The organism is Methanosarcina spelaei, from assembly GCF_002287235.1.
Lineage (GTDB): Archaea > Halobacteriota > Methanosarcinia > Methanosarcinales > Methanosarcinaceae > Methanosarcina > Methanosarcina spelaei.
This window is the reverse complement of record NZ_LMVP01000334.1, coordinates 1-57671: the sequence shown is the minus strand read 5'-3', so window position 1 is coordinate 57671 and position 57671 is coordinate 1. Positions and strand designations below refer to the sequence as shown.

General features: G+C 38.9%; 48 protein-coding genes (1 of these 48 running past the window's edge). 29 read left to right on the top strand and 19 right to left on the bottom strand.

The genetic code is table 11. From position 1 onward, the window contains the following. The 3 genes from ASJ81_RS14070 to ASJ81_RS14060 form a co-directional block, all read right to left on the bottom strand. Nucleotides 1–449: the 5' end (the start) of a DNA-directed DNA polymerase gene (locus tag ASJ81_RS14070; protein WP_095644948.1), read on the bottom strand. Its footprint begins 2356 nt before the window's first position; the window shows 449 of its 2805 coding nt (coding positions 1–449); the start codon lies at nucleotides 447–449; its stop codon lies off the left edge, out of view. A gap of 133 nt (nucleotides 450–582) precedes the next feature. Further along, nucleotides 583–2661, bottom strand: a complete 2079-nt coding sequence (locus ASJ81_RS14065) for a putative cobaltochelatase (protein ID WP_095644947.1) — start codon at nucleotides 2659–2661, stop codon at nucleotides 583–585. 19 nt (nucleotides 2662–2680) lie between these two features. Continuing rightward, nucleotides 2681–4354, bottom strand: a complete 1674-nt coding sequence (locus tag ASJ81_RS14060) for an S-layer protein domain-containing protein (protein WP_245860172.1) — start codon at nucleotides 4352–4354, stop codon at nucleotides 2681–2683. A gap of 481 nt (nucleotides 4355–4835) precedes the next feature. Here ASJ81_RS14060 and ASJ81_RS14055 point away from each other — a divergent pair, with 481 nt between their 5' ends. The 9 genes from ASJ81_RS14055 to ASJ81_RS14015 all read left to right on the top strand — a co-directional run bounded on the left by ASJ81_RS14055 (nucleotide 4836) and on the right by ASJ81_RS14015 (nucleotide 19211). Continuing rightward, the gene (locus ASJ81_RS14055; RefSeq protein WP_095644945.1) at nucleotides 4836–5417 is read left to right on the top strand and encodes a hypothetical protein; all 582 of its coding nucleotides are present in this window, start codon (nucleotides 4836–4838) and stop codon (nucleotides 5415–5417) included. A gap of 26 nt (nucleotides 5418–5443) precedes the next feature. After that, the gene (locus tag ASJ81_RS14050; protein WP_095644944.1) at nucleotides 5444–6994 is read left to right on the top strand and encodes a WD40 repeat domain-containing protein; all 1551 of its coding nucleotides are present in this window, start codon (nucleotides 5444–5446) and stop codon (nucleotides 6992–6994) included. Nucleotides 6995–6998: 4 nt separating this feature from the next. Beyond that, nucleotides 6999–8714, top strand: a complete 1716-nt coding sequence (locus tag ASJ81_RS14045) for a WD40 repeat domain-containing protein (RefSeq protein ID WP_095644955.1) — start codon at nucleotides 6999–7001, stop codon at nucleotides 8712–8714. Nucleotides 8715–8726: 12 nt separating this feature from the next. After that, a complete protein-coding gene (gene cobN / locus ASJ81_RS14040) occupies nucleotides 8727–12881 on the top strand; it encodes a cobaltochelatase subunit CobN (protein ID WP_095644943.1) in 4155 nt (1384 codons plus the stop codon). A 15-nt stretch (nucleotides 12882–12896) separates the two neighbouring features. Continuing rightward, on the top strand, nucleotides 12897–14474 hold the full coding sequence (locus tag ASJ81_RS14035) for a hypothetical protein (RefSeq protein ID WP_095644942.1): 1578 nt from the start codon (nucleotides 12897–12899) through the stop codon (nucleotides 14472–14474). 124 nt (nucleotides 14475–14598) lie between these two features. Beyond that, nucleotides 14599–16578, top strand: a complete 1980-nt coding sequence (locus ASJ81_RS24840) for an ABC transporter ATP-binding protein (RefSeq protein WP_095644941.1) — start codon at nucleotides 14599–14601, stop codon at nucleotides 16576–16578. A gap of 250 nt (nucleotides 16579–16828) precedes the next feature. Next, the gene (locus tag ASJ81_RS14025) at nucleotides 16829–17722 is read left to right on the top strand and encodes an energy-coupling factor transporter transmembrane component T family protein (protein ID WP_095644940.1); all 894 of its coding nucleotides are present in this window, start codon (nucleotides 16829–16831) and stop codon (nucleotides 17720–17722) included. Then, nucleotides 17719–18486 (top strand): ABC transporter ATP-binding protein, encoded by a 768-nt coding sequence (locus ASJ81_RS14020; protein WP_095644939.1) that lies wholly within the window; start codon nucleotides 17719–17721, stop codon nucleotides 18484–18486. The genes ASJ81_RS14025 and ASJ81_RS14020 overlap by 4 nt, the downstream gene beginning before the upstream one ends. Further along, nucleotides 18486–19211 (top strand): ABC transporter permease, encoded by a 726-nt coding sequence (locus ASJ81_RS14015; RefSeq protein WP_170943319.1) that lies wholly within the window; start codon nucleotides 18486–18488, stop codon nucleotides 19209–19211. Before ASJ81_RS14020 ends, ASJ81_RS14015 begins: the two co-directional genes overlap by 1 nt. Nucleotides 19212–19609: 398 nt before the next feature. Here ASJ81_RS14015 and ASJ81_RS14005 read toward each other — a convergent pair whose 3' ends face one another. The 3 genes from ASJ81_RS14005 to ASJ81_RS13995 all read right to left on the bottom strand — a co-directional run bounded on the left by ASJ81_RS14005 (nucleotide 19610) and on the right by ASJ81_RS13995 (nucleotide 22254). Then, a complete protein-coding gene (locus ASJ81_RS14005) occupies nucleotides 19610–20614 on the bottom strand; it encodes a phosphate signaling complex PhoU family protein (RefSeq protein WP_095644937.1) in 1005 nt (334 codons plus the stop codon). Nucleotides 20615–21493: 879 nt separating this feature from the next. Next, on the bottom strand, nucleotides 21494–21859 hold the full coding sequence (locus ASJ81_RS14000) for a DUF5518 domain-containing protein (protein WP_080942266.1): 366 nt from the start codon (nucleotides 21857–21859) through the stop codon (nucleotides 21494–21496). Nucleotides 21860–21942: 83 nt separating this feature from the next. Then, nucleotides 21943–22254, bottom strand: coding sequence for a SemiSWEET family sugar transporter (locus tag ASJ81_RS13995; RefSeq protein ID WP_095644936.1), 312 nt, complete (start codon nucleotides 22252–22254; stop codon nucleotides 21943–21945). A gap of 293 nt (nucleotides 22255–22547) precedes the next feature. Between ASJ81_RS13995 and ASJ81_RS13990 the strand changes: the two genes are divergently transcribed. The 5 genes from ASJ81_RS13990 (at nucleotide 22548) to ASJ81_RS13970 (ending at nucleotide 25979) form a co-directional block, all read left to right on the top strand. After that, entirely contained in the window at nucleotides 22548–22967 is a 420-nt protein-coding gene (locus tag ASJ81_RS13990) for an HIT family protein (protein WP_095644935.1), read from the top strand. A 169-nt stretch (nucleotides 22968–23136) separates the two neighbouring features. Next, complete coding sequence (locus ASJ81_RS13985) at nucleotides 23137–23364, top strand: sulfurtransferase TusA family protein (protein ID WP_048107715.1); 228 nt, start codon at nucleotides 23137–23139, stop codon at nucleotides 23362–23364. 20 nt (nucleotides 23365–23384) lie between these two features. After that, on the top strand, nucleotides 23385–23804 hold the full coding sequence (locus tag ASJ81_RS13980) for a DsrE/DsrF/DrsH-like family protein (RefSeq protein WP_095644934.1): 420 nt from the start codon (nucleotides 23385–23387) through the stop codon (nucleotides 23802–23804). Nucleotides 23805–24028: 224 nt separating this feature from the next. After that, complete coding sequence (locus ASJ81_RS13975; RefSeq protein WP_170943318.1) at nucleotides 24029–25195, top strand: cysteine desulfurase family protein; 1167 nt, start codon at nucleotides 24029–24031, stop codon at nucleotides 25193–25195. Between the two features lie 148 nt (nucleotides 25196–25343). Then, nucleotides 25344–25979 carry an iron-sulfur cluster assembly scaffold protein gene (locus ASJ81_RS13970; RefSeq protein ID WP_095644933.1) on the top strand — a complete coding sequence of 212 codons (636 nt, stop codon included), beginning with the start codon at nucleotides 25344–25346 and terminating at the stop codon, nucleotides 25977–25979. 276 nt (nucleotides 25980–26255) lie between these two features. Here ASJ81_RS13970 and ASJ81_RS13965 read toward each other — a convergent pair whose 3' ends face one another. Continuing rightward, nucleotides 26256–26915, bottom strand: a complete 660-nt coding sequence (locus ASJ81_RS13965; RefSeq protein WP_245860167.1) for a helix-turn-helix transcriptional regulator — start codon at nucleotides 26913–26915, stop codon at nucleotides 26256–26258. Between the two features lie 81 nt (nucleotides 26916–26996). Further along, entirely contained in the window at nucleotides 26997–27149 is a 153-nt protein-coding gene (locus ASJ81_RS23820) for a hypothetical protein (RefSeq protein ID WP_245860164.1), read from the bottom strand. Between the two features lie 249 nt (nucleotides 27150–27398). Between ASJ81_RS23820 and ASJ81_RS13960 the strand changes: the two genes are divergently transcribed. The 4 genes from ASJ81_RS13960 to ASJ81_RS13945 all read left to right on the top strand — a co-directional run bounded on the left by ASJ81_RS13960 (nucleotide 27399) and on the right by ASJ81_RS13945 (nucleotide 32125). Then, on the top strand, nucleotides 27399–28226 hold the full coding sequence (locus ASJ81_RS13960; protein WP_095644932.1) for a cupredoxin domain-containing protein: 828 nt from the start codon (nucleotides 27399–27401) through the stop codon (nucleotides 28224–28226). 1139 nt (nucleotides 28227–29365) lie between these two features. Beyond that, complete coding sequence (locus tag ASJ81_RS13955) at nucleotides 29366–30328, top strand: lysylphosphatidylglycerol synthase transmembrane domain-containing protein (protein ID WP_095644931.1); 963 nt, start codon at nucleotides 29366–29368, stop codon at nucleotides 30326–30328. Further along, nucleotides 30304–31434: a glycosyltransferase family 4 protein gene (locus tag ASJ81_RS13950; protein WP_095644930.1), complete on the top strand. Its 1131-nt coding sequence runs from the start codon at nucleotides 30304–30306 to the stop codon at nucleotides 31432–31434. The genes ASJ81_RS13955 and ASJ81_RS13950 overlap by 25 nt, the downstream gene beginning before the upstream one ends. Then, nucleotides 31400–32125, top strand: coding sequence for a polysaccharide deacetylase family protein (locus tag ASJ81_RS13945; protein WP_095644929.1), 726 nt, complete (start codon nucleotides 31400–31402; stop codon nucleotides 32123–32125). Before ASJ81_RS13950 ends, ASJ81_RS13945 begins: the two co-directional genes overlap by 35 nt. Nucleotides 32126–32603: 478 nt before the next feature. On the opposite strand, the gene ASJ81_RS24635 is transcribed toward ASJ81_RS13945, so the two are convergent. Then, a complete protein-coding gene (locus tag ASJ81_RS24635; RefSeq protein WP_369334794.1) occupies nucleotides 32604–32723 on the bottom strand; it encodes an ArsR/SmtB family transcription factor in 120 nt (39 codons plus the stop codon). Between the two features lie 319 nt (nucleotides 32724–33042). After that, nucleotides 33043–33327 carry a hypothetical protein gene (locus ASJ81_RS13935; protein ID WP_095644928.1) on the bottom strand — a complete coding sequence of 95 codons (285 nt, stop codon included), beginning with the start codon at nucleotides 33325–33327 and terminating at the stop codon, nucleotides 33043–33045. Between the two features lie 1049 nt (nucleotides 33328–34376). Between ASJ81_RS13935 and ASJ81_RS13930 the strand changes: the two genes are divergently transcribed. The 5 genes from ASJ81_RS13930 to ASJ81_RS13910 all read left to right on the top strand — a co-directional run bounded on the left by ASJ81_RS13930 (nucleotide 34377) and on the right by ASJ81_RS13910 (nucleotide 40220). Continuing rightward, nucleotides 34377–35078: a class I SAM-dependent methyltransferase gene (locus ASJ81_RS13930; protein WP_095644927.1), complete on the top strand. Its 702-nt coding sequence runs from the start codon at nucleotides 34377–34379 to the stop codon at nucleotides 35076–35078. A 616-nt stretch (nucleotides 35079–35694) separates the two neighbouring features. Next, complete coding sequence (locus ASJ81_RS13925; RefSeq protein WP_245860163.1) at nucleotides 35695–36924, top strand: hypothetical protein; 1230 nt, start codon at nucleotides 35695–35697, stop codon at nucleotides 36922–36924. Between the two features lie 105 nt (nucleotides 36925–37029). Beyond that, nucleotides 37030–37701 (top strand): GNAT family N-acetyltransferase, encoded by a 672-nt coding sequence (locus ASJ81_RS13920; RefSeq protein ID WP_338037551.1) that lies wholly within the window; start codon nucleotides 37030–37032, stop codon nucleotides 37699–37701. A 592-nt stretch (nucleotides 37702–38293) separates the two neighbouring features. Then, nucleotides 38294–38515, top strand: coding sequence for a carboxymuconolactone decarboxylase family protein (locus ASJ81_RS13915; protein ID WP_245860162.1), 222 nt, complete (start codon nucleotides 38294–38296; stop codon nucleotides 38513–38515). Between the two features lie 235 nt (nucleotides 38516–38750). Further along, complete coding sequence (locus ASJ81_RS13910; RefSeq protein WP_095644926.1) at nucleotides 38751–40220, top strand: right-handed parallel beta-helix repeat-containing protein; 1470 nt, start codon at nucleotides 38751–38753, stop codon at nucleotides 40218–40220. A 37-nt stretch (nucleotides 40221–40257) separates the two neighbouring features. Here the strand turns inward: ASJ81_RS13910 and ASJ81_RS13905 are convergent, their stop codons facing one another. Together ASJ81_RS13905 and ASJ81_RS13900 are read right to left on the bottom strand one after the other, a co-directional pair. After that, the gene (locus tag ASJ81_RS13905; protein ID WP_095644925.1) at nucleotides 40258–41220 is read right to left on the bottom strand and encodes an SPL family radical SAM protein; all 963 of its coding nucleotides are present in this window, start codon (nucleotides 41218–41220) and stop codon (nucleotides 40258–40260) included. A gap of 129 nt (nucleotides 41221–41349) precedes the next feature. After that, nucleotides 41350–42180: a hypothetical protein gene (locus ASJ81_RS13900; RefSeq protein WP_095644924.1), complete on the bottom strand. Its 831-nt coding sequence runs from the start codon at nucleotides 42178–42180 to the stop codon at nucleotides 41350–41352. Between the two features lie 337 nt (nucleotides 42181–42517). On the opposite strand from ASJ81_RS13900, the gene ASJ81_RS13895 reads away from it, so the two are divergent. The 3 genes from ASJ81_RS13895 to ASJ81_RS13885 all read left to right on the top strand — a co-directional run bounded on the left by ASJ81_RS13895 (nucleotide 42518) and on the right by ASJ81_RS13885 (nucleotide 45805). After that, nucleotides 42518–43621: a radical SAM protein gene (locus tag ASJ81_RS13895; RefSeq protein WP_245860161.1), complete on the top strand. Its 1104-nt coding sequence runs from the start codon at nucleotides 42518–42520 to the stop codon at nucleotides 43619–43621. A gap of 154 nt (nucleotides 43622–43775) precedes the next feature. Continuing rightward, the gene (locus tag ASJ81_RS13890; RefSeq protein WP_095644922.1) at nucleotides 43776–44801 is read left to right on the top strand and encodes an L-histidine N(alpha)-methyltransferase; all 1026 of its coding nucleotides are present in this window, start codon (nucleotides 43776–43778) and stop codon (nucleotides 44799–44801) included. 32 nt (nucleotides 44802–44833) lie between these two features. Next, nucleotides 44834–45805, top strand: coding sequence for an arginine deiminase family protein (locus tag ASJ81_RS13885; RefSeq protein WP_095644921.1), 972 nt, complete (start codon nucleotides 44834–44836; stop codon nucleotides 45803–45805). 58 nt (nucleotides 45806–45863) lie between these two features. Here the strand turns inward: ASJ81_RS13885 and ASJ81_RS13880 are convergent, their stop codons facing one another. The 3 genes from ASJ81_RS13880 to ASJ81_RS13870 form a co-directional block, all read right to left on the bottom strand. Continuing rightward, nucleotides 45864–46772 carry a UbiA family prenyltransferase gene (locus tag ASJ81_RS13880; protein ID WP_095644920.1) on the bottom strand — a complete coding sequence of 303 codons (909 nt, stop codon included), beginning with the start codon at nucleotides 46770–46772 and terminating at the stop codon, nucleotides 45864–45866. A 216-nt stretch (nucleotides 46773–46988) separates the two neighbouring features. Continuing rightward, nucleotides 46989–47882 (bottom strand): prenyltransferase, encoded by an 894-nt coding sequence (locus ASJ81_RS13875; RefSeq protein WP_095644919.1) that lies wholly within the window; start codon nucleotides 47880–47882, stop codon nucleotides 46989–46991. A gap of 629 nt (nucleotides 47883–48511) precedes the next feature. Next, complete coding sequence (locus ASJ81_RS13870; protein ID WP_095644918.1) at nucleotides 48512–48913, bottom strand: hypothetical protein; 402 nt, start codon at nucleotides 48911–48913, stop codon at nucleotides 48512–48514. A gap of 399 nt (nucleotides 48914–49312) precedes the next feature. On the opposite strand from ASJ81_RS13870, the gene ASJ81_RS13865 reads away from it, so the two are divergent. Beyond that, nucleotides 49313–49915 (top strand): IMPACT family protein, encoded by a 603-nt coding sequence (locus ASJ81_RS13865; RefSeq protein WP_095644917.1) that lies wholly within the window; start codon nucleotides 49313–49315, stop codon nucleotides 49913–49915. Nucleotides 49916–50089: 174 nt separating this feature from the next. Here ASJ81_RS13865 and ASJ81_RS13860 read toward each other — a convergent pair whose 3' ends face one another. The 4 genes from ASJ81_RS13860 to ASJ81_RS13845 form a co-directional block, all read right to left on the bottom strand. Further along, nucleotides 50090–50800 (bottom strand): cupin domain-containing protein, encoded by a 711-nt coding sequence (locus tag ASJ81_RS13860; protein ID WP_095644951.1) that lies wholly within the window; start codon nucleotides 50798–50800, stop codon nucleotides 50090–50092. 305 nt (nucleotides 50801–51105) lie between these two features. Then, nucleotides 51106–52140 (bottom strand): methylcobamide:CoM methyltransferase MtaA, encoded by a 1035-nt coding sequence (gene mtaA / locus ASJ81_RS13855; protein WP_095644916.1) that lies wholly within the window; start codon nucleotides 52138–52140, stop codon nucleotides 51106–51108. A gap of 403 nt (nucleotides 52141–52543) precedes the next feature. Next, nucleotides 52544–54241: a histidine kinase N-terminal 7TM domain-containing protein gene (locus ASJ81_RS13850; RefSeq protein WP_095644915.1), complete on the bottom strand. Its 1698-nt coding sequence runs from the start codon at nucleotides 54239–54241 to the stop codon at nucleotides 52544–52546. A gap of 513 nt (nucleotides 54242–54754) precedes the next feature. After that, nucleotides 54755–55831, bottom strand: a complete 1077-nt coding sequence (locus tag ASJ81_RS13845) for a hypothetical protein (protein ID WP_095644914.1) — start codon at nucleotides 55829–55831, stop codon at nucleotides 54755–54757. Nucleotides 55832–56174: 343 nt separating this feature from the next. On the opposite strand from ASJ81_RS13845, the gene ASJ81_RS13840 reads away from it, so the two are divergent. Continuing rightward, nucleotides 56175–56708: a GNAT family N-acetyltransferase gene (locus tag ASJ81_RS13840; RefSeq protein ID WP_095644913.1), complete on the top strand. Its 534-nt coding sequence runs from the start codon at nucleotides 56175–56177 to the stop codon at nucleotides 56706–56708. Nucleotides 56709–56832: 124 nt separating this feature from the next. Beyond that, nucleotides 56833–57285 carry a hemerythrin domain-containing protein gene (locus ASJ81_RS13835; protein WP_095644912.1) on the top strand — a complete coding sequence of 151 codons (453 nt, stop codon included), beginning with the start codon at nucleotides 56833–56835 and terminating at the stop codon, nucleotides 57283–57285. Nucleotides 57286–57671: the final 386 nt, after the last annotated feature.

Genomic DNA, 57671 nt, shown 5'->3' with positions numbered 1-57671 from the left:
GCTTCCCCTTCTGCAGATACCCAGACCATGCCTCCGAGATCTCTGTCAATTAAAAAACGATTTCTGAAAAGAATATCAGTCTCATACACTTCCCATTTGCCTTCGGCCCTCATTACTTCCTGGAGCTTCAGAATCTCGTCCCTGATCTCGGGCACCTCTCTGGGCAGGTGGGTAGTAACCCTGAGCATCTTTGTCTTTGTTTTCTGATACCCAATAGGCTCGAACTTCTCAACAATATCTACTTTTTTAACTTGAGTGAAAGTATCTTCGATAAGCCTGGCTACGGCATTAAGGTCTCCAGAGGCCTTGAGATAGAAATAAGGTTCAAAATCGGGAACAAAACAGCAAACGCTCTTCCCGTCCTCTCCCCTGCCAAAGAGGCGGATTACGGGACTGCTGTCATTAATGACTTCATAGTCTGCATCCAAGATCTGGAAATCCATAGGCATGGTTTACGTTTTTAGATAGACATATATCTTTTGTTGTACTTTTGAAAAATATAATTCTATTTTCAAGAAACCCATCGAATTTAAGATGAAAAGTAAAGAACTTCAAGTTAAAAGTTTCCATAAAAGAAGAACTTCAAGCCGAAAAGCTGCCTGAAGAAACCGAGAATTCAAAAGGGGCCGAAGTTCGAACAGCTTCAACTATTGAATCTGCCTTCAGGTCCTCAAGTGCAAGATATCTGGCTCCAAGAGCACTTGAAATTTCCTGAGCAAGCCCGAATTTAATTATGCTGCTTTCCGTATCAATAACTGCCGACTGTATGCATTCACTTCGAAACATAGAAGCTATCGTTTTTGACTCCTGGAGAGGAGGTTCACCGTTCATACTGACATTTGCTCTTCCGTCAGAGATCAGAACCATAAACGGACAGGTGTCAGGATCGCGCAGAAGTTCTGCCTTTATGGTTTCATAGCCTTTCATAAGCCCATGTGAAAGTGGAGTCTTTCCTCCTGTTGGCAATTCTTCCAGATACTTTTGTGCCATTTCCACGCTGGATGTTGGCGGCAGCACCAGCTCTGCTCCTGCTCCCTTAAAAGCAATAAGCCCAACCTTATCACGTTTCTGGTAGGCATCCATCAACATTGAAAGCACTGCACCTTTAGAAGCTACCATCCGCTGTTGAGCCCCCATAGAACCGCTGGCATCCACAACAAAAAGTACAAAGTTACCTATCTTTTTCTCACGGACTTTTTGCCTGAAATCCGATTCATGAATTACTATGGAGTTTCCGTTTTTTTCCCTTACAAGCTGGTAAGGTGCAGCTGCCCTTAAGGTAGCATCAAAAGCCAGATCCGTGATTTTTTCCTCGGGAATCTTACTCTTTATATACCTGCCCTGTTTGGATTTCGTCAGGGTTTTGCTGCGTCGACCGGACCCGTTTCGGTTATTTCTTTGAAAATCGGGAGAAAATTGCTTTATCTGGTAACTCGCTCCTGTTGTAAAAATAGTTTCGGAGGAAGCATCCGGCTGTTCCCCGGTGCTGTCCTGAGGGTTATCTGATTTCTGCTCTTCTGGGTGAGCCTGTGCTTTTCCGGATTGCTCATTATGCTCTTTTTTTTGCTGTTCATTTTTATTTTTATCTTTTTCTTTTTGCTTTTCTTTTTTATTTTCCTTTTCTTTTTCCCTTTGTTTCTCTATACTCTCATTCAGCTTATCCTGCTTATCAGAATGATTATCAAACGGTTTTCTGCGCATACGGTGAGGAAGGACTAACTCTGCAGCTTCCTTTACATCCTCTTCAAGAACCTCAGTCCTGCCGTTGAAAGCTGCAAGAGTGATTGAGGTTTTCATCATTGTGATATCTGCCCTGTGCCCGTCGACTCCCATATCAACACAGATCTGGCTGATCAACTCAAGCATGCTATCCGAGATCCTCACTTCAGGAAGTAATTTCTGTGCCAGAAGAATCTGCCCGCAAAGCTCGGACTCTGCAGCCTGCCAACTTACTGCAAAAGCTTCAGGATCGGTCTCATAACTGAGCCTGTATTTGATAAGTTCCACCCGTCTGGCTACATCCATGATCCCCTTTATATCCACGCATAAACCGAAACGGTCAAGTAACTGGGGTCGAAGTTCTCCTTCTTCGGGGTTCATGGTTCCTACAAGCACGAAATTTGCAGGGTGAGAGAAAGAAATTCCTTCTCTTTCAACGGTGTTTATTCCCATTGCCGCAGAGTCCAGGAGCACATCTACAAGATGGTCATCCAGAAGATTAATCTCATCCACGTACAGGATACCCCTGTGAGCATGGGCAAGTACCCCGGGATCAAAGCGTTTTTCCCCTTTTTTGATGGCATGTTCGATATCAAGAGTCCCTACAACACGGTCTTCGGTAGCACTTACAGGCAGATCCACAACTTTCATTTTTATGGAAGAACTCTTAAGAATCCCAGCTTTTACCTTATCCAGGCATTCTTCACACATTGCATTTACATCATGAGGACTACAATGGAATTTACAGCCTTCTACTACCTCGATTTCGGGCAGGAGATTGGCCAGTGCCCGGACAGCCGTTGACTTGGCAGTACCTTTTTCACCCCTGATAAGAACCCCTCCTACTTTCGGATTAATAGCATTCAGGATCAGGGCTTTTTTCATTTTCTCCTGCCCGACTATTGCAGTAAAAGGGTAAATAGTAATGTTATGGTTTTTCATGGTTTAACCTCAATATATTTCAATTTCCGATAAGGTATTCTTCAACACTCATAACCGGGATAGACCACTTAGTAACCGTAGGAAGAACGGAATCCACATTTTCCACCTTGTTCATGAAAGGGAAAAAGGTAACATTGAGATTTTCTCCTGTCTTCTTTTCAAAAGAGCCGAGGTGGATCTCTTCTGTAACCTCGAGGTCCGAACCGAAATTGAGAGAATTTTCGTTTTCAAGCCGGATTTCAGGGGAAGTTTCAACAACAGTAAGTGCCCCGAACATATCCCCGACCCTTATTTCAAGAGGGCTTTCGGAAAAGTGCAAAGGATATTTTAAGCTTACACCAGAGGTTCCGTTTCCTTCCAGGACATTATCCACATATACGGAAAGGAGTGGGACTTCAATACCATTTACTGTCTTATTATACAGGAGAGTATGTGTACCCAGATCGGCTGACTTCCCGGGAGAGATTATACTTGAATAAACAGCAACATTATTTCTTAAAACCGTCAGATGGACTTTATCCGACTCTATGTCATCTACTTTCAGAGTATACCCTTCTCCAAGGTTCCATTCTTCACCGGAATAGAGACTTCTGCCATTGTCATCATCCATAAGGACATTTATAAATCCCTGATCGTCTCCAAGATATGCATATTTCTCACCATCCCATCCAAGCACAGAATATCCACCATCAAAAGCGTTTTCCCCATAATTCCTCATCTCCGGGCTTTTATATTGAATTTTGACAGGTGAAGATTTATAAACCAGACCTCCTTTTGGAATCCATTCGTCCTCAGTATTAAGATTGAGTTCAAGTCTTTCTGTACTGAAATTGTTTTCAAGATCATAATAGAGCATACCAAAAGAATCAGCAGTCCAGACGCAGGAATCCGGAGAAGAATCCGAGCGGTTTACAGTTAAAGATGTGCCTTTTATCTGATATGACTTGATAACATCTTTAGTCATATTGTAAGAACATGCCCTGTATACAGAATCAGCCACCCTGAAATCGATCAAATCTTTAAGGATAGTAACATAATTTCCAGGACTCATCTGGATAGACACTCTGTTTTTCAGTTCGATTTTTTCATCTGTAACCTCAGTGACCTCGAAATTACCATACTGGTCCCCAACGTTAATCTCAATAGGTTCGGTCGAGTACTGGTTTACACTCGTGAGACTCACAATCGGGTCCTTACTGTCAAGAACCCGATAGAGAGTTCCTTCCAGAATTGTATACTTAGTGCCGTTTATTGTAGCATTGAAGTTGAACTTTGAACCTTCTTCAAGAGATTTCGCAGTAACCGGGACGGAGTTTTTCTGAAGTTCTATGAGAGCAGAATCATTGTTTACCCCCTGAAGCACCAGTTTGTAGCCATTTCCCAGATCATAATCATTTCCTCGTTGAAGATCACGACTTCCATAGCTAACAAGGTTCTCGGTGATCAAACCATCTTCAAAAACCTTATACTTCTTCCCAAAGAAAGCCGTTGAACCATAAACGATTTTTGAGGTATAAGTTGCATTTCCCGCATCAACAAACCCGTTTTTAGAGAAATTAAGCTCCAAAGACTCATAGTACGTGCCGGTAGACGTTGAATAATAAAATCCGGGGCAATTTTCCCCGTTAAGAATTGTATGTTCTCCGGCTGAAATATCTATAATAGGGCCTCGTTGTTCAATAGCACCTTCCACAGGATTAATAGCAATTAAAATAATTGAGATAACAAAAATAATATAAAAATAGATAGTGATTCTAATCATTTTGTTGCAATTAGTCATAAATGTGAAGAATATAGTAGCAATATATATCAATTTTGTTTTTAATTAGAAAAAGTAATTATTATAATATAAAAAAAAATCGTAGTGTTGAAGAAGAATACAAAGTAATAAAACTTATTTCATAGAGTACCCGGAAGAACAGTAACTATTACCAGGTCTTACTGATAGTGTAAATTACGAGAATATTAAGAATAAACTAATTGTCGAGTCGAAAATTAAAATAGTAACTTAGTATCGCAGAAAAATTGAATTGGACATAGTAGCTATAATTTTTAGATGTCGTAGCCATAATTTTGGGATATAGTAACTATAATTTTTATTTTATTATTACTATATGAGAGGATTTAAGAATATTTTCGAAATATTTATTAATCACCTCCTATATGGGTCAATTATGATTTCCAGAAAGACTATAATGTTCGGATTTATAGTCCTGGGCCTTGCAGGCTTGATAATTTATTCTCAGATTGTGCCAGATAAAAAAAACGTATACAAGGAAGACTTTAAAAATTGTAATTTTGAAGGAGAGTTTCTAAGATGCAAAAATGGGGCACTGCATCTAGAAACAACAAATTCGTCACAGACAGGGGAAGGGATTTGGAGTAAAAATATGAGCCTGTCACCAGGAAAAATTTCATGGAACTGGAACGGACAGGACCTGAATAAATTCAGTCTCTGGCTAAAAGTGACATTCAGTGATCACAAGTCTATTTACTATGTTGCAGCGGGAAGCATGAATCCTCAATCCGAAGGTGAATATTATAGAGATCAGGAAAATCGAAGGCGTTTTTCGCCATCTATTATAATCTCAGGAATTCCAATGAGTTCAGTTGAAAGAAATCTTGCTGAAGATTATGAAAAGTACTGCGGGCCTGCTGAAAATATAAAAATTGAAAAAGTGAGTGCAGGTTTTGGTGACAACAGTACGCAACATCAGAACATTTTGAGTATCTCAGACCTGAAGATATACGGATAACAAAGAGTAATCAAAGGAGTCTGAAAATGAAAAAGAGTAGTATTATACTGATAATTATATTTTCAGTAGTGTTTCTAGTCTGTTCGGGATGCACATCTTCACATATTTTAACATCTAATGAAAAAGAAAACAATAGCAGTGAAGAAATCTCAGAAATTGCGAGCAGTCACGAAAGCAGTCAATTCAGTCAGGAAAACCTAACCTCTTCTGAAAAATCTTCTCCTTACCTTTACTGGGAGTATGAACTTGGAAATATAACTCCAGATAATCTCAGTGAAGGAAGATCGACTGTCCAGGACTGTGTGGCATACTCCCGGGATGGGAAGCATGTAGCTGTCGGGACAGGGAAAAAACTGACAGTTATTGACGTGTCAGGCAAAAAGCTACTCTGGGAAAAGACTTTAAGAGGAAATATCTCGGACATTTCGTTCTCGAAAGAAGGAAAATATCTGCTTGCAGGGGAAAAGAGTACTGACGGATACATTTATTATCTGGATGCTGCCACAGGAAATGAAATTCACAGTTATAGAAGTGCCGATGACCTGGGAACCAGTACGAACTCAAAATATCAGCCCTGCATATACAAAATAACGGCTTCTGATGATGCTGTATACATTGCAGCAGGTCGATACTGGAAAGAGTCCGAGTACGGGCTGGCTTCAAGAGTGTACAGGTTCAGTCCGGATGGCACTCTTTCATGGAAACTGCCTGCAACCGAAAACTATGCTCAGAGTGTAAACTGGATTGATTCAAGCCAGGATGGAAAAAATGTGGTTTTTTCAACCGGGGACTGGACAAATTCCCTTGGGCTTGATGCAGTTGTCTATTCCGTGGATGACAGTGGAAACCTCCGCTGGAAATATGAAATTCCTCCTCTTAAGCCTTACTTTGTTTCTGCAGCTATCTGGCACGGACTTGATATTTCAGATGATGGATCCGTGGTAACTGCCTATACCGGGGATGGACGAAAATACCTTTTTTACGATTCCGAGATGATGAGACCAGGAGATGGGAAAACAGCATGGGACATGAAAACCCCAGGAGACGGAAAGACATCATGGGACACCTATGATTGGCAGTCCAATGTAACAGTTCCAGAGGAAGTTGAAGGAAGTCATATCTATGCCTATGGGGAAGCTGCAAAAATTTCCAGTAAAAATGAGATACTTTACCTTACAGGAGCCACACTTCCTGCATATTATCCCGATAACATACCAATGGCGCATCCCCTTGAGAATTCTCTTGTGTCATGTGATACTGAAAAAGGAAACACTTCCTGGACCTATAATCTCGGAGGACGCTGTGCAGGGATCTTCTTTTCTCCGGATATGAGATTTTTTGTCCTGCCAGTCGGAAAAGACTCGTCCTCAGGTAATACTCAGGTTCATGGAGTTCATGTTTTTGATAACCAAAAATCCGGAAACGGTAATTCAAGGCTAATCTGGAGATTTAACACTGAAGGCGTTATTTTAGATTCTGCGATTTCTTCCGACTGCACAGTTGCTGCAGTTGAAGCTCCTCTAAAGCTTGAAAACGGGAATGTGATTGGGAAACACAGGTTAATAATTGTCAGGTGAGAGAATGAAATGGAAAGTTTTGATAGTCCTGCTTATTCTAACTGTAATTACTGCCGGATGCGCTGAAAAAGGCCAGGAATCAGAAAATGGTAAAATTGCTCAGGCTTCCGAAGGTGCCCAGAATATAGAGGAAACGGGCAATTCCGATGTCGGGGTATCCATAGACTCTATAGTATTTTCCAGAACCGGAGCTCTGATTACTCTAAGAAAAGAGGCAGAAATTTCACAGGTAAAAATTTCTTCTGTTAATAATTCGGCAGAGTCAATAGATATTGGAAAAACCGAGAACCAGGTCTTTGTAGCTTTTGACTGGGAACCCAATACTCAATATAAGTTTGAAGTAATCACAGGCAGCGGGGCAAAAAGTGATCTGGAAGTGTACGCTCCTGAAAAACCTGCTTTGAAAGAAGAGTATGCTGTAAAACTTGAGGATGTTACTCCAGGATCGATAGATAAAACTACAGAAAATGTAGAAGGCATGATTAAATTCTCCCCTGACAGCAAGTATCTTGCTATTGGGACTCAAGGAGGTTCTCTGAAACTTATAGAGCTTGCAACAGGTGAAAAGGTTTGGGAAACACAGCTTGTTAAAGGCATAGCTGATGCAAGAATTTCAGATATAGAGTTTTCAGGGGATGGAAAACATCTGATTGTAGGAGAAGATAGTCCGGATGCTTTTATTCACTGCTTTGATTTAAATGGCAAAGAAATCTGGAAATATGGAGCAGGACAAGACCTGGGTTCAGATCTTGACCACATGCCAGCCATGAAAAAAATAAAACTGGATTCAAAAGGAAATATTTATGTTGCTGCCAGTAGAGCTTGCGGCTACATAGGAGAGGAATACAAATATTTAGGAAGAGTTTATTCCTTTGACCCTGAAGGCAATTTACGCTGGAAATTCCCTGAATCCGAACTTATGGACTCAGGAGTTACATGGGTTGATACAACCCCTGACGGAAAATACTCTGTTTTCGGCACTACCAACTTTGCAAACGCCGACAAATGGAAAGAAGGAACTGTACATGTTCTGGATGGAAATACCGGAAAGGAATATTGGAACTATTCAATCCCGCCTCTTAAACCATTTTTTGACTATACTGCAATATGGTACAGTACCCAGATTACTCCTGATGGTAAAAATATAATAACAATGACCAGTGATGGACGAGCCTTTTTATTTAATAATTCAAAGAGCATGGAAACAGGTACACCGGAAATAGGATGGCAAGCAAACATTTCAACCCCGGTTGTAGTAAGCGGAGTCCCTATTTACGGTAGTGCGAATTATGCATACATTATCAACAATACCCTTATTTTCTCAATAGGCAGCACATTCTCCAAAGACAAAAACAACGATGCTCCTATAGAACATCCTAATGGAAACAGCATCTTTGCCTATGATACTGACGGCAACCTGCTGTGGAAATGGAGAGTGGATGGCTATGCAGGGGAATGTGCAATGAATGACAGGTATCTCGTTGTCCCTATATCCCAGAACCTGGTGACCGAGGATAGAAATGTCCACGGAGTATATGTCTTTGACATATCAAAAAGCGGAGGTTCAAACTCCAAACTTGTCCAGGTTTATAATACCAAAGGGATTACAATAGCATCTGATATCTCCCCTGATGGCAAGTATATTGCAGCCCTGGAAGCTCCTGCAAGGCTTGATGACGGCACAGTGCTTGGAGAGTATAAAGTGCATGTTCTTACATGAGAGGAGAAAAACATGAAAATTGTTTCAATAACGTGGAATTCCTACATTCCCACTCTCCTCAAAGCTGCAGGAGACCTTGGCATAGAGCTTGAAGCCCACTATTCAAAAATACTGGAAGATAATCCGGAAGAAGCTGAGAAGGTACTTCTTGAATGCGAACACGCGGATGCGGTTTTTCTATACTATATATCAAACCCGTTCTGGGAAGAGTTCTACGAAAAGCTTGAACCGTTAAAAACGAGGGTACCTGTAATCTGTGTAGGGAGTGACCCCTCCTCATTTACCCTCTCTTCGGTGAAACTTGAGATTGCAGCTACATGTTTTTCTTATATAATCTATGGAGGACAGGAAAACTTTGCCAATATGCTGCGTTATATTTTAAAAGAAGTTTTAGGATGCAAGATTGAAACAAAACCACCGGAAAAGATACCATGGGACGGGTTATATCATCCGGACGCAGAGAATAGATTCTCAAACTTTGAAGAGTATATTAAATGGTACGGGCCTTTGAAAGATAAAACCGTGGGTCTGCTTATCTCCAGGACTTCCTGGGTAAACAACGAACTCGAGATAGAAAATGCTCTGATAAGAAAGCTAGAAAAGCTCAACCTATCGGTTGTCCCTGTTTTTGCATACTCATTGAAAGATAAAGAGCTTGGAAGCAGGGGAATGAATGAGGTCATAGAGGATTATTTCATAAAAAACAGCAGGCCTATAATAGATTGTCTTATAAAACTATCTCCTTTTTTTATTGCAAGCAGTAAAACCGAAGAGAGAAATATATCCTGCGCAGCAAAAGGCATAGAAGTCCTGAGAAAACTTGACGTCCCTATTTTCCAGCCTGTAATTTCACACTATATGACTGTTGAAGAATGGCAGGAATCAATGGGATTAAGCAGTGAGATTGGATGGAGTGTAGCTCTTCCAGAGTTTGAGGGCGGAATTGAGCCTATCATAATAGGAGCAGGCAAAAAAGAAGGAAACTATATGGGGCGTTTTCCTATAGAGGACCGCTGCTCAAAACTTGCATCCAGAATTTTAAAATGGACCGAACTCAGGAAAAAACCGATCAACCGGAGAAAAGTTGCCTTTATCCTGCACAATAGACCCTGCACAGGTGTTGAAGGCTCGGTAGGAGACGCTGCAAATCTGGACTCTCTTGAAAGCGTGGCAAGAATACTGAACCGGATGCAAGAAGCAGGTTATGCCGTCAATCCTCCTGAAAACGGAAAAGACCTCATTGAAACCATTCTCAAGAGAAAAGCAATTTCCGAGTTTAGGTGGACTCCTATTAATGAGATAGTGAAAAACGGTGGAGTACTGGCTTTTGTGGAAAAAGAAGAATACGAGAAATTTTTCAATACCCTGAGCCCGAAGGTGAGGCAAAGAGTAATTGAGGGCTGGGGAAATCCTCCTGGAGAAGAAGTAGATGGTATTCCTGCAGCTATGGTCTATGATAATAAGATCGTTGTAACAGGAGTGCAGTATGGAAACACCGTGGTTTGCGTACAGCCAAAGCGGGGATGCGCAGGTGCCAGATGTGACGGAAAAGTCTGCAAAATCCTTCACGATCCTGAAGTTCCGCCAACCCATCAGTACCTTGCAACTTACAGGTATCTTGAAGACACATTCGGAGCCGATGTGCTCGTACATGTGGGAACCCATGGAAACCTTGAGTTCCTGCCTGGAAAAGGAGTTGGGCTTTCAGAAGACTGCTATCCTGACATAAGTATCGGGACTATTCCCCACCTTTATATTTATAATTCTGACAATCCTCCGGAAGGTACAATTGCCAAACGCCGAAGCCTTGCTTGTTTGATAGACCATATGCAGACTGTCATGAACTCAGGAGGACTTTACGAAAACCTGGCAGAACTTGACAGGCTGCTTGGAGAATACGAACAGGTGAAACACGACAGGGGACGTGAGCATGCCCTGAAGCACCTGATCCTTGACGAAATCAAAAAATCTAATCTGAATTCCGAGATAAAAGCCGATCATCAGACTCCGTTTGAAGAAATAGTAAGAAAAGCACACGAAGTTCTTGGAAAAATAAGAAACAGCCAGATACATAATGGGATGCACATCTTTGGACAGGTCCCCGAAGGCGAGAAAAAAGTCGAATTCATAAACTCGGTTTTAAGGTATGATGACCAGGGAAGTGTGGGAAACAAAGTCTCGATTAGAAGGTTGATTGCAGGACTTCTGGAACTTGACCTGGATGAACTGATCTCTGACCAGAGCCTGATTTCCGAAAACGGAAAATCAAACGGACAGTTGCTTGAAGAAATAGACTCCCTTTCTAAAGACTTTATAAGAACATTTATAAATAACCCTGAAAAAGAGCCAGCCCGGATAATCAAAGAGATTTTTGATGGAAAAGATTTTGAAGGACAGAATGTCAAAGAAAAAAGATATGAAGGGCACATTATCAAAGAAGAAAGCTATGAAGGGCACATTATCAAAGAAGAAAGCTTTGAAGGACAGAATGTCAAAGAAAAAAGATATGAAGGGCACATTATCAAAGAAAAAAGCTCTGAAGGACAGAATGTCAAAGAAAAAAGCTCTGAAGGACAGAATGTCAAAGAAAAAAGCTCTGAAGAGCAAAATATCGATGAAGGGATAAATAACCCTGAAATAGAGCCAACCAGGATAATTAAAGAAGTTTTTGAAGGAAAAAGCTTTGGAGAGCAAAATATCAGAGATACGGGTATAAATTCCGCACTTCTTCAGGATGCAGCTTCGATTTGCAGCAGAATTCTTGATCTTGAATCCAGAACAGATGACTCACTTGAAATTGAAGCTCTTCTGCACGGCTTTGATGGAGGGTATATCCCTGCAGGCCCTTCAGGCCTTATTATGCGTGGAAGAGATGACGTGCTGCCAACAGGCAGGAATTTCTATTCACTTGACCCGAAAAAGATTCCGACAAAAGCTGCCTGGAGAGTAGGACAGCAGCTCTCAGAGGTTCTGATTAATAAGCACATCAAAGACGAAGGCCGGTATCCTGAGAATGTGGGATTTTACTGGATGGCAAATGATGTAATGTGGGCTGATGGAGAGGGAATGGCCCAGATTATGAGCTTGCTTGGGGTTGAACCAGTATGGTTTAGCAATGGGCAGCTGAAAGGGTTCTCCGTGATTCCCCTTGAAGAACTTGGCAGGCCCAGAATTGATATTACAATCCGAGTTTCAGGAATTCTACGGGATAATTTCCCAAACTGTCTTGAGATCATAGACGAAGCAATTCAGGCAGTGGCTTCCCTTGATGAACCTGAGGAGATGAATTACCCAAGAAAACACAGTCTTCGGATGATTGAAGATGGAACGAGTTCCAGGGATGCTACCTTAAGGATCTTTTCAAGCAAGCCAGGGACTTATTCGGCCGGAGTTCAGCTTGCAGTCTATGCAAGTGCCTGGAAAGATGAAAAAGACCTGGCAGACATCTTCCTTTACTGGAATGGGTATGCATATGGAAAGGATATAAAAGGCAAGGAAGCCCATACTCAACTTGCTTCAAGCCTTAAGACCGTGGATGCTACCTTTAATAAAGTGGTAAGTGACGAGTACGACCTTTTAGGGTGCTGCTGTTACTTTGGAGTCCACGGAGGCTTTACAGCTGCAGCTAAGCAGGCTTCCGGAAGAGATGTAAAAGTTTACTTTGGTGATACTCGAGAACCTCAGCACGTTGAAGTCAGGGACATGGCTGACGAACTGCGAAGGGTTGTAAGAGCCAGGCTCTTAAATCCGAAATGGATCGAAGGCATGAAACAACACGGATATAAAGGCGCACAGGACATTTCAAAAAGGGTTGGAAGGGTCTATGGCTGGGAGGCTTCTACCCAGGAGGTGGACGACTGGATTTTTGATGATATCACAAAGGCCTTCGTGCTTGACGAAGAGATGCGCCGCTTCTTTGAAGAGAACAACCCCTATGCCCTGGAGGAAATGTCCAGGAGGCTCCTTGAAGCGCAGTCAAGAGGGCTCTGGAATCCTGACCCCGAGCTTCTTGAAGAGTTGAAAATGTCTTATCTCGAAATTGAGAGCTGGATGGAAGAACTGGCAGGAGAAGGAGAGTTTCAGGGTGGAGCTGTCGATATAATTAGTTCAGAAGATGTCCCTGACTGGAACGCAAAAATGCAGGAAATCCGAAAAATCCTCAAATAACAAAAAGGTAGCGGAATGAAAAATAGAGGTTTTCTCCTCCTAATACTTGTGCTAATTCTACAGCCCGTAGCTGCACAGGCTCAGCAGGAGGATTTCAAACCTGAAGATATGACTACTTTCATAATTCAGGTCCCTCATGGGGTAGAAGGAAATGGCCTTGCAGTCGGAAACAGCACGCTCTCTGCATATCTTTTTTTTGAAAGCTATTATGATGGCGATATGAATGTGACAGTGGAACTTGACTTACCGAAAGGTTTTGTGCTTCATGAAGCTTCAGTTCATTCATTTTCACTTCAGACCGAGTATGATGACTGGTACAGGCTTGTTGATTTTTATATACCTGCGGACACGCCCTGCGGGACTTACAACATAACTGCAAAAGCAGTCGTTGATGTTAAGGGAACAAAACACACTATTGTACGTACAACCCAGCTTAAAATTGCGTCAAAAAAAGAAGTCGCAAATAAAGTCTCAGTATCCCAGCTCATAGTACCGTCAGATGAAGACGGAAATGGAGATCCCAGCCACCCTTTAAATACTCTGGTTGTCCAGGAAACATCTCCTGCACTCAAAAAGCTGCTTAAGGTTACGGACCTGAAGATCGAGAAAGAAGACCTTACTTCGACCTACATGGGGATAAAGATTACAAATACCGGGAACAGTACAATTCCTGTCATAGTCACATATGATATTCTTGACACAAAAACAGGTGAGCATGTAAAAGCGTTTAAACCCGATATTATGGGAATGAACGCAGACACTTTGTGTTATGCTACCGTAACCCTCTCACCAGGTTCAAGTTCACTGATAAGCCTTCCCATCTATATATCTCAGGATGCAATGGGAGGAGACTACCTTCTGAGGGTTAAAGTAAAACTCACAGGCAGCGACTGGATTGCAGTGACAAAAGATCAAAAAATTACTGCAATATCAAGACGGTGGGGGCCTATAATAACTACTTTTACCGCTTCTTTGCTAGGACTTACTGCTCTGGGCTTTTTCTTCTCAAGACCCAGAGAGATAATGGACAGGTTTAAAACCCGCAACCTTGTGATGATTGCCCTTTTCGGCACCGTTTCTTTTGCAGCAATAAACCTGCCCATGACCATCCTGTGGGAGTTATCCCATGCGATCTTCGGGCCATTCAGTTTCCTGTTCACAGGACTCTTCAATGAGATTTTACTTTACATGCTCATTACTTCTCTTGTAGTACTGATCCCAAAACCAGGAGTAATAAGCCTCTTTATGACAGTCAGATTTCTACTCGGAGGTTTTATAACAGGGAGTTTCACTCCTATAACTTTCATAACATTGTCCGTCAATGCGGTAATTCTGGAACTTTTATTGTATACTGCAGGTATAACCGGTAAAAATCCAGCTCCGGATAACAGGTTCAGGATGGGAATTCTTTGCGGGTTTGCTGACATGGCCAGTAGCTATGTATCCTTCAGTGTCTGGATGGTCCTCTACAGACTTTTCTACAGCGACTGGTACATAGCTGCAAATATCCTGATAGACGGATTCCTCTACACATTCATAGGAACCTGGTTTGGAATAAGCCTTGGAAATAGACTGAAAAAGGTGGCAGAATGACGAGAACTTTAGTCAGACTTTTCTGGCCTTTGGTCAAGCTTTCCCTCGGAAAGGTTTGCATCGCTGCCAGAAGCTTTCGATCAAACCTTTTTTTGAAAAGGTTGTGGTTTGCGGTTGTGGTATAATGATAGAAATTAAAGACCTATGGTATACTTATCCTGGAAGATCGGAGCCAACTTTAAAGGGAATCAACCTTAGAGTCGAAAAAGGAGAATTTGTTCTCCTAACAGGGCCTACAGGATGTGGAAAAAGTACTTTATTGAAAACCTTAAACGGGATCATCCCTCACGAATCAGGTGGGATATTTTCAGGTAGTGTGAAAATCAAAGGGATGGAAACCACTGAATCAAACCAGATTGAAATCTCGAAAGAAGTAGGCCTTGTGTTTCAAAACCCGGATGATCAGATTTTTTCTACAACCGTTGAGGATGAAGTAGCCTTTGGGCCTGAAAACCTCTGCTTCGAGCGAAAAGAAATTGATAGAAAGGTAGAAGAAGCCCTGAAAATCGTAGGGATGTCCGGTCACAGGCTGGCTTCCACAAATTCACTTTCCGGAGGACAGAAACAGAGAATCTGCATTGCAAGCATGCTTGCAATGGCGCCTGAGGTCCTTGCTATGGATGAGCCTGTAAGCCAGATGGACCCCAGGGGTACGCATGAAGTCCTGAATACGGTAAGAGAACTCAACAGGAAACTGAAAACGACTATTCTGCTAGTTGAACACAGACTACACGAGCTTGCACCCTTTGTAGACAGAATTGTCATAATGGACGAAGGAAAGATAGTCTTTGATCAACCTGCCTCGAAAGCTTTTGATCATCTTGAAGTATTTTACAGACTTGGACTTCGGATTCCCGAACCTGTTGAACTCTGCCATAGTCTTGGAATCAAAGCCAGTCCTTTGAGTGTCAGTGGGGCTCTTGCCTTACTGGACACGGAAGATTTTAGAAAAAATATTAATATTTTTCAGCCCTCTCCGAATCCAGAGAAAAGTACTGTAGTAATCAAGAACAGTTCAAGGAAACCTTCTACTGAAAATAACAATTCTGAAAATAACAATTCTGAAAATAACAACTCTGAAAATAACAACTCTGAAAATAACAACTCTGAAAATAACAACTCTGAAAATAACAACTCTGAAAATAACAACTCTGAAAATAACAACTCTGAAAATAACAACTCTGAAAATAACAACTCTGAAAATAACAACTCTGAAAATAACAACTCTGAAAATAACAACTCTGAAAATAACAACTCTGAAAACAATGGTTATGAAAACAATGATTGTAAAAACAATAGAAGTTCTATTGTTTCAATCCAGGACCTATGGTCAGGATACGAGAAAAACAAAATGGTACTGAAAGGAATAAATCTAGAAATCAATAAAGGTGAGAGAGTCGCGATTATGGGCACGAACGGTTCGGGAAAATCGACTCTGCTTTTACATCTTGCAGCTATTCTCAAACCAGATAAAGGAAGCGTGAAGGTTTTTGAAGAGGACACAAGGTCCAAGAATCCATATTCCTTTGCAGGTAAGGTCGGATTTGTGTTCCAGAACCCTGACCTTATGCTCTTCTGTGACTCAGCTGAGGAAGAAGCAAGATTCGGACCTGTTCAATTAAAGTACAGTAATATTGAGGAAAGGGTAAAAAATTCTCTTGAAGCCATGTCAATTCTTCCTTTCAGGTACGACCTCCCCCAGGCACTGAGCAGGGGACAGAGACTCAGAACAGCCGTTGCCTCGGTAATTTCCATAAACCCCGAACTTATTCTTCTCGATGAACCCACAACAGGGCAGGATAGAATGAACATAGAACAAATGATGGACTTTTTCAAAAATAATAATTCTACACTGATTTTCTGCACACACGACATTGAGGTAGCCATGTCTTATGCTACAAGAATCCTGGTGATGAATGATGGGAAGATCATAGCAGACGGAAAGGGAAAAGAAGTTATAAAAGACACTGAAAGCCTCAGAAAGGCCTCGCTTACCCAACCTCCGGTTGTTGAGATCGCAAATCATCTGGGAATCAACGCCTTTTCAGTTAAAGAACTTGTGAAAACACTGACTTCCAGAAGTGCTGAAGGGATAAAGTGTTGAAGGGAGATGCGGGATAACGTAAGATATTGAAAGGAGATGCTAATAACATAAGGTGTTAAAGAGAAATACTGAAACATAAGGTGTTGAAAGGAGATGCTAATAACATAAGGTGTTGAAGAGAGATGCTGATAACATAAGGTGTTAAAGAGAAATACTGAAACATAAGGTGTTGAAGAGAAATGTGCGATATAAAATATTAAAGAGATATACTGGATGATATAAGAACATTAAAGGGACGTGGGATGATAGCATGATAGGTGCTAGATCAATTGCAGAACCGACAATTAAGGATACAGTTATTAACAGGATAGACCCAAGAGCTAAGATTCTTATTCTGATTTCCATAGTTTTTGTCGCTGTATCCCTGGATAACCAGAAAACAATGTTTTTATTGTTTCTTACTGTACTCTCAGGATTCGTACTTGCAAAAATGCCGGCAATAAAGATCAAGACCCTGGTTATATTGCTCGTACTTTTGATATGGGGAACTATTTACTCACAGGCTCTCTTTTACTCTCAACTCCCGAGAACTGTTATTTTTACCATAATCCGTCCTGAATTCCCGATTCTGGGCTGGTTGACAGGCGGCGGACTGTTCGTTTATGAGGAAGGATTTCATCACGGCGCAGTTCAGGGACTTAGATCGGCTTCAATCCTTTCTCTTGGGCTGTTGATGTGCTGGACCACGGACTCGAGAGATATGTTAAATGGCCTGGTCGGACTCAGGGTTCCTTACAGCGTAGCTTTTATGGTGATCACAGCAGTAAGATTTTTACCAATAATAATCACCGAAGTAGCTACCGTGATAACAGTTCAGCGGCTCAGAGGATTTAATCCGACAAAGTTCGGGTCAGGAATCATAAAAACATTACTCAATATATTGACTCCGACTCTTGCAAACTGTGTACGGAGAACCGGAACCCTTGCGATCTCGATTCAGAGTCGAGCTTTTCGGGCAAACCCGGACCGGACATCTCTTAAAAAACTAGAGTTTTCGGACATTGATAAGATAGTGGTTGCAGTCTGTGTTTTTACAGCCATAAGTGTTGTGATTATGAAGCTTATTTACAATATGTATACAAGCGGGATTTATTATACTTCAGGTTTAAGGCCTGTTTATGCAATTGCAGGAGGATACCTGTGATAGAAATAAAAAAATTATCCCGATCCTTCGGAAACCTGGTTGCTGTGGATAATCTGGATCTTGAAATCGAAAACGAGATCTTTGGCCTTCTTGGTCCTAATGGGGCAGGCAAAAGTACGACAGTTATGATGCTTACAACTCTACTAAAACCCAGCAGCGGTACTGCAAAAGTATGCGGATACGATATAGTAAAAGAGTCCAAAAAAGTAAGGTCAAAGATAAGTTATGTCCCTCAGGATATGGCAGTTGACAGAAAACTCACAGGTAGGGAAAACGTACAGCTTTATGCAAAACTCTACGGCATCCCTAATAGGAGTTCAAAGGTAGATGAAGTGATTGAAATGATGGGGCTTTCAGATCGTGCCGGCGACCTTGTAGCAACATACTCCGGAGGAATGAGAAGACGTCTTGAACTTGCTCAGGCGCTTGTACACGAGCCGGAGGTTTTGTTTCTGGATGAACCGACCCTTGGACTGGATGTGAGTGGCAGAAAGAAGATTTGGGAGCATATCAGAATGCTTAAGGCCGAAGGGATGACCATCTTCATGACTACGCATTACCTTGAAGAAGCAGAAAAATACTGTAACAGGGTTGCGATTATCGATAAAGGACATATCGCGGTTGTTGGCTCTCCTGAAAACCTTACAAGCTCAATAGGAGAAAATGCCTCCCTTAATGATGTTTTCCTTGAAAACGTTAAAACCCCTGAAGAGCAGGCTGGGTTTAACTCAACACAGTTCAGAAACCTTCTGAGGCGAAGATGATGAGAGCAGTATATTACTATTTTGAGAGGGATCTCGTAAAATGGCTAAGAGGAAAGGTTACTGTTATTTCTTCTCTTGTAATGCCTGCAGCATGGCTGATATTTGTAGGGCTTGCCCTGCCAACAAAGTTTACGGAAAATTACCTTGAGTTTATCACTCCCGGAATCCTTGTCATGACTATGCTCTTCTCCTCCCTGCAGGGCGGTTCTCTAATGATTTTTGATAAAATACTGGGCTTTCTGAATAAGTTCATGGCCATGCCCTCTCCAAGGGAAAGTATACTATATGGAAAAATACTCTTTATCAGTGTCAGGGGCCTGATGCAGGCAACTGTGATACTCCTTATAGCTACTCTTCTTGGAGTAAGGATATTGAACCCTGTGCATATATTTCTGATATATCTTACACTGTTTTTATTTTCAGTGGTTTTTTCTGCTCTTTCAACTATGATAGGACTGTATTTAAGTGACCATGACAGCTATGCGGCTGTTAACAGCATGATCAGCATGCCTTTGTTCTTCACAAGCAGTGCACTCATGCCCTATGATGTCATGCCTGTCTGGTTGAGGGCTCTAGCCAGGCTCAATCCGGTAAGTTATGCAATAGACAGCACAAGGATCTTGTTTCAAGGAGGGATACCTGTTCAGGGACTTATAGGCCTTGCTATAGGAGCCGGAATCATGGTGCTTCTCGGGACATATCAGTTCAGGAAAGCATTCGTGTGAAAAAGAGGAACGAAAGTAAAGGAAGCAGAATATGGACAAAGGAGATAGAAGAGCAACAGAGAAAAAATTTAGAAATGGAATAGAAGTAGAAATAGAAAAGAAGTAGAAAAGGAGCAGAGAAAAATAAAAAAGGAGTAGGGAAAAATAGAAAAGGAGAGAAAAGGAGTAGAGAAAAGTAGAAAAGAAGTAAAGAAAAGTAGAAAAGAAGTAAAGAAAAGTAGAAAAGAAGTAAAGAAAAGTAGAAAAGAAGTAAAGAAAAGTAGAAAAGAAGTAAAGAAAAGTAGAAAAGAAGTAAAGAAAAGTAGAAAAGAAGTAAAGAAAAGTAGAAAAGAAGTAAAGAAAAGTAGAAAAGAAGTAAAGAAAAGTAGAAAAAGAGTAGAAGTCCAAACCTTTGAGGTTTAAACTCTTTTAATGTTCATGTTGATTGCAACTTCTGCAATATCAGCACTGTACTCCGAAACCCGCCTGAGACTTTCCAGGATCATGCTAAGTTCAATATTGCCTGGACCTTCACAATTCTGCGGTTCCAAAGAAACCCCGAATTGGGAAACTTTCTTGGCCTCCACGACGATTTTATTAATAGCCTGCGGGTCTTCCTCAGCCATTGAGTCTATTGAGCTTTCAAAAACCTTGCAGGAGAGTTCAGCCATCTTAAAGATAGGGTCATCAGCGCTGACTCCGGAACCCATTTTCAGGATACTTTTTGCAATTTTTACAGCATGATCTCCCACACGCTCGATACTTTTCGTAATAAGTCTGTATCCCAGGCATTCTCTAGGGTGCCGGATTCCAATCTTTTCAGATAGCTCGATATCTTCAATAGAAGCCTTTAGCTGACGGACGGCAAGAAGATAAAAGCGATCCACATCGTCGTCTCTCTGAATGACATCTTCAGCAATCTCTACATTGTGATCCCTGAGAGCAGTCATGGAGTCTTCAAGCATGGAAAGCACAAGCCCATACATGTTTCTAATTACCCGGGCAAGGGGAAGGTCATTGTAGTTCAGAAGGCATTGGAAGACCAGTTCATTCCTAGATTCTTCTATAAGTTCAAGTCCTATCAGTTTCTGACGCACAGAGTCTTTGATAAACTTACGGTCATAGGCACTGAAGCCTTTTTTGGTAGTCAGTCTGATAATGTCGTAGCCTACAAGATAATGAGAAATAAGAATCCTGAGATTATTTTCTGCACTGTCGGAGTGAACATAGTCAACGGTTGCATTAAGGGTGGAATGATCCTTTGAAACCGCACTTGAAGAGACAAGCAGAGTTTTATTAGGCATAGGTGTGAGCGTAAGGGTGTCACCGGCCTCAAGCCCTATATCTCGGACCCATTTTATAGGGAGAGACACAATATAGGTAGAGTTTCCGGTAAACTGAACTTTTCTTTTATCCTTGGTAATAAATAAACCCCCTAGGGTATTTTAGTTAATCTTAAGAGAACTATATAGAGAAAAGTAATATATAAAGGTATCTTAGAAATAGAACACTAAAATGATAAATAAAACATGATAGCTGTGTCTAATTATGGTATATAGGATCAATTACAGAATCATAGAAAAACATAGAGTTAGGCTAAAAATTCGGTTGTAAAGGTAGATATAAAATCAATTTTTAGAAAGACATTTTTTCTCGTAAAACTCTTTTCTTACAATAGGTACAAAACAATTCTGTAAATACTATATTAATCACTTTCGAATAACAATAAAAACCAATTAATCAAGGAACAAACTGGAAGAAAGGAAGTATGAAAAACTGCTGAAAAGATGATTAAAATAAAGAAAAAAAATGGCTAACAAAATAAAGGAAAAAAATGGTTAACAAAATAAAGGAAAAAAATGGTTAACAAAATAAAGAAAAAAATGGTTAACGAGAATCAAAGATGATATAAATAAAGAGAACTAATTAACGGGAAATTAGCAGTTTAGCGAATTTTCTGTAGATATAGAGTCAAAGTTTTTGTATGCTGATTATACTTTAGTTCTCTTGTTGTTGGATTCTCCAACTACTAACTTATTAAGATTTATTATTTTACAGAAAAATTGACACACCACCTAAATTTCTGTATTTTAATCTAGATTTTTGTGTTTTCATTATACTCTAAACTACTATGTTTTTACTATACTCAAAATTATTGTGTTTTTCTTTTGTTTTTCTTTTAAGTTTATACAAGTGATATTCTTCAGGATTAGAGATGTTTACTGTTGAATAAACATTATTTTGCAAACATTCTTAATATCTTATATATTCCTGAAGTTCACTTTAGAAGTAAGACCCTAATGTCAAAATTTTCCTCTTTCAGCCAGAACAGCCCCAATTACCGAACCAATTATGCCTATCACAGCGGTATGAGCTACGATGACAATGGTAACTATAAATGCAGAGGCAGCTATAAGTCCTCCAAGTACAGGGGCGTCTCTGAGTATCGATCCAAGAATTCCTCCAAGAAGAAAACCCGGAATAATCATGAAAACGGTCATTAAAACTCCGGTCTTAAGCCCTTCTCCAGAACCTCCGTCTGCGTAATAACCTCCTAAAAGACCTCCCAGAAAAGGAGCTATGGAGTTTACTAATGGAATGAAATAAAAGACAAAAGTACAGACCATACCTATGAGTGCTCCACTTAAAACTCTTGCTATTATCTTCACCTCCCACAGTAAAGAACGTACATATCTTAGTTGTTATAATAAAATTGATTTAATTATTCATAAATATATAGCTAGACACTAGATTATTTTCTAGAAATAAATAGATTCTTCCCAGATCTTCCATACTTATTACCAAAGTTAAGGACAAAACCCAAATAGTCATTTTTAATCTTGAGCCCCAGCAGTAAGAAAGCAAGTACGAAAGAAATACTGTTTGCAGTGATCAGGGCTGGATCATTTACCAGGATACCGTGAAGCATCCAGAGAAACATACCTGAAGTAGAGCAAATTAGCATCATCAGGGATACATCCTTTGTAGACCTGGTAGTCAAAGCTCTTAGAAGCTGTGGAGCAAAAGCTACAGTTGTCAGTGCACCTGCAATATAACCGATCATTTAATTTCACTTCCAGAATTTAGCTAAGGTGTCCCAGAAAAAAATAGAAAATCTCTGAGAGTTGCGATGTAACCGCAACAGCATGATACTCTTTTCCTTAGATTTGTGGCTCTGCAGCCCAGTTCCATCTCGGGATGAGAGGTTCCTTTCATTTAGTTCAAAGGGCTAAGGCTCCAGGTTCAATCAGTTAAGGAACAATTACTTAAATAATTTTTTTATTTGCATATACATTTTTCGAAAGAAACATAACCCTGATATAAGCGTATCTCGTAAAACTCTACTGGGATATGGTTATGACAGAAGACTGCCTTTTTTGTAAAATAATAGAAGGAAAAGTTCCTTCAGAGAAGGTATATGAAGATACTGCCGTTTTTGCATTTCTTGATGTTTTTCCGGCAAGCGAAGGGCATACACTGGTAGCTCCTAAAAAACACTTTAGCAAGTTTACGGATATGGATGCGGAAAGTGTTGCTTCGCTTTTTGAGGCTACAAGGAAGATTACGGCTGCAATCGAGAAGGCATTTTCAGCAGAGGGATCGAACATTGGAATCAATGATGGAAAAGTCGCAGGACAGGAGGTTCCCCATGTCCATGTACATGTTATTCCCAGGAGAAAAGGAGACGGTGGGAGAGGAATAAAATCAATAGTATGGACTGAACCTGATACTGCCAATTTGAAAGAAGTTTCGGAAAAGATCAGAAGAGCGCTCTGAAAAGAAAGCTCACAACAAGAGAAATAATCCCCAGACAGAACATTTCCCAGATGGGGTTTTCAATACGAAACGATAATATATTTTTTGGAATATAATGAATTTAAGGAAAGGCAGAAGGCAGAATTGTTGTCAGTACCCTTCCGTTTCTCTTACTTTGGGGGTAAGAACAATGGCAGAAATGGAAATTGATGTTAGAGGGCAGACCTGCCCTGTTCCTCTGGTAGAATGCAGAAAAGCCTTAAAGAAAGCCTCTCCAGGGGATCTTGTTATTGTGAAGGGAACACATCCGGCATCAAGAAAAGAGATTCCTATGGCCTGCGAAGCAATGGGGCTCACAGTACTGGAAATTGAAGATAAAGAAGGAGGTAAAGAGTGGGAGATTAAGATCCGGAGATAAGCCGGAAGGGGAATTAAAACATGGGGGAAAAGACTGTTATTATCCTGCATAGCGGAGACATGGATAAGGTATACAGCGCACTTATAATTGCAAACGGAGCTCTTGCAATGGGTATGGAAGCCTCCATATATTTTACTTTCTGGGGGTTAATGCGCTTGAAGAAAGGAGAGCTTGATAAGGGGCCACTCTCCAAAATGAATATGCTAGGGCTTGGCAGGCAGATGAAAAAACAAAGAATGAATAAAGCCAATGTTGCTTCACTTGAAAGGCTGATGAACGATTTCAAGGAACTTGGCGGAAAGATAATTGCCTGCGAGATGACCATGGAAATTATGGGCTTGAGTAAAGAGGAGCTTCGAACAGACTGGATAGATGAATGGGGAGCTGTAGGTTCGTATATTCAGGAAGCACGGGACGCAAACGTAACTCTCTTTATTTGAGGTTTGGAGAACTCTTAGAGTTTGAGTTAAAGCTTAAAATATCACTATAATATGAGTTTTTCCATGGTTTGACCTGAATTAGATGTGTCTTACTGAGCAAATATTACTATCCAGGGAATTATTACTGCTAATTTATCGGATTAAAATCCAGAAACTTACTGGAGACTCTGAGATTTAACTGTAAAATCTAAAATTTGATTATTTCAAACGGGGAGGGAGAAGAAATATTCGAGAATATAATATATCTTGACAATGCCGCATGCACACGATTGGATGAGCGGGTACTTGAAGTAATGAAACCTTATTTTTTTGATGCCTATGCAGTTGCAACATCGGAATTTGGCTATTCTATGGGTATTGAAGCAAAAGAAGCACTTGCAAGATCCCGAGAAAGCATAGCTTCAAAGCTTGATGCAAACTCGGAAGAGATTATCTTCACTTCAGGGTCCACTGAATCAAGCAACACTGCACTTAAAGGCGTTGCCATGGCTCTTAAAGAGAAGAAAGGAAAACACGTTGTTGTCTCGAAGATAGAAGATTTTCCTGTTCTTAATACAGCAAAAGCTCTCGAAGGACAGGGTTTTAGTGCGACTTTTCTGAATGTCGATCCTGAAGGATTTGTGGATCTCGAAGGACTTAAAAACGCTATCACAAGAGAAACTGTTCTCGTTTCAGTTCAACAGGGAAACCAGGAAATAGGGACAGCACAGGATTTGAAAGCTATCTCGGAAATATGTGAAGAAAAAGATGTGCTCCTGCACACGGATGCTACTCATAGCTTTACTCGGCTACCTCTCAATGTAAAGGAACTACCTGTGGACCTGATCACTGTGTCCGCCCATACCATCCACGGCCCAAGAGGAATAGGTGCTCTTTACATCAGGAAAGACACCCCAATAACCAAATTTATGGATGGAGGTTTCCAGGAATTTAACCTGAGGGCAGGGGTAGAAAATATTCCATCAGCCGTTGGTTTTGCAAAAGCTGTAGAACTCGTAACCGAAGAGGAAAACAAAAGGCTCAAAGCAATGAGAGATCGCATAATTGATAAAGCACTCTCTGAGATTCCGGAAGTTACCCTCAACGGAAGCCGAGAAAAACGCCTGCCTCAGAACGCAAACCTGACTTTTCACTATGTAGAAGGTGAATCCGTAACTTTGCACATGGATATGAGAGGTTTTGCAGTAAGTACGGGTTCAGCCTGTTTCAGTCGTTCCCTTGAAGCTAGCCATGTAATCAGGGGTATAGGAGGAGATCACGAAAGAGCTCATGGCTCAGTGCGCTTTACCTTTGGACGCTATAATCATATTGAGGATGCCGATGCAGCAATTGAAGCAATGAGCGAAATAGTGGCAAGGCTCAGGGAAATTAGCCCTCTTGCAAGGAAATGAGTGGAAATAGATGGAAAGCGCACAAAAGGAAGCAGACTATAGATATTTCAGATGATTTAGTCATTTTAAACGGTTTAGTCATTTTAGACGATTTAGGCATTCTAAACAATTAAAAATAGAATATTAGACAGAAAGAGAGAGTGAGATAATGAAGTTTCCTTACAGTCAAAAAGTGCTGGAGCATTTTAAGAACCCGCACAATGTCGGACAGATCGAAAATCCTGACGGAAAAGGCCTCGAAGGAAGCCCGGCTTGCGGAGACATGGTAGCGGTTTACATTAAGGTCAACCCAGACACCAAGGTTATTGAGGATATAAAATTCGAATCTTACGGCTGTGCATCAAATATTGCTACCGCTTCAATTATAACAGATCTTGCACGTGGAAAAACTCTCGATGAAGCAAAGAAAATAACATGGAAACAGGCTTCGGAAGAACTTGGAGGGCTTCCTCCGATTAAAGCCCACTGCTCAGTACTTGCAGTTGAGGGACTGCGGGCTGCAATCAGAGATTATGAGGAAAAACACGGGCTTATAACCGAGAAAGAGCCTACTACCGAAGAGGTTATCAAAAGCAGGCTAAAACACGTTATGAACCCTCTGACCGGTCTTGACATAATTCGTACAAACCTTATCCTGAAAACGAGCGTTGAAAATGGAGTTGTGAGGGTAGTTGTAGACCTGCCTGCAAACCATCAGTTTGCTCCAGCAATAAAAGAGGATATTATGGAGAAACTGGGATCTTTGTGGGACGTCGAAAGGGTTGATGTAATATTTACAGCCTGACTCTTACATTTACAGCCTGACTCTTACGGTCTGCTCTCAGATGAGATCTAGTCTAAAGATCTAGAAAAACGAAGAGAGGAGAGTATTTTCTCCTCTCAAATGAATTTACCTCAAATAAGCTTATGGAATATGTTCCTTATATTTTATGATTCCAATGCTAGCTTTGTATTTTTTATAATTAGCCCGGATAGTTAACTGTGTGTTAAAATGCGAAAAAAATGATAGTGAAAGTTCAAAAACCAACCGATTTATGAATAAATTTAACAAAAGATAATTTCATAAGATAGATAAAGATGAAGATACGGACTTTGACCTTTCCTTATAATACATGAAAAGTTCCTCTCCCCATTTTAAAGCCTGAGGCTCAAAGGCAATTAGAAATCGAGTCGTTAATCTTCCTTTTTTATCCAGTAGAGATAGAATAAATATCTTATCAGTTATAATCATTGATATGGGTTTTAAGTCACCTTCATATACCAAAAGATTAGAAGCCTTGCTACAAAAAACGTTTTTTATTTCTTTTTTATATTCGATCAAGGCTTTGTTAATGATAGGGTTATTTGTTTTTAAAATTGGGATATCGGAATGATATTCAGTCTGGAAAGCCTCCAGGACTTTTTCTGTAACAATTGTTGTAGCTTCGATATCCTTTTGAAGATACTCAAAAAGAAGTAAAAGAGAAAACGGATGAAATATTGAAATAAAAGACATTATACGCTTAGAACTCATCAGATTTGTCATAACTTCTTCTGGAATCCGGAAAACGTTTGAAAAATCCGGTTCTATAATTCTAACGTAGCCCAGTTCTCCGATTTTATTAAGAATGTGAAAAGGAATAGGGCTTACGTCATGGTCAGACCAGAAATCCAGATTATCTTCATATACTGAAAGTGTGTTCAGGAAAAACTCTGCATTTGAAGCAATCACTGCACCCATTTCTGAGAGGGAGTATACTCCATGATCTTCAAGAACAAGGCCCCAATCAGTTAATTTTTTAATTTGGGGAGTGATTGATTTCTAGGGAAAATCAAGCACATCTTTGATGTCCTCACTGTTTTTCGGGCCTTCTTTTTTAAGAAGTAAAAGAAGATTCTTTCTTTTTTCAGAAAGGAAAAGAGTATCCAGAAGCGAAGATCTGGTTTCTACTCTGGTATGTGCTTTCGATTTCATTTTACCTAATAATACTGGAAGGAAATATATAAATTCAATGAAAAATTCTTCATTTCAAAAGAAAGAAACAGAAATCTAACTATTTTTATTTATAGTTTTAAAAAATTGATAGTAATCGACGTTTCAAAAGGCTAGTTTTTCAATCAATTTAGAATACCAGGACTTTTTGCTTATTCCAAAGTGGTTTGCCTGGCAAAAACCTCTGGATTATTCCCTCCACGCGGATAAAAATTACACCGTTTTGGCTATATGAAATGCGTATCAACGTTTAGAGTGGTAATTCCAAAAAAGATTTTGATACAAAGCTGGAAAACTGGAGGTTTTAAGACGGAAAATCGTAATAAATCTATAGTCTTTGCCCTGCTAATAGTTGCACTTCTTACAATGTCGACAGGTTTTGCAGTAGCAAAAGAGGCAAAACCAGTTGTAAAAAGTGCTGATACTCCTGCTAACAGGGTAGTCATTTTCAGTGCCTTTTCACCCGAGAAAATTGATATACACTCAGGTGAAAATGTTACCTGGATTAACTTCAAGAAACCAAAAGCCCCAGTAGTACTTGTGAGTGCGGACGAGCTTTGGGAAGAGGCAATATTGAACTATGGAAAAGCCTTTTCCGTTACTTTTGAAAAGCCAGGAACCTACACTTTTACTCTTAAGGATAATCCCAATATAAAAGGAACAGTAACCGTACTTGCTGATGAATCACAGAAAGTAAGTTCAGAGAAACCTGGGGAAACAGTTACTGAAGAGAAAGTGCATGTTCAGTTAAAACCAGAATCAGCTCTGAAACACCTGGAGATAAAGAGTGAAGAAAATGTCAGTCACGAAGAAAAGATAGCAATATATTCAACAGCACTTACTCCAAACCATTTAGATATTGAAAAAGGAGACACGGTTTCATGGGTAAACTACAAAAAGCCAAAATCACCTTCCGTGCTTGTGAGTGAAAATAAATTATGGGAAAAACAAACTCTTAATTACGGAAAAGCATTTTCATACACGTTTGAAGACTCAGGAACTTATACATTCAGTCTAGAAGGAATTCCAGAAGCAAAAGCTACTGTTATAGTAAAGTAAAAGCTATATATTTAACGAAAAAGCGGAAAAACTCAGGCTAAAAAGTCCACGTCAGGAAACTAAATTGAACACCGAAAAATTTGTTACCTACACAAATTAGAGAAATGTAAAAGAGATGTGCGGTAGTGGGGGTTTAATAACAATTTTTGAATGAAATCGTCAGAATAAGTAAGAACTAAGAAAGTGAGAGGATAGACAGGAAAATATGTAACAATTATTTTTTGAAAAATTTCTACGATAACTTTAACATCTACTTTAGCGAGTTTACTGAGGGAAATTCTCTTTAAATTGCCTGCACTTCGTACATTTTGAATCCTTGCCTTCAAGGACCCTATAAAAGTTTCTTTTTTTTACCTTGTCAAATATCTCAGCATTGTTAAGTATTTGAAATTTTCAGAAATATGTACTCTGAAGGACAGGATATACAGTAATAGTAGCCAGTACAGTTAACTCCTGTTTTTACCCGTAGATTTTCTATACTTTATAAATCAGCTTTTTTTTCTTTGACCAGGAAATGAGAAAAACCATTTCAGTTTTTTCTTCTTTAACCAGGAATTAAGGAAAACCATTTCAGTTTTTTCTTCTTTAACCAGGAATTAAGGAAAACCATTTTGGTTTTTTCTTCTTTAACCAGGAATTAAGGAAAACCATTTTGGTTTTTTCTTCTTTGATCATGGAATGAGGAAAACTATTTTCTGAGAGTTTACGTGGCTCTCCATTAATCAGATCGGACAAAGAAGAAGTTTGGGAAAAAGAACAATAAAAAAACTATATTATAAATGTTAGGTTTAATTCGAAACTAAAATATAGAAGTTAAATCTAGAAAAAACGACGATGACAGATATTATATAAAAAGAACCTAAAAATAATAACTGGATCATGTAGGAAATAAGAAATACTTTTTAATGCATTATAGCCTCGGGCATATAGAGATGTGATTTTGATACATGGTACTTAACACGTAGTATTTGATGCGTAAAAAAAGAATATTTTAAATATGTCTTTTTCAATCTGGAGAAGTACCGGATCCAAAGTGAAATCAATCCCAGTTCATGGAATAGTCCAGACAGGAATAGATTTTAATTATAAAGAATATACACAAAAACTCCATTCTTAATCCCTAATTGAAGGTGTACTTTTTGAACCAGGGAATATTGAAGAAAGCCATTGTGATTCTCTTACTGATTGCAGTGGGAGTATTTCTTGTCCGTGCTTACTGGACGGAGATTGTATCTGTTTTTGGAGAGAGCTTGAAAATGCTCACTGAAACACGGATTCGATATGTTATTCTGGCGTTCTCAGTTTACCTGCTGAGTGTGTATTTATTTGCGGTCCGCTGGCAGCAAGTGCTCTCCCGCATTGGTTATACTCTTAAAGCTACAGACCTTCTTCCCATTCTTTTCGGAGCAATTTTTGTTAATAACCTGACTCCAGCGAATCGGACAGGAGGAGAACCCTTGCGGATGTTCTGGGCTAATAAACGCTTCGGTATAAGCTATACTGACGCTTTCATAACGATCCTTTTTGAAAGGCTCGTTGAAGCTATTCCCATTATCTTGCTATTATTCTATGTGTTATACCGCTTTCCCTCTTTAGAGATTAACTTCCTGCCTCAGAAAAGCATCTTGACGTTAAGTTCAACTTATTTACTGATCCTTGCCTTCCTTACAACCGGAATACTCATATGGGTTTTCCGGGAAAAATTTACTGTCTTTCTTAAAGATATACAGCAAAACTGGAAAAAACTCAATAAAGCCTTTATTCCTGTTCTCCTGTTATCTTCCGGGGTCTGGATTCTTGATATAATACGCCTTCAGCTTATCTCTATGGCTCTAAATCTTCATCTCCCCCTATATATTGTTGCATCAGTTTCAATTTTTTATCTCCTACTTGGACTTCTGCCAATAACCCCAGGAGGACTTGGAATAGTTGAAGGAGGGCTGATCTCCCTGCTTCTATATTTTGGGTTATCGCTTGCTTCCTCAGGAAGTTTCGTTTTTCTAGAACGTTTTATTTCTTTTGGGCTCAGCAGCCTGATAGGATTCCTGTACCTTTTTTACTACGGAGGAAGTGAGATATGGAAAAACATAAAATTGCAATGATCAGTGATTGGTATTTTCCAAAGGTTGGCGGAATCGAGTATTCCATGCATACCCTAGCTAAAACCCTGAACACGCACGGATATGAAGTAAGTGTTATTACAAGGAGCTATCCGGGTATTCCTGAGTACAGCAGAAGGGATGGAGTATCAGTAATAAGGGTCAAAGGTAGACCTTTACCCGGACAGAGTCGGTTTCTCATGCCCAGTGCATATAAAGAACTTTTTGGCCTTTTAAAAAATGAAAATTATGAAATTATTAACTGCCATGGACTGGATTCACCCATAGGTATGGCTGCTCTTATTGCATCCCAAAAACTCGGAATTCCCGTAGTAGTCACCAATCATTCCCTAGTAGGAGATACGCCATACCGCTCGCTTTTTTATCTTGCCGGTAAATTGCTTTTAAAGAATGCTGACGCTGTAATTGCAGTTAGTTCGGCAGTTGAAAAAGACTCTAAGATAATGACAAAAAAACCAATTTACCGAATTTTCAATGGGGTAGATTCTGAGGATAAAATCGTCAAAGTCCCTTTTCCTGTTGATCCTGAAGGAAAACTCGTAATTGTCACCGTTGCACGAATGACAAAGAAAAAAGGTGTTCAGAATATTGTAGACCTTGCCCCTTCTCTTCTGCAAAAATATAAAAATTTGTTATTTGTAATGATAGGAGACGGTGAACTCAAGGAAAAGCTGGAAAAAACGGTAGAAGAGTTAGGTATATCCAGAAATTTTTACTTTACAGGAGAAGTATCCAGGGAAAAAGTGCTGGGATATCTGGAACAGGCAGACATCTTTGCCCTTCCCTCGATTAATGAGGCTTTTGGGATTTCGATTCTGGAGGCAATGTCAAAAGAAGTTCCTGTTGTAGCAATGAATAATAGTGGAGTTTCGGATATTATAACTAACGGTGTGAACGGCTATCTTGCAGACAGTCTTACCGAATTTTCATCCTATCTTGAGAATCTTATAGAAAAATCGGCTCTGCGAACTTCCTTTTCCAGGGAGGCTTTAAGAGGGCTTTCAAACTATGATTGGAATAGGATCTGTGAACAGACAATCAGAGTATATAAACATGTCACTTATGAAAAATATCACAATAACCGTTGATGTGGAAGAAGATTGTCCTCCTATGCTTACGAGTACGAGAGGCATGGAAGAAGGACTGCCTGAGTTACTGGACCTTTTCAAAAAAGAAGGGATAAGAGCAACCTTTTTTGTTACCGGAATGATGGCTAAGCAGTACCCTGACCTTATATCCAGAATTCCGGAAGAAGGACACGAGCTTGGATGTCATGGACACACTCATACACGTTTTGACCGAATGGATAAAGAAGAAGCCAGGTTTGCTCTTAAACAGGCTGGAAAAGTTTTAAGGCAATTTGAAAGGAAACTTGTTTCTTTCAGGGCTCCAAACCTTCAATTTCCGAGAAACTATCTTGGACTTCTAGAAGATGAGGGTTTCAGGTATGATTCATCCGTTGCAGCGTATAAGCCTCCTTTTCCTAGGAGTAAAATTGAAGGCAAAATAATAAGGATTCCTGCGACGATTACTTCTTCATTTGTAAGACTGCCCCCTGGATTTTTTCTCCCGATACTCAAGTGCTGGGAATCTCCTGTCATTTTTGTCCATCCCTGGGAATTCGTAGATATGTCAAACACATCTATACGCCTGGACTGCAAGTTCAATACCGGAGGAAAAGCTCTCAACAACCTTAAAATCCTGATCCGTGCCTTAAAATCTCAACACTACAGTTTTTTAACTCTGCAGGAAAGAGCGAATCTTGAAAGATATAAGTAACTGCCTGAAAACAGTAAATAAAACTCATTTTCTCATGTGAGAAGATACCAATGTTGCTGGAATCCTGTCTTAAAAAACATCTCAGTGAATTTTTCATAAGATTATAATTCAGACCAATATGGTTTTGTTATTATAATTTCATGGGATGTAATTTATGATGTTACTATTTCACGAAATTAAGGCTTTATAATGTGATTTCATGAAATTACGGCTTCATGATTCGATTTCATGAAATTACGGCTTCATGATTCGATTTCATGAAATTACGGCTTCATGATTCGATTTCATGAAATTACGGCTTCATGATTCGATTTCATGAAATTACGGCTTCATGATTCGATTTCATGAAATTATGGCTTCATGTTGTGATTTCACGAAATATGATTTCATGATATGATTTCACAAGATCAGGATTTCATAATGTCATAGTTTTTCATACTGAATAATTTTTAAGTTTTAATAGAAACAATGATGTAAATTATTCTTCAAGAACTTCCAGAAGCTTCCTAATTTTATCGTTTTTTATCGAATAGAGTCTCATTTTTCCTTCGTTTCTTACTTTAATTATTCCCCAGTCCTGCAATTTTGCAAGGTGCATTGAGGTATTGGACTGTGTTCTACCAATGAGTTCAGGGATCTCGCAGGCGCATAGCTCTCCTTTACAGTCATCGGATTCATTTGCCTTGTATTTGCGCTCAGCCTCAAGAAGAGCCTTGATTATCCTGTATCTTGTATCTTCGCTCAGTGCCTTGAAAAGCTGGATATTTTTTCATTAATCATATCAATAAACATTGAACTTGAGAATATATAACTTTCTAAAGCTGAAATGGAAAATCAAGTAAATCAAGTACTTGATCGAGATGCATTTAAATAGCCTATAGGATTTAAATAGCCTATGGAATCAGGAATCTTCAATTTCATTTTCCGGCTGCTTTCTTAGCATCTTTTGTTATCTCTTTCATCATCGCTCCAACAAGGTTAGCTTTTTCACAGTGAGAAGCCTCTTTTGGCTTGCAGTTCAGGAGAACGCTCATGAGTCTGTCAGCCATCCGGTAGAACTTGAGATCTTCAAGCCGGATCAAAAGTGCAGATAAGTTTTCGCTGAACTCCCTACATTTGTCATGGTTACAGACAGCTTCATCATGCAACTGGCATACCGTTTGCAGATCCTTTATTAGTTCCCTTGGGATACTCTCGATCATAGGAATCGATCTGGTTAGTATTTATTTTAAATAATTTAACAAGAAATTGAAAGTATAAAAGTAAAACTCGACAAAGCAGAATACGATATCAGCAAACAGAGACAGGTAGAACTTTTAAATTTACTAAAGTTTTTAATGACTCTGTTCCAAAATCCAGTGATTTTTGCATTTTTGATAGAAAGTCTTAATTAGCAAGAAGAATCCAGTTTTTATCAAAATCGATATTCGCTATCTAAAGACTTGAATCACTAAGTTGTATTACATGGATGGTGACCATTTATAAAATCTAGTGATTTTGAGTTTTACATTCATCACTAGATTTTGGTACTGAGTCTTTTTAATTTTACTTTTATATTTTTTGTAATTATCATAAACTTTGTTTTCCATTTTTAATAGAAATATCTTTTTTACCAGAAAACAATGTGAAAGATCTGTTTTATTAACATTATAATATTTCTTTTAAAACTTAAGAAGAATCTTCTGGTATCTACTGTGTTTACACACGTAAGATACGAAATCTATGAACTGTTGACTTAGGTCCATAGTGGTTGGAACATACTTCAACATGCGACCTGCCATGAAGATTTACAATGTTTCATTCATTAGCTTTGAAATAGATACTATCTAACTCAATAAAATAGATAGCATTTGATATAGAATGGACAATTAGTCTATGTATTACGTTCAAATTTAAGATCCACTGAAAATTTTGGGTATTTATTTCAAATAAATATGAAACAAAATTTATATATTATGCTAAAAGTGTTTAGATGAGTATTAAGAGGTATGCATTTCAGGAGGATAGACGGCCACGTTCAGGTTTTTACAGGTAAAACAAAACTTTAATTTTTTGACAATTTATGATACTAATCTCAGAATCAAATTAGAAAAATATATATATTTATGCGCATATGTGTAAATTCAAGATATATCAATTTCTTTTGCAACTCGCATCAATTCAATAAATAGCTAAAAAACAGTTAACCTGGAAGTTACAGATTGCCTGAGAAGAGGTATAGAAAAGAGCAAGATTTAGGAGTCCGAAAAACATGTCAAGATCAGATGTCTGGAAAGATTTTTTTAAAGATAAGAAACATGGAGGGCACAGATATTCGTCTGAGGAATTTCTTTCTATGGAGGCAAGGGAAAAACTGTTTCACCTTGATGGAGGTAAAAGACTTCTTGATTTTGGATGCGGGGCCGCAGAACTCCTGACTTACTATGCTCCGGAGTATGAGCAGCTTGTAGGAGTTGATTTTTCTGAATCCATGCTAGAAGAAGCTAGTAAAAGGATTAAGAAAAAAAAGTGCCAAAATATAGATCTAATTCTTGCTGACCATCAAACTCTCTGGGAGAAACTGAATTCTTCTTTTGATCGAATAACTGCAGCCGGTGTAATTCAGTACTTGACATTTCAGGAAATTGATAAATTTATCTCCGATGCATCAAAGTATCTGAATGAAGATGGTAAAATTGTACTTTTTGATATTCTGGACTCCCGCTTGTATCCATTATGGAAGATAGGACTATTCTCACAAGATGCAAACGGCCTCAAAATTGTATGTAAAACAGGTTTCGAGTTTAGGACTGCAATATCGTCAAGTCTGAGAAACCGTCCAAAAGATATTCTTGGATTTGCCCACAATCCTTACGCAGTAGAGAAAATTGCAAGTAAGCATGGTTTTAGAATGATCTGCGTACGCTCAATGTATTACGAGTACAAATATCATGCGATAATGTTTCGAGCTTAAAAGGCTGTTCAGACGGACATTAATTAAGGAATATCAAGTTTGGTTAAAAATAATGCAAAATCGGTGTGGTGGTTTAGTGAACACCCGTAGTCACCTAAAAAAGTTTTTTCTAATACCGTTTATATTTGGTAGTTTGTTTATTGGAGGAACTGAAGCTTTCTCCTGTAAGGATACTTCAAAAGTTCATGAGAATATCAATCAAGGCATTCTCACCTTATTTTCACAAAATTACTCCAAATCTAAAAGTGTTCCGAAAAATGTTTTTATCGCAAAACTTCAGGGTAATAAGATTTATGACAAATTATACTCTGCAATTTATGGAATGCTTAAGTCAGAAATTTCTTTTAATACCTTGAAAGCACTACAGTATAAAGTAAGAAGAGATTCCTGTTCATGTCCGTATAGTTTGTTTCCGGTTGCAGACACTGTTTTAGAATCCGGAGTAAATGGATATACGGCAGATTTAGTTAAATCTTCAGAAACTTATAGGTTCTGTGATGCTGCTTCTATCCCACTAATTCACTATACAGAGCAGCCAAGACAGATTGGATCACTGTACATTTGTAGTTTTGTACCAATGGTTAAATGCACTTACCAAATCTCAATAGATCTAAAGATGGATGACCCACAAAGCTTTGTTGAGCTTAATACACCTGGTTCAAAGTTGATCCTCCATAAAATAAATAACAATATTATATTAGAAAGCTATTTTAAAGATCCTTCCGGGAATATAAGGTGCGAATCCATATCCTTTGAGAACACGGGAGAAAGGTCAAATTTTGCAATTATGTTTGATGGGCAAAATAAAACGAATACGATTTTTGCAAAAGATGGCAACTGTATAGTAACACCTTTTTATAATACCGACAGGCAGAGATTACCGTACGTGGATATTTCAAATGGGTACATAAAGCTCACTTCTTTTGTACTTGGCAAAGGAACCTATCTCGATGTTGATATATATAGTATAAGCCAGATTGTAGACAGAAAGCTCATAACTGCAATTGGAAGTAATAGAATGCTGCCTTTCGGAATTGATGGCCCGCATTTTAGAAATACGACCGAACAGGGAATACGCTACCTTAATAGCAAGAAAAACAAAGGAACAATATGGTTCGATATAGAACTCCTTGAACAATACAGTGAAGAAGACCGTGAATACTTGCGCAGTCTGGTCATTAATGAGTCTTGGGATGTAGGTGTACATTACTCTAAAGAATTGAATAGTTTTCCGCTAGAACAAGCTTACAAGATAATGAATGAAGGATATCTATACGTGTACGAAATAATTGGGCAAAAACCGACAAGTTGGTGCTCCATGAGAAACAGAGATAATATTCTGCATGCTCATTATGCATATGAAAACTTAGGGATGCTCTGGAGAAACGGAGACTCGGGAATTCATACGGAAAAATATATTGGAAGTCTGGAAGATAATACCTGGGAATGGTGGGAAACAGCATCTTTAGCAGGCATGGTACACCCTGTTTTTACCCATGAACTTGACCTGGACCCGGCCGTAAAATATTCAATTAGTCGCTCAAAGTTTCGAAATTGGGTAAATAACTATGAGTCAAATAATATGCCCATAGTGTCTTTTCACGAGTACGGCCAAGTAAGTCGAAACACATATGATGCCAGTTTTGAAAACCTGCAATATACTGAAAACTCTGTTCTTTTTGATGCACACACAAATGGTGGCATTGCCTTTGTAAACGTAAACGTAAAAGCTGGAAGAGATACTCAGGTTTACGACAAAACATCTGGAAAATTCCTTGATTACGACATAGAACAGGATAATTCGATTACGTTCTGGGTTGAAAACAATCATAGTTATATTATATAGATTTGAATAGTGCCTAATATTGATGGAATAACGGTCCTATACAGGGTATTTTCTTGTAATCTACTTTGTTTATTTATGTGTAGTGCTGATACAGATGTTTATCTAGTGAAAGATAAAAATGGCAATATAATTAGGGACAATTTTCCAGCAAGAATTAGAATTGTCTTTGAAAACTTCATTAACAGCATAATTCACCAAGTAAGTGATCTTATGAGCCTCTCAAAAATTTGCATTAAACCCATTATGTATTTAATATATTTTAAGAGACTGATACGAGATGCTATTGGAGCTTTTCTTATAAGGAATTGGAAACAAACTGAAAAGGAAAGCGTGATGTCTATAGAGGATGTTATGCTTCCTGAAGTGTTTAGAATTCAAGAAGAAGGATTTGAAAATCAAGGACAGAATGAACTTATAAAATATTCAAAAAAACTCAGGAAAATTTTTTATGTAATTAAGAGTCAGGATCAAGTAGTAGGTTACTCGACATACTACATACGATTAATACCTTCCCTAAAAGGTTTCAAGAAAATATCAGTAATTTGTTCGATTTCGGTAGATAAGAGCTTTAGAAGAAATGGTTTTGGTGAGAAGCTATTAAAAGAAAGCATCCAGGAAATGAAATTAAACAAAGTATCTTCGATACTATTGTATGTAAGCGTAAATAATACTTCTGCTGTTAAACTATATGAAAAACTGGGCTTTCGAATAATAAAGGAAACGAAAAACATTTGTGGTGACAAAAGATGTTATGAGATGGAACTGAATCTTATCTAATTGTTATTGGTTTAATCGTTACTGGCTAAATTGTTTTTGGTTTAACTGTTATCAGTTCAATTGTTCTGGTTTAATTGTTATTGGTTAATTGTTTTTGGTTTAGTTGCTATTAATTTAATCGTTGCTGGTTTATTACTGGTTTAACTATTTTTGGTTTAATCATCGCTGGTTTATTTTTGGTTTAATCATCACTGGTTTAATCATCACTGGTTTAATTATTCTTGGTTTATTATTAGTTCTTGATGACTTATTAGATTCAATAGTTTTTTATTTTGCAATTTATCGCTTTTAATAATTTTCTATTTTATATCTGGCAGTGTCCTGAATTTCTGTAAATTCAAAGCCAAATTTTTCTATACTGAGCATAATTCAGTTCTTTTAATATTTGATTCTAAAGCCACAAACTTATTAATATTTCGAATTTTATAGAGAAATTGGCACATTGCCATAGTGTCATCAAGTTACAGAATATAATTCTGTGAAATTTAGATTAGTTCAAATTGATTTGAACTAATCCTTAAATATAAAAATCATAGTACGGATATTGTCTTAACAGCTTAAGCCAAAACCGTATGGAAAAGGAAACTCCGAAATGAGAATGCTTGAGGAATTTTTTCCAGAGTTTACCCAAAAGCTGGACGAAATTGATCAGCTTTGCTCCGAAAAAAGGATGATAGATAAAAGGACCTATCAGTTCATTTGCTTTGCTCTCTCCATTAAAGCCAGGTCAAAGTCCTGCGTTCTTAAGCATTTTAAAGGTGCCCTAGAAGCAGGAACTACAGTCAAGAAACTTCATATATTTTTGCCCTTGTAATGAGAGAAGCTGCAGGTGCCGACGACTGTGGACTCATGATGTAATTGGGGACTGGAAAGAAATCTTGAAAAGTAATACTTCCTGCAGTTGTGCAGGAGATAAAAAGTAAGTTAATTAACAATAACTGTATTCAAGAATATTAACCTTTGTCAAGTTTATTTTCCAAATTCGATCCAGTAACTCGCTTTCAAGAGTGTTTCAAGACTAAAATTTATAATTAAAAGTAAGGAATAAAATGAACGAAAAATATCTGACGTACTTAAGGCAAAACTGGAAAAAAATAGGGCTTTTCACTGCAATTCTGATATTCTTGATTGCACTGGGAGTACTTATCTTCTATACTACAGAGTTCAACATTCCCCCTAAGACGTCAAACAATACTGTGTATGTAGCAGGAGATGGGAGTGGAGATTTTAACTGCGATGGAAAAGATGACCAGGTAGAGATAAATCAAGCTCTTGAATACGTTGCAAAAAATCCGCAGTTTTCAACCGTTCATTTGAAAGGTCCGAATACATACGTTATCTCCGATAGTATTCTAATCGGAAATAATACAACATTAGAAGGAGACACTACGGCTGTAGTAAAACTCGAGGACAATGCAAACTGGCCAGTGAGTAAGCCTATGATAACACAGATGGACAGCACTGGAGTCTATGGAGTCACTATAAAAGGGTTTGAAATAAATGGAAACCATGACAAGAACGAAGATAAAAAGAAAGGGCAAGGATATTACAATATGATCAAATTCCTTGACGCTGAAAACGTAGACGCTCATGGTATGTATATGCACGACGGGCATGGAGACGGGTTAAGAGTAGAAAGAGGCTCCAATATCAAGTTTTATAATAATAGAGTGTATAAACTGGGACATGACGGTCTTTTTGCCATCGATTGCCTGAATGTAGAAGCCTGGAATAACAGAATCACCTGCAGGACAAACAGCGGTCTTAGAGTCTGGAACTCAAATCATGTAAAATTCCATGATAACGTAATAGATTCCTTTTATCACTGGAGTGCAGGCGGTTCTGGAATTCAGATTGAGAAAACAACAGGTATCGTCAACGATGTTGAGGTATATAACAATACTATCTATCACACTTATGGCCCTGGAATCTGGCTGATAGGCTATGGAGAGGCTTATCCTAAAGAAGAGGCACAGAATGTCCATATTTATAAGAATACCCTCTATAACACAGGCACTAATCCCAGTATTAACTGGGTAGGAGGGATTGTAACCAGCGGGTTCTATGATACCCTGATTGAGAGAAACATATTTGATGGAGTTTATCATGCAGCCATTATCCAGATGTATCCTCCTTCTTCCGAAGACAGAGACAGTTCAGTTGATCTTTCACCTCAGGGTACAGGTTACAGTACGATTGTCCGTAATAACATAATTATTGATACCCAGAAGCGCAAAAAAGACCCTGAAGGGACGGGATACGCAGTGATTAATTATCTGCCTGAAACGCATTCTTTTGTACTGGAAAACAACTGTCTGTACAATAACAAAGGTGGAAATTATAAAAATGCAAGCTCAACCACTGACATCTCTGCAAACCCTCTATTTGTAAACCATAGTAAACATGATTATCATCTGAAACAAAACTCTCCCTGTATTAGGGCAGGATACGTATCATCAGATTCTTCAAAAGAAATAGAGGGTAGTGGGAACAAGACAAATATAGGAAGGTATTATTAACACGGTACTATTTATGCAAAAATCAAAAATCATTCTCTCAAAAGTCCGTTAACTTGAGCTGTTTCAAACGGGAAAGTTGTGACTGCATGGGTTTCATGTAGTCCCCGGACAAATGGTATTTTTCCATAAGAGAGCTGAGTATTCCGTAAAGTTCAGCCTTATAGGCTCTATCAGCTTCTCCTTTTGCATATAATTTGTGGTATGGGTCAGTAAGTTCAGGAAATTTGAGTTCAAGGAAATTGAAGAAATGTTTTCTGGTTTCACCCCTGAGGTAAAGAATGCCGGGCAAAGCATAGTCAACTTCACATTCGGCTGCAAGGGACATAATTGGCTCTAGATTCTGAGGACTGTCGGTAAGAAAAGGAAGGATCGGCATCATATGGATTCCGGTAATGACAGCTGTACTTTTAAAAGCCTGCAGGACTGAAAATCGTTTTTCAGGAGACGAAGCCAGGGGTTCCAGTAGTGAACTTAAACTCTTATCCACCGTTGTAACCGTAACCGCAACATTAACGTGTGTTATTTCAGCAAGTTCTGTTAGAAGATCAAAGTCTCTAAGAATAAGCTCCGATTTTGTAGATATAGTGACCGGATTTCGGTGTTTAATCATCAATGCCAGAACCTGACGCATCAGCCCGTACTCTGCTTCTGCAGGCTGATAACTATCGCAGACCCCGCCTATATTAATTACCTCCTTTTTCCAGTTTCGTGCTGCAAGCTGCTTTTCAAGAGCTTCTAAAATATTGGTTTTTACATAAATCTTTTTAAAAAAGGCACAATCCCTTTCCTTAGAAGAAAGACAAAATTTTTTCTCGGAATCTTCTAAAAAAGCAGAACCCTCTTTTTCTTCCAGATAGCTGTGAGAGTACATTGCATAACAATAATTGCAGCCATGCTCACAGCCTCTGTAGATATTAAGATCCCAGTGGAATGGTAGATTAATCCTGCTGGATTTATTTATTCGGTTCAGAGCTTTTTTAACCTTGATTTCTTCAAACATCCTGGAATAAGATAGGAGTGAGAGCTATAATAAACTTAAGAAAGGAGAACCTAAGAAGAACTTTGTATCAGGAAACACACTCCAAAAAGTAGAGAAGAAGAGCCTGCTCTCAATAGTTATTTTCTATAATTATTCTCTGTAAATTCCGTCTCCTGTAGTAAGTTTTCCTTCCACCTTTACCCAGCCTTCCTGCGGGCCTGAAAGCCGGATAGAAATTCTATCAACGTAGTCATTATATTGCCATCCATAGATCCACCATTCATTCCGGCTATTGAGCTCGACAAAAATCTGGACATCGGCATCATGAGACGTATCATAGTGTGCATAGACAAGGCTTTCGTAATCAAAATGTTCGGGATTGAGATGCTCAGATCGGGAAACTATAGGTTCTTCTTCGGATTCTCGAAGATTATGTTTGGGCAGGAGCACGGGCTCATTACCAACAGGAAATCTGGTATTAATCATATGGTCAGCCTTTACATTGGTCCCGAAATCAAACGATGTCAAAACTGGAGTTTCTTCTGAGTATTCATTGGACTCCACTATTTGTTCTTCTTCCTCAACTTCATCTTCAATATTTTCAGATCCAGGCTCAGGCTCGGGTACAGCTACAGGAAGAGAATGATAAACAGGTTTAATTTCGACAGTTTCCATTTTGAACATTAGTCCATGCTCAGTATCTTCAAGGCTAAGATTCCAATTTGAAGGCTTATTGTAATAATCACCATTCACCATTTCCAGTCCTACTTCGGATTCATTCTCAAAAACTGGAACAGGCAAATACAAAGTTACATTTTGCAGGGTTCTGTTGCTTTCTATAATTATATCATATTCATAATTACTCATAAGACTGTCATTATACATTTCTTCGTTTTCATTTTCCAAATACATTGAACCCAACACAAGCAAAAAGAGAAAAAATAAGACAAATCCTCCAAAAATGGTCATCTTTCTGTTCATTGTCAGTCACTTCCCTCTAAAAATTGAAAAAAACTATGTGAGGAAGATAATTAAACCTTACTCAATTTAATCAGGAAGAATAAGAATAATACTGAATTTGTCATATTGCGTTAAATGAGTTATAAAACGAAACCAAAGTAACTGGAAAACGAAACCAAAGTAACTGGAAAAACAAAACCAAAGTAACTGGAATACTTGTTTACTGTCAATACATTACATTTTTATCAGTTAGAAGATAGACTCAAAAAGCACTTAGTTTCTTGTAATTTGATAAGGAACGTCAAATATATATTTTTATATGTGGGAGAAAGAATTAAAGAACCTGGAGACTATAAGCTTGTTTTCACCGCCTCCGGTACTGAAAGGGTACATGTATGGAGCACAGGAAGCTCATCAGGCACGAAACTCAAACAGGCTTTTAGCCATACGCCTTGAAACGAATAAGTCCTGCAATCTTCACTGTCGCTATTGCTATGCACAGAGTGGTGAGGACTCGGCAAAAATAGCTGATTTTAATAATCTCAAGCGTATTATTCAGGAGGCAAAAGAACTCGGGGCCAGGTCTGTGGTCGTAATAGGGGGAGGAGAGCCGACCCTTTACCCGAGTTTCAGGAGTTTAATAGCCTATATTGATTCCCTGGGAATAATCCCAGTAATTTTTTCGAATACAGTTTTGATGACAGAAGAGCTTGCAGTATTCCTGTACAAACATAATGCCTCAGTAATGGGAAAGTTAGATTCCCTTAAGCCCGAGGTTCAGGACTACCTCGCAGGAAGAGCAGGAGCCTCCGAAGATATCAAAAAAGGGCTTCAAAACCTTCTCAAAACAGGCTTTTCAAAACCTGCAGGACCTGGAGAACTTCGTCTGGGAGTTTCTTTTGTCAGTAACAAAATGAATCTGGAAGAAATAGAGGAGATCTGGCATTTCTGCAGGCAAAACAATATTTTCCCCAATATGGAAATTCTAACGCCGACAGGCAGAGCGAATGATGAACTTGAAGATAAGCTGCTCACGGCTGACGAAATAAAGGAGTATAAATTAAAACTGCTGGAAATCGACCGGAGATATTACGGTTATGACTGGCTGCCTTACACACCGATTACAGCAAGTGGCTGCCTTCAGCACCTTTACAGCCTGTATATCAATATAGAAGGAAATGTCCGGCCCTGCGCGCCTACAAAGCTGGACGAGCATCCTGCGTTTAAAGTTGGAGGGGAATATCCCTATAATATAAACAAAATGAGCCTTCGGGAAATTTATGATTCCAGTCTTTTCACCTATGTCCGAAACATCGATAAAATGCTCGAGGGAAGGTGCAAAAACTGCGAATATGCAGAAGAGTGCATAGGCTGCAGGGGATATGCTTACAGCGTAGGAATAAAACGTGGTATCGACCCTCTTGAAGCCCTCAGAATGGAGTGCCAGCAGTGTTTCAAATAAATGGCAGATTGTAAAACAATGGTAAAAGAACGGGAAAAGAAGAACTCAGGCAATAACATGTGTTAAAAAGAAATAATAATAATAATAATAATAATAATAATAATAATAACAATAATAAATGTGCTGTTGAATAGTTTGTGGAGAAGGTGAGAAATTGAACAGTACAGGAAGAGTGGAATTTGGACGGGTTTCGGAAAATAAGGAAAAGACAGTAATTACAAGTAAGGAGGAAATAGAAGGAAGACTCTGCCAATGCCTGAAAAACCATGAACTGCCTGATTATCTTCTGTATACCGGTACCGGAGGAGCAAAAAACTGGCTGAAACTTGATGGGGCTGAGGCGTTTCCTGTAGCCAGGCAGCTTAAAGTCCTTCTGGAAAAAAATCTGGACTCCATCGTGAGATTTATTCCAACAGGCATGAGTCTCGTAAGTGTGGGAGTTGGAAATGGAGAGAAAGAAAGAATTTTTCTCGAAGCATTAGTAAAGAAAAATCTAGCTGAAAATGAGTACTCAGGAAAAGCGTCGATACGCTATTACCCTATCGATATAAACAGTGAGTTTGTAGATATCGCCCTTGAAAAGGTCGATAACCTGCCTGTAGAAAAGAAAGGAATAGTTGGTTTCATAGAGGATATGGCAGCCCTTAAAATAAATTGGCGTCGCCCGATTCTTTTCTGTATTCTGGGAAATACCTTTTGCAATTACGAGCCAGAGTTCATTCTTCAGCTTGTCCATGAAAATCTCGAGCAGGGAGATCTTTTTTTCTTCGATGCCAGCCTGCTGCCTACTGATGGCCCGGAGGCACAATCTGTAAGGAGATCCGTAATGGGCACGTATACTTCAAGAGAGAATATCCTCTTCAATATGTATCCCCTGCTTCAGTACGGAATGGATCCTGAGGATTTCGATTTTGAACTCTTGCTTGCTCATGTAAACTCAAGGATAGGGGGAGTATACAGAACCAGGAAGAGTCTGTATATCCTGAAGGATACTGAACTCACGATTGGAGAAGAAACCATGGGCTTCAGAGAAGGAGACGTCATCCGGATGGGTTTCACTTATAAATATACATATGACCAGGTTATAGATTTTCTGGACATTTGCGGATTTGAGGTCCTCAAGGGTTTCCTGAGTGAAGACCGGGAAAGTGCCATAATCCTTGCAAAAAAACGTGTTTGAGAACGACATAGGTTAAGTGGGAGATTCAGGGTATGGGTTGCGAGATTGATGAACTGAAAAGGGCCGAAAAAACAAGGCCAGATATCATTTACGGGTGTGAGGAACTAGGGCGGCTGAAAAGTGTAATGATGCATACGCCTGGAGAAGAACTTTCTCTACTCAACGAATCGAACTACAAATACTGGCTATACGATAAGGTCCCTGAAATTTCCGGGTATATCAAAGAGCATAGAAGTTACCAAGAGTTGCTGGAGTCAAGCGGCGTCAGGATTTATGAACTTGAGGATTATGTGGACGAAAACATAGACTTAATTACGAAGATGCCAAATCTAACTTTTTTACATGATACTGCAGCTATTTCCAGAAAAGGTGCTATTCTCTCAAGAATGCGCCCGCCTGCCAGGGAGAAAGAAGAAGTTGTTGTAAAGGAAGCCCTGAATAATCTGGGAATTCCCATTCTAAGCGAATTCAATGGAGGGCAGGGGTTTTTTGAAGGCTGTCTCTTGCTTTCAAAAGAAACAGTCTTTGTAGCTGATACGGAAAGGCACACCTACCCATTTATCAAGGAATTTATTTCAAATGTTCTGAAAGACTTCAGTGAAGTTATTTATGTCCGGGTTCCGAAAGCCAGGCGATATATGCACCCTGATACTGTCTTCAATAGAATAAGGGAAGATCTTTCCCTTGCTTATCTACCTGCATTTAAGGAAAGCTGCCTGTTTACTGAAGATTCCATCGAAAAAATCGATTTTAAAGCTTTCATGCATGAGAAAAGAATGGAAATTATTTCTGTTTCGGATTCAGAACAAAGACGCCTGGCCTGTTCTTTTGTTCCTCTCGAAAGCGGAACTATTTTTCACTACGATACTGCACTTGATCACAAAACCAGGAAAAACCTTGAAAATGAAGGTATCGAGATTATTTCTTTTCACCCCGATGCCCTGCTTGCAGGAGGAGGAAGCCTGCGCTGCCATACTCTGAGGCTTTGCAGAAGGAAAAATTAAGAGTTGATGGGAAAATTTGAAAAGAGTTGGAAAGAGGGGCAGAAAAAGTCAGATCGGGTCAGAATAAAGAATCAATAACTATTGAGCCCGAGTAGAGTACCAGTGAAACATGATAAAGGAAAAGTGCGAGCAGGCCAGCCTTCTGACTTCTTTTTTTGAGGAGCTTATAATTTGCAAACCCTAGAACCAGAAACCCTGATATAAAGCCGTAAAATGCAATATCACCTAGCTGTCTTAAAAAAAGAAGCGCTGTGAAATAATGCACAAGCGTAAAACCCGAAATCCAGAGTAAAGTTCCTTCAGTACCATAAAGTACGGGAATTGATTTTATTCCTCTGGCTTTGTCGTTTTCCGTATCAATGAAATCGTTGACTGCAAGGTGTGCAAGTGTCCAGGGATAAAAAAAGAGCAGGTAGAGCAGTACAGACATATCAGGCTGCCCATAGCAGAGATAGCCTGCGATTGGAAAAAGAGTAAAATCCATCCTGCCTGCAAGCTGAGCGACCGGGAAATTCTGGTTCTTTCTTTTAATCTGATAAAAATACTCGAAAATACATGACAAAAGCATTGCAAAGAATACATAAAAAGAGTTTGGATAAGGCAAAGTAATCATTACCAGTCCAGTAAGCCCGGAAAGCAGCAGAAAAATTATCAGGGCAAAATTAGGGGAAAGCCTTCCAGATGGAAGCGGACGACTTTTGAAAGGCCTCCAGTAGGTTGTAAGGGAACCCTCAACATCAAGACTGTCCTTTTTCCGGTCAACTAAGTCGTTGAGCACTAGCCCGCCTCCAAATCCGAAAGATCCGATTAAGACGGCTTTGAATGTCACTGGCCAGGAAAAATCTCCGTAATTCTCAAAAGCAAGTGCAAGGCCTGAAGAGAAAAGCAAAATCCAGACCGGAAAAAAGTGGGCTCTTGTCAGATCTATCAAGGCTTTTACGGTTTCTTTCGTACTCCTCTCCCCCATTAATATAAAAGTAAACTATATGCTTATACTTTTTGTAAATGGAAACAGAAAACTAACAAAAACAGGAAACTAACAGAAACAGGAAACTAACAGTAATTGGCTCTAGAGTGATTGGAAAAAGAAATTGAGAAAAAACCGAAAAGGAGTAGGAAGAAAAAATAAAACTCCAGGACACCTCTCAGCAGTGCCATTTTTCCGACCGGGTATATAACAAACTCAGTATATGAAGTCAAGAATAATCGAAACTGCGTATATTATCAGAATCCCATGATAAACAGGCAGTATCTTCATTCCGGCGCCAGGACTTTTCTCTCTCCACATGTAAAGATTTGCCCCTGCAAGGATTACAAAGCCTGCAAAAAAACCGTAAAGAGCAATCTCTCCAAGCTCCGGAAGAAAGAAAACAGCTGCAAGAACATGCAGGACTGTAAAACCTGTAATCCAGTACATTGTCCCTTTTTCACCATAGAGTACGGCTATTGACTTCAGGTCTCTTGCCTGATCATTTTTCAGGTCTATAAAGTCATTCAATCCAAGATGCGCCATTGTCCAGGGATAGAAAAAAACCATGTAGAGTAGAATAGTCATGTCTGGCTGCCCGTAGCAGAGATAGCCTGCCACCGGAAAAAGCGTAAAATCCGTCCTGCCAAGAAGCTGGGCAATCGGGTAACCCTGATTTCTCTTTTTTACCTGGTAAAAAGCTTCAATGCCGTAAGAGTATATCATAATTGCGAACACGTATAAAGAGTTTGGATAGGGAAGTGTAAGAATCAAGGCTGAAACAACCGCTACAAGCAGGATAAATAATGAGAAGGCGATTTTTGAAGAAACTTTTCCTGAAGGGATAGGTCTCTCTTTAAAAGGTCTCCAGTACCTTGTAAGCGTGTTCTCTACATCGAGTCTATCTCTGTTCCTGTCCACATAATCATTAAGTATAAAACCGGCTTCAAACCCAAGCAGGCCCATAAGAGCCACCTTAATAGTCAACGCCCAGGAAAAGCCGCCATAGTTTGCAAAAGCAAGCAATAACCCAGAGCAGGAAACCAGGGGCCAGGCAGGAAGAAAATGAGCACGTGTAAGGTCAAGATAAGCTTTCAGGGTTTCTATCATTTTTTGGCCTCAATAATAATAGCGGTAATTAAAGAAACTATTACATAAAAATTGTGAAAACAAGAGTAAAATTACAGTTAGAAAGTTATTATTTTTAAAATGGTTTATTTATAGACGCAGTTACTTTTTTATTTCAGACTGAGGCTTTTCAGAGTTTTACTTCTTTAGTCCAAGCAAAGAGATAACATATCAGAATATTAATCAGTTTACAGTGTTTCTAGAGCCTTACTCGATATTGCAGATTCGATATTACAAGGTTCGATATTACAGGTTCGACATTACAAGTTCGATATGCAGGTTCGACATTGCAAGTTTCAAGACCGTCTTTGAAACTCCCATATATTATGATAAAAAAGAAACAAAGGTCCTTCATATTAACTTCAGCGAATTGGAAGATATTTTTATAAGATATGATTATTAAAACGAGACAAAATCATTAAATATATAATAATGTTTTCTCTGACGACAGTAAGCAAAAATTAATTATGATTATATCCAAAAATTTTCTTAAAATCTTTCAATGTAAAGAGATATAAAATTAGAGCCGATTTATATCAAGTCGTTTTAAAAATTAAAATTGTAGCCTATTAGAAAGGCTACTTGGATAATTCCTTTTTACGTTATTTAATTTAAACGGTTTGTGTAGTGTTTTCATCTGCAGAAGCATCGCCTGTAACATTAGAAGCGTCGTCTGTAACATCTGCAGAGGAGTTGTCTTCAACCGTGACGTTTTCGTCTACGGAGTCGTTGTCTTCAACAGTTAAGTTGTCAGCTGCAGAGCCATTGTCTTCAACTGTTAAATTGTCTGCAGGCTCGTCTCCAACTGTAATGTTGTCACTTGCAGCTGGAGTCTCTGCAGCTACATCTTCGGACTCGGTTACATTTTGGTCTGCTACTGGAGCTTCGTTAGTCATTTCTTCTTGAGATCCATTTTCTGCTGTTGTGTCAGCCTTCTTATCAGAACAGCCGGCTGCAAAAACAACAGCACTAATGACAAGGAGCATTGCCATAATCTTTAACATTTTTTTCATTAATAATACCTCTAAAGTTCTCTTCCTTTTTTACACCCAGCTCATATAAAATTATGGGATTTTAATATGAGATATTTATGCATGACCAGCCAATAACATTAAAACTTTTCGATTTGATAAAAGAATAATACCACAAAATAGTGTATTTATTTAGGATATATGTCCAGATAAGAATATTTTTTGTACTACTTGAAACATTAAAAAACTAACAGCATATATTATATCAGTATATATGAAATAAATTTCACAAGGCGAATATATAAGTAAAGTGTTGGAAAAGAATAACTATTCGGGGAGAGAAAAGTATTTAAATGGGTTATAATATCCCTCCGTTAAGGAAGCGCAAACCTGTTAACTCCCGGTTTGGGCAAGATCCGAAAGTAGTCTGAGGATAAAACACTGAAAAGTTACAAAACTCTTAAACACTGTGGTAAGGCTCAAAATGAATTCAAAAACTCTCTGTTCATAGGCTATGCCAGACCTGTGGAAAGTGAAGCTGATGCAAAAGCTTTCATAAAAGGTATAAAGGAATTACACCGTGATGCAAACCACAATGTTTCGGCTTATTTTATAAAAGAAAAAAGCTCTTTTGCTCTCAAATATGATGACGACGGGGAGCCTGCGGGCAGCTCAGGAAAACCTGTTTTTAAAATACTCGAATCAAAAGAAATCCTGAATGCGGCTGTGGCCGTGACCCGGTATTTCGGGGGAATAAAACTGGGTTTTGGGAGGCTCTCAAGAGCATACCGGGATACGGCACTCTTGGCTATTGAAGAGGCAGAAGTTATCGAAGTCTTCGAGCAGGTCAGATTAAAGATACATCTTGGATATGCAGAAAGTCAGAAAGTAAGAAATCTTATAGAGAAATATGCAGTAATCCAGGAAGAAACGTATTCAGATAATGTAGAGTTTGTTCTCCTTGTAATAGAGGAGCTTGAAGATGAATTTATTAAAAAGATAATAGATCAAACAAAAAATAAGGTAGCATTCGAAAAGCTTTAACTTCATCAGTTAAATTTGCATTCTGACTAAATGCCCTGGAAACAAAAGAACCTGAGGCCGAATTGAAACAAGTTAAAACCACGGAGACGTCAATTCTTAATACCTTTTCTATGGCATCGACTCTTCTTGCGGCATATCTTGATGTAATTTTCACGTAGAGCAGAATTTGCACCCTTACAATTCAAGATCTCTTATGTGGCGCTCATACTGTTCTTCCCAGGCCGGAGCAGTTACGCAGACCTGCTTGAGATTTCCACGGAACCAGAATCTTTTTCCTGCAGGCACGACAACTACGTCACCGGTTCGGGCCTCAAACTCTTTGTCCTCAACTATCCAGACGCCATCACCTTCCAGGATATAATATATGAAATCGCTTTTTTCATGTAGGAATTCCTCTGTGTGTCCTTTATGTGTTTCCTGATAGAGTATACCGGCATTTTCGGATTCGGCTTTAGTGGTGTAGATTCTCATCTTCACTCCCTTTTTCTCAATTACTGCCGCATCCTCAGGCTTGAAAACCACACGCCTGGATTCTGTAGAGCCAGCAGAGCGTAACCCAGGATAAGAGCTTTTTTCGAGCAGATTAAGTAGGAGAAAATTTTTCTCAAATCCGCCCTTTTCCTGTTTTTTCCGCTGCCTTATTGTCTCAAGTTCTGCTTTTGAAGAACCTCTCAGTTCTGCTATCCTGTAAATTACCTCAAGCAGGTCTGCAAGCTCCTCAATCTCTTTACTTTCAAGATATTCCTTTAGTTCCTCCTCGAGCTTCTTTTCAAGCTCAGGAAGAAAACTGGAATCTGAAAGCTCACGGACTATGCATTCCTTGCCTGAAAGTTTGAGAACTTCAGGTATAAAGTCCCGAACTGCTTTTGAATTATTTTCTGTCATAGTTTTGCTCGGTCGCAGGAATTTTTGTTTAAGATCAGCCAATTGTTGCTCACTCCCTAAGTGGAAATTGAGAATTTTCAGCTTATTCGATAATTTATCCATCAATATATGAATACTACAGCAGATCAGCCGCAAGTACTCTGAAAAACAAAAAGCCATATTATGGCAGTAATAAGCCATATCTGCCAGTAATTGCAGACTATGCCTTTAGACTGGTTTCTGCAATATTCATAAACCTTATAGGCTTTAAAAAATATAAAAAAGAGATGGAATAGGTTCATTTAAAAAGATCTACCATATTGTTCTCAACGAAGATTCACTGTAAGAAATTCATCTCTTGCCCGGACAAGTGCTTTTATATTCTCAAGTGGAGTATGCGGAGCAAGCCCACAGCCTGGAGCAAGGATATCAACTCCGTCTTCAAGGCATGCAGTAGCTTCAATGAGAACTGCCTCAGGCTCTTTTGAGAGCAGGGTATCGGACGGAGAAACATTTCCTATAAGCCTCACCCGATTGCCTGTAATCGCTTTTGCAAAACTTACACTTACTTTTTCTTCAATGCTTATTCCATCAAATCCTGCATTTCCCAGAGGATCAAGAACAGCGGTGGCATCGCCACACATGTGAAGGACTTTCAAGCCTTTTACTTTCCTGCAAAATTTCCTGTAAAGAGGAAAGACCGATTCTTCGAACATCTGAGGGGAAATAATGTCAGGTCCGGCTTCGGAATCTATAAGAGTTATGGCATGTGCGCCTCTTTCAAGCAGGCCATTGGCATATTCTATGCAGGAATCGGTAAGAACTTCCATTAGTTCCTCAACAACTTCAGGACTCTTCACAAACCATGTAAGATAATTTTTTATTCCGGCAAGCATGGAGGCAAGTCCAGCAGGGCCCACAACTCCTGCAATAACAGGCACCGTCTCTCCTACTTTCTCATCCAGAATTTCGACTGCTTCCAGGACTACCGAGGTCCGCTTGCTCTCAAGAAGCGAATCAGGAACTGTTGTGTTCTTCACATCTTCCTCGTTTTTGCATGGAAAATCCGTTATATAAGGTTGCATATCTATACTTCCTTCGTTTACTGTGCAGCCAAGGGTCTCGGCAAGTACGGTGATGTCAAAAGGACAGCGCACATTTTCAAATCCTGCAATCTCATACCCGGCAAGTGCGAGCGCAGCCATCTTATCGGCATTGAAATTTGCCTGGGGCCAATATGCTCCAGTCATTTCCATTAGTTCTACAGTGCCTGTCTGGGTTACCGAACAGACAGGAACAATATCTAAAGCCTCTCCTTTGAGTGCCTTTTCAAATCTCTCTCTCAGGGTAAATGTACTCATTTTTGTCACCAGAATGTAATCGTCGGCTAAAAATGCTTTTTAGAGAATCTTTTCAGAAAGACAATATATTGAAACAAAGATATAAAAATATATGAATGAAAAAACTCACAGAGATTAATTAAAATAATTGATATGAATTAAAAATTGGTAGGGAGTAAAAGACTGGTTCCAGTGATGAAAGCAGAAGAAATAACGAGTATGATATTGAAAATTATGTGAAATAGCGATTTTGGATATGATGTGAAAAGTTTGGTGGTACTGAATATGGCGTAAAAGTTTGGCGGTACTGAATATGGTGTAAAAGTTTGGTGGTCTTGGAATATTATGTGAAAATCTGATTAATGCTGATATAATGCGAAAAACATGGGTCTAGAATTAATTGAGATACTTAAATATCAACCATTCACGGAGAACTAGCTTCACGCCAGTTACCAGAAGGTACTGTAATTTCAAACCTCGCCCCTGTTCCTTCAGTTCCGGTTTCTTTTATCTCCATGCCTGTAATGGAAAGAATGTCTTTAACAAGGAAAAGCCCAAGCCCTGTATTTTTCCCGATGGATTTTTCAAAGATCAGATCTTTCATTTCAGGAGAAACTCCTATACCATTATCTTTTACCTCAATTACAAGATTGTCTTCAATCTTGTGTGAGTTAACACTAATTTCAGTCACATGTTCACCATGTGCCCTTGCATTGTCAAACAGATTGTAAAAAGCTTTTTTAAGCAGCGGATCTGCATAGATTTCCGTTCTGCTTTCCTCTATAGAAAACTTCAAGCTCTGGCCAGAAAAAGGAAAAGCTGCTTCTCTTGCTGTATTACTTACGGATTGCCAGATCGGAGAAATTACTCCGAGATCCTGGTAGTCTTTAGTGAAAACAATCTGGCTGTGGATTGTCTCAATACTTTTATTGAGATTTCTCAGATACTTCACTATTCTGGGGTCATTCTTTACATTTTCCGGAAGAGTTGCGGAAATTAATTCGGTGTACCCTGAAAGTACATTCACCTGGTTGAGAATATCATGTCTGGTAATATTGCTCATGAGATTTATCTTCTTGTTAGCCTGTTTCAGGGCCTCTTGATATCTATAAGTTTCAGTAGTGTCATGCATTATTAGTAGCCTGCCTTCACTGTCATCTTTTGTTAGAAGAGGGCTAACACTGAGAGTAAAAAGTTTTGTTTCAAGCCCGCTCTTCAAGAAAATTTCTCTTTTGAAATTACCCTCATGGTCTTCACCCAGAGGCATTTTTACTTCATTCCCGAAAAGTTCATTTAATTTTTTTCCGAGAATCTCCTCTTTTGTTTTTCCTGTCAGTTCAAGAGCAGCTTTATTGATATCTACTATGGAATCTGCAAGGTCTACTACGATATATCCGTCACTCATAGATTCGATTACGTTTTCTCTCGCAATAGGAATAATGTTGAGGAACTTGTGCTGCATAACGCCCCAGAAGAGAACCAAACCTGTAATTGTAAATGCAAAAGGAGTAGGGTCAAGGAATGCAAAAGGACCTACATGTGCAATATGCAAAATATTCCCCAGGACTGGAATACAGGCTGCGGTTAGAGCAATTGCTGCCTGGGCCCTGTAAGGTGCAGTTAGATGGATAAATTGGTTAAAAAAGAAGAAAATTCCAAAAAGAATTAAAATATACGAATAAATAAAAAATAGCCAGAAAAAAGGTCCATGTTTGAGCACAAGAAGAGGAAATCCCCTTGAGAAGTCAGGGTAATAACCTGAAAAATACATTCTGTGAAAGCTGTTTGTAAGCATCAGAAGAATTACTGCCAAAGGCATTAAGAAAAATGTCTTTTGATACTTTCTTACGAATTCTTTACATACCCCTGAGTATTCCGATGCAAATAAAAACCATGTTACCGGAGCAAAAGCCATCCCAATATATTCCAGACGGGCAAAGAGATATTTGAGCTCAATGTCCTTGAACCCTACCTCAAAGGCATAATTCACGGACCAGAGAGACATACTTAACATGATAAGTATGAAATATTTTGAGAAATACATCCTGCGGTACTTGAAAGCTTTGTAAGCTTTGACTGCAAGTAAAGTCGATATAACTCCTGAAAAGATTAGTGCTCCCATATAGGGAAACGCAGCAGTGGGAATTTCCAGGCTGATAAGACTACCTTCCTTTATGAATCGATGTAAGGCAAATAGGAGAGTTAGGTGAAAGAAGTTAAAAAACATAAAATGTTTATATAATTACACAAAGCCTAAATATATAAATTTATGTATTAAGTAAGAAAGTCAACCAAACTACTCCTATTAGAGCTATCGTTTTTGGAAGAAAATGAAAGTCTCAGCCATTCTACTGGAAAACTAACTTCTTTGCCCTGAGAGTGTTTTGATTTTCCGATCGAGGAAAATCGAAATATATAAACTTATTGATAAAAATCTAAATGTAAATAATGAAGAATTTAAAAGTTTGAGAGTTCGAAGAAAGTAAAAGTCTAAATTTAAAATAATGAAAAATAAAAAGTTTGGAAATTCGAAGAAAGTAAAAGTCTAAATCTAAAACAATGAAGAATAAAAAGTTTGAAAAATTGGAGAAAGATAAATCCGCTGTTCTCTGAGATAAAAGTTAAAAAGGGATTTTCAGAATTTTTCATTGCTCAGAGAGAAATTGAGAATTTCGGGAAATCCAAGATTAAGTTTGTATTTCTTAGAACTTGAAGACTCAAGAATCTGATGCTTTATATAATACAGTGCGCTCAGAATACTACCGCTGTCTTCAGAATTCATGTCTCCTGCGTATGGGTGAATATTTTCTTCAAGAGCATTCAAAAGCCCTGGATCAAGGTCATTTATGAAGTAAGTATCAAGAACCAGAAGGTTCGAAATCTGCTCGTAGAATACTGTAAGTTCCCGAAGCCAGTCTGGAAATCCGTAATCCCTTGCATACTTTTCCTTATTAAGGAACGCAAGGTAACTGGAGATGGTATCTATGAGGTCTTCGGTTAACCTGTTATCAGGGTACACGATTGGGAAACGTTTTATTACTGCAGGAGCTGTGTAGCTCGAGTACGCCATTTTAGACTTACAGACTGAAGGAAAGAGTCTGGCAATCGAACTGTTAAGCACTGCAGTAACATAGGCATACCTGCCTGGATCTTTGAGAACAATACCGCATCCATTCTCAAACACGTGATTTCCTACAGCATCATATGCAGCCTGCAGATGATAGCCTTCAGTAGCAATAATTTTAGGAGAATTAAAGTACTCCAGAAATTTTCCGCCTTTTATACTATAGTCTGCAGATTTAAGGGGAGAAGTATCGTGGCGGAACTTTCTTTTGAATTCCAAAATTCTCCCGTAAGCCATAGGGAATCTTGTCTTGAGTTCTTCGGGCGGAATTACATTATATTCTTTCTTTCCTTCCGTAGCGGACAACTCATAAGGCAGCATGAAACAATAAGGTGAAGGGCGAAATGCAAATTTTTCGGAAAAAGCCCCTGATACATACGGATAAACAATTTCGGGTTCTATAAATACAGGCCTACAGAGGCCTTCACAAAGATAATACGAGTCGGAACCGCCCTCTTCAGGAAGGGCAAGCCTGTGAAGTAGACCGTTTTGTGTGATTATACCCCCAAATATGTTCTCAGAGATATCTCCAAGTGTAATCGGTATTTCACTGATCTGTTCTACAATTTTGTTTCGCTTAACAAACATCTATTTTTCACTTCTGTGAAAGTACATTGAGAAATATGTTCTCTTGTGCTTTTTGTTTTCAGGACGAAATTCCTGAAGGAATCATACCAATTGTATGATAACTCACGAATTTTGGACTTCTAGACCCCTTTTAAAATATCAAAGTCCGCCTGAAATATAGGGTGGATTGGATTTACTTAACAGAGAATAATACAATAGCATAAGTATATAAATATAATCGTACTGATAATAAATTATAAATATAAATCATGACAAATAAGAAGTCCAGATAAAAGAGGATTTGAAAGAACTTGTACTGCAACTGACTAAAAGAGCTTAAATATTTACATTCCGATTATAGCGTATGCAGGAAAGAGATAAGCTTCAAAACCTTGTAATAAGGGAAGCGACATCGCAAGATACTCAGGAAATGCTTGAAATCTTTAATTACTATATTGATAACAGCTTTGCAGCCTACCTCGAAATCCCTGTTGGGCCTGAGTTTTTCCAGACTTCCCATGCTGAGAGTGAACCGAATAAAAGTGAGCTTTACCCCTTTTACGTAATGGAAGAAGATAATAGAGTGATCGGCATCGGAGCCCTGAGGCCTTATCTTCCCTTCCCAAACTTCCAGCATACTGGAGTAGTCTCATACTTTATCCTCCCAGAGTACACAAGAAAAGGCCTGGGAATAAAGTTGCTGGATGTCCTGTGCCAGGAAGCTAAAAAGAAGAATATGAAAAGCCTACTTGCAAGCGTTTCCTCGAAAAACCAGGCAAGTCTGAATTTTCATCTTAAACATGGGTTTGCAGAATGCGGCAGGTTTAAAGCTGCAGGAACGAAGTTCGGAAAATTTTTTGATATTGTATGGTTTCAGAAGCTCCTGGAAGAAGGTTAATTAAAAATCAGATATTTCCTTTTTATTTTCAGATTCTTAACTCTAATTATAAATTACATGTACCGATTACTTATTTATATGCTCTCTCAAATACACCTTTTTGTATCTTAAGTTAGGGGGAATTATGGGAACCATTTATGATGTCCTTAAAGAAGAGCATGATCAGATATCTGACCTTCTCCGACAAGCATTGCAGGATGGCTCAAAGATAAGTTTTTTTAAAGTAAAGCTTAAAGCTGATCCTCATATGATGGGAGAAGAGAAGTTCTTCTATCCGGTACTTGAAGAAGTAGAAGAATTACGTGAGCTCATCAGTGAAGCTTACAAAGAACACAATGATGCAAAAACTTTGATCTTTGAAATAGAAGGTATGGAAGAGAGAGATGAAGAATGGACTCCTAAACTTAGTCAACTGAAACAAAGCATAGACCATCACATTGAAGAAGAGGAAGGTAAAGTCTTTGAAAAAGCCTTAAACTTCTTGAGCCAGGAGAAGGCAGAAGAGCTTGCTAAACAATACATTGAGTTCAAAAGGAGTTATATGAACAGGATAGAGACTGGAGAACCTGTTGTGTAAGAAAAGATCATATATTTTAATTAAGATGTTTTAATTGAGACATTTTAATTGAGATATTTTAATTGAGATATTTTAATTGAGACATTTTAATTGAGACCGATTTTCCGGTAGTGTGCCAATTTTTCCGTAAAATAATAAATCTTAATAAATGGTAGTTGGAGAATCCAATAACAAGAGGACTAAAGTAGAATCAGCATACGAAAAGTTGACTTTAAATTTATAGAAATTCGGTACACTGCCGTAATAGTATAATATTTTAAATAAGTATATGAACTGAGTAAGATGCCGGAGAGTCTGGAGTCTCAAGCTAAAACTTTCTTTTTATTACCTTGTTGGGTAAGTCGGGAGGATTGCTCCTCCTTTCTCCCCTAGGAACCGTACTTGAA

Excerpts from the sequence above, each read along its gene's own strand:
- ASJ81_RS14025 (WP_095644940.1), top strand. The coding sequence starts at position 16,829 with ATGATAGGTGCTAGATCAATTGCAGAACCGACAATTAAGGATACAGTT.
- ASJ81_RS13860 (WP_095644951.1), bottom strand. The coding sequence starts at position 50,800 with ATGACAGAAAATAATTCAAAAGCAGTTCGGGACTTTATACCTGAAGTT.
- ASJ81_RS13835 (WP_095644912.1), top strand. The coding sequence starts at position 56,833 with ATGGGAACCATTTATGATGTCCTTAAAGAAGAGCATGATCAGATATCT.
- ASJ81_RS13880 (WP_095644920.1), bottom strand. The coding sequence starts at position 46,772 with ATGGGGGAGAGGAGTACGAAAGAAACCGTAAAAGCCTTGATAGATCTG.
- ASJ81_RS24635 (WP_369334794.1), bottom strand. The coding sequence starts at position 32,723 with ATGCACCTTGCAAAATTGCAGGACTGGGGAATAATTAAAGTAAGAAAC.
- mtaA (WP_095644916.1), bottom strand. The coding sequence starts at position 52,140 with ATGAGTACATTTACCCTGAGAGAGAGATTTGAAAAGGCACTCAAAGGA.
- ASJ81_RS13875 (WP_095644919.1), bottom strand. The coding sequence starts at position 47,882 with ATGATAGAAACCCTGAAAGCTTATCTTGACCTTACACGTGCTCATTTT.
- ASJ81_RS14035 (WP_095644942.1), top strand. The coding sequence starts at position 12,897 with ATGAAAAATAGAGGTTTTCTCCTCCTAATACTTGTGCTAATTCTACAG.
- ASJ81_RS14015 (WP_170943319.1), top strand. The coding sequence starts at position 18,486 with ATGAGAGCAGTATATTACTATTTTGAGAGGGATCTCGTAAAATGGCTA.
- ASJ81_RS13930 (WP_095644927.1), top strand. The coding sequence starts at position 34,377 with ATGTCAAGATCAGATGTCTGGAAAGATTTTTTTAAAGATAAGAAACAT.
- ASJ81_RS13945 (WP_095644929.1), top strand. The coding sequence starts at position 31,400 with ATGTCACTTATGAAAAATATCACAATAACCGTTGATGTGGAAGAAGAT.
- ASJ81_RS13970 (WP_095644933.1), top strand. The coding sequence starts at position 25,344 with ATGAAGTTTCCTTACAGTCAAAAAGTGCTGGAGCATTTTAAGAACCCG.
- ASJ81_RS14045 (WP_095644955.1), top strand. The coding sequence starts at position 6,999 with ATGAAATGGAAAGTTTTGATAGTCCTGCTTATTCTAACTGTAATTACT.
- ASJ81_RS13885 (WP_095644921.1), top strand. The coding sequence starts at position 44,834 with ATGGGTTGCGAGATTGATGAACTGAAAAGGGCCGAAAAAACAAGGCCA.
- ASJ81_RS13850 (WP_095644915.1), bottom strand. The coding sequence starts at position 54,241 with ATGGGAGCACTAATCTTTTCAGGAGTTATATCGACTTTACTTGCAGTC.
- ASJ81_RS14055 (WP_095644945.1), top strand. The coding sequence starts at position 4,836 with ATGATTTCCAGAAAGACTATAATGTTCGGATTTATAGTCCTGGGCCTT.
- ASJ81_RS13840 (WP_095644913.1), top strand. The coding sequence starts at position 56,175 with ATGCAGGAAAGAGATAAGCTTCAAAACCTTGTAATAAGGGAAGCGACA.
- ASJ81_RS14065 (WP_095644947.1), bottom strand. The coding sequence starts at position 2,661 with ATGAAAAACCATAACATTACTATTTACCCTTTTACTGCAATAGTCGGG.
- ASJ81_RS13990 (WP_095644935.1), top strand. The coding sequence starts at position 22,548 with ATGACAGAAGACTGCCTTTTTTGTAAAATAATAGAAGGAAAAGTTCCT.
- ASJ81_RS13995 (WP_095644936.1), bottom strand. The coding sequence starts at position 22,254 with ATGATCGGTTATATTGCAGGTGCACTGACAACTGTAGCTTTTGCTCCA.
- ASJ81_RS13905 (WP_095644925.1), bottom strand. The coding sequence starts at position 41,220 with ATGTTTGAAGAAATCAAGGTTAAAAAAGCTCTGAACCGAATAAATAAA.
- ASJ81_RS13985 (WP_048107715.1), top strand. The coding sequence starts at position 23,137 with ATGGCAGAAATGGAAATTGATGTTAGAGGGCAGACCTGCCCTGTTCCT.
- ASJ81_RS14050 (WP_095644944.1), top strand. The coding sequence starts at position 5,444 with ATGAAAAAGAGTAGTATTATACTGATAATTATATTTTCAGTAGTGTTT.
- ASJ81_RS13915 (WP_245860162.1), top strand. The coding sequence starts at position 38,294 with ATGAGAATGCTTGAGGAATTTTTTCCAGAGTTTACCCAAAAGCTGGAC.
- ASJ81_RS13845 (WP_095644914.1), bottom strand. The coding sequence starts at position 55,831 with ATGTTTGTTAAGCGAAACAAAATTGTAGAACAGATCAGTGAAATACCG.
- ASJ81_RS13960 (WP_095644932.1), top strand. The coding sequence starts at position 27,399 with ATGAAATGCGTATCAACGTTTAGAGTGGTAATTCCAAAAAAGATTTTG.
- ASJ81_RS13950 (WP_095644930.1), top strand. The coding sequence starts at position 30,304 with ATGGAAAAACATAAAATTGCAATGATCAGTGATTGGTATTTTCCAAAG.
- ASJ81_RS13965 (WP_245860167.1), bottom strand. The coding sequence starts at position 26,915 with ATGGGTGCAGTGATTGCTTCAAATGCAGAGTTTTTCCTGAACACACTT.
- ASJ81_RS13870 (WP_095644918.1), bottom strand. The coding sequence starts at position 48,913 with ATGAAAAAAATGTTAAAGATTATGGCAATGCTCCTTGTCATTAGTGCT.
- ASJ81_RS13900 (WP_095644924.1), bottom strand. The coding sequence starts at position 42,180 with ATGAACAGAAAGATGACCATTTTTGGAGGATTTGTCTTATTTTTTCTC.
- ASJ81_RS23820 (WP_245860164.1), bottom strand. The coding sequence starts at position 27,149 with ATGAAATCGAAAGCACATACCAGAGTAGAAACCAGATCTTCGCTTCTG.
- ASJ81_RS13910 (WP_095644926.1), top strand. The coding sequence starts at position 38,751 with ATGAACGAAAAATATCTGACGTACTTAAGGCAAAACTGGAAAAAAATA.
- cobN (WP_095644943.1), top strand. The coding sequence starts at position 8,727 with ATGAAAATTGTTTCAATAACGTGGAATTCCTACATTCCCACTCTCCTC.
- ASJ81_RS24840 (WP_095644941.1), top strand. The coding sequence starts at position 14,599 with ATGATAGAAATTAAAGACCTATGGTATACTTATCCTGGAAGATCGGAG.
- ASJ81_RS13935 (WP_095644928.1), bottom strand. The coding sequence starts at position 33,327 with ATGATCGAGAGTATCCCAAGGGAACTAATAAAGGATCTGCAAACGGTA.
- ASJ81_RS13925 (WP_245860163.1), top strand. The coding sequence starts at position 35,695 with ATGGATGACCCACAAAGCTTTGTTGAGCTTAATACACCTGGTTCAAAG.
- ASJ81_RS13980 (WP_095644934.1), top strand. The coding sequence starts at position 23,385 with ATGGGGGAAAAGACTGTTATTATCCTGCATAGCGGAGACATGGATAAG.